Annotated in this window: 38 protein-coding genes and 1 tRNA gene; 23 read left to right on the forward strand and 16 right to left on the reverse strand. The window is 42.9% G+C overall.

The window, feature by feature from the left end:
- Positions 1 to 1,331: 1,331 nt before the first annotated feature.
- The 8 genes from AB4133_RS18535 to wecA (AB4133_RS18570) all read left to right on the forward strand — a co-directional run bounded on the left by AB4133_RS18535 (position 1,332) and on the right by wecA (AB4133_RS18570) (position 10,077).
- A complete protein-coding gene (locus AB4133_RS18535) occupies positions 1,332 to 2,303 on the forward strand; it encodes a glycosyltransferase family 2 protein (RefSeq protein WP_372225294.1) in 972 nt (323 codons plus the stop codon).
- A gap of 3 nt (positions 2,304 to 2,306) precedes the next feature.
- Positions 2,307 to 3,446, forward strand: coding sequence for a glycosyltransferase family 4 protein (locus AB4133_RS18540; protein ID WP_372225296.1), 1,140 nt, complete (start codon positions 2,307 to 2,309; stop codon positions 3,444 to 3,446).
- Positions 3,436 to 4,695, forward strand: coding sequence for a lipopolysaccharide biosynthesis protein (locus AB4133_RS18545; RefSeq protein WP_372225298.1), 1,260 nt, complete (start codon positions 3,436 to 3,438; stop codon positions 4,693 to 4,695). The genes AB4133_RS18540 and AB4133_RS18545 overlap by 11 nt, the downstream gene beginning before the upstream one ends.
- A 19-nt stretch (positions 4,696 to 4,714) precedes the next feature.
- Positions 4,715 to 5,578, forward strand: a complete 864-nt coding sequence (locus AB4133_RS18550; protein ID WP_372225300.1) for a glycosyltransferase family 2 protein — start codon at positions 4,715 to 4,717, stop codon at positions 5,576 to 5,578.
- Positions 5,578 to 6,660: a glycosyltransferase gene (locus AB4133_RS18555; protein WP_372225302.1), complete on the forward strand. Its 1,083-nt coding sequence runs from the start codon at positions 5,578 to 5,580 to the stop codon at positions 6,658 to 6,660. Before AB4133_RS18550 ends, AB4133_RS18555 begins: the two co-directional genes overlap by 1 nt.
- A gap of 8 nt (positions 6,661 to 6,668) precedes the next feature.
- On the forward strand, positions 6,669 to 7,835 hold the full coding sequence (locus AB4133_RS18560) for a nucleotide sugar dehydrogenase (RefSeq protein ID WP_372225305.1): 1,167 nt from the start codon (positions 6,669 to 6,671) through the stop codon (positions 7,833 to 7,835).
- 194 nt (positions 7,836 to 8,029) lie between these two features.
- Positions 8,030 to 8,896, forward strand: a complete 867-nt coding sequence (galU, locus tag AB4133_RS18565; protein ID WP_372150017.1) for a UTP--glucose-1-phosphate uridylyltransferase GalU — start codon at positions 8,030 to 8,032, stop codon at positions 8,894 to 8,896.
- 101 nt (positions 8,897 to 8,997) lie between these two features.
- Positions 8,998 to 10,077, forward strand: a complete 1,080-nt coding sequence (wecA, locus tag AB4133_RS18570; protein WP_372225307.1) for a UDP-N-acetylglucosamine--undecaprenyl-phosphate N-acetylglucosaminephosphotransferase — start codon at positions 8,998 to 9,000, stop codon at positions 10,075 to 10,077.
- A gap of 230 nt (positions 10,078 to 10,307) precedes the next feature.
- Here the strand turns inward: wecA (AB4133_RS18570) and wecA (AB4133_RS18575) are convergent, their stop codons facing one another.
- Complete coding sequence (wecA, locus tag AB4133_RS18575) at positions 10,308 to 11,372, reverse strand: UDP-N-acetylglucosamine--undecaprenyl-phosphate N-acetylglucosaminephosphotransferase (protein WP_372165252.1); 1,065 nt, start codon at positions 11,370 to 11,372, stop codon at positions 10,308 to 10,310.
- Positions 11,373 to 11,722: 350 nt separating this feature from the next.
- Between wecA (AB4133_RS18575) and gpmM the strand changes: the two genes are divergently transcribed.
- The 3 genes from gpmM (at position 11,723) to AB4133_RS18590 (ending at position 14,365) form a co-directional block, all read left to right on the forward strand.
- Positions 11,723 to 13,255 carry a 2,3-bisphosphoglycerate-independent phosphoglycerate mutase gene (gpmM, locus tag AB4133_RS18580; RefSeq protein WP_372225308.1) on the forward strand — a complete coding sequence of 511 codons (1,533 nt, stop codon included), beginning with the start codon at positions 11,723 to 11,725 and terminating at the stop codon, positions 13,253 to 13,255.
- 350 nt (positions 13,256 to 13,605) lie between these two features.
- Positions 13,606 to 14,052 (forward strand): HI0074 family nucleotidyltransferase substrate-binding subunit, encoded by a 447-nt coding sequence (locus tag AB4133_RS18585; protein WP_017093683.1) that lies wholly within the window; start codon positions 13,606 to 13,608, stop codon positions 14,050 to 14,052.
- Entirely contained in the window at positions 14,042 to 14,365 is a 324-nt protein-coding gene (locus AB4133_RS18590) for a nucleotidyltransferase family protein (RefSeq protein WP_017093684.1), read from the forward strand. Before AB4133_RS18585 ends, AB4133_RS18590 begins: the two co-directional genes overlap by 11 nt.
- A gap of 36 nt (positions 14,366 to 14,401) precedes the next feature.
- Here AB4133_RS18590 and AB4133_RS18595 read toward each other — a convergent pair whose 3' ends face one another.
- Positions 14,402 to 14,653: a type II toxin-antitoxin system Phd/YefM family antitoxin gene (locus tag AB4133_RS18595; RefSeq protein ID WP_372225310.1), complete on the reverse strand. Its 252-nt coding sequence runs from the start codon at positions 14,651 to 14,653 to the stop codon at positions 14,402 to 14,404.
- A gap of 107 nt (positions 14,654 to 14,760) precedes the next feature.
- The gene (locus AB4133_RS18600) at positions 14,761 to 15,246 is read right to left on the reverse strand and encodes a methylated-DNA--[protein]-cysteine S-methyltransferase (protein ID WP_372179426.1); all 486 of its coding nucleotides are present in this window, start codon (positions 15,244 to 15,246) and stop codon (positions 14,761 to 14,763) included.
- 155 nt (positions 15,247 to 15,401) lie between these two features.
- Between AB4133_RS18600 and AB4133_RS18605 the strand changes: the two genes are divergently transcribed.
- Both AB4133_RS18605 and AB4133_RS18610 read left to right on the forward strand, forming a co-directional pair.
- Entirely contained in the window at positions 15,402 to 15,680 is a 279-nt protein-coding gene (locus tag AB4133_RS18605; protein ID WP_372225311.1) for a type II toxin-antitoxin system RelE/ParE family toxin, read from the forward strand.
- A complete protein-coding gene (locus AB4133_RS18610; protein ID WP_017067998.1) occupies positions 15,680 to 15,976 on the forward strand; it encodes a HigA family addiction module antitoxin in 297 nt (98 codons plus the stop codon). The genes AB4133_RS18605 and AB4133_RS18610 overlap by 1 nt, the downstream gene beginning before the upstream one ends.
- A gap of 62 nt (positions 15,977 to 16,038) precedes the next feature.
- Here AB4133_RS18610 and AB4133_RS18615 read toward each other — a convergent pair whose 3' ends face one another.
- Positions 16,039 to 17,388, reverse strand: a complete 1,350-nt coding sequence (locus tag AB4133_RS18615) for an MATE family efflux transporter (protein WP_372225313.1) — start codon at positions 17,386 to 17,388, stop codon at positions 16,039 to 16,041.
- A 216-nt stretch (positions 17,389 to 17,604) separates the two neighbouring features.
- Here AB4133_RS18615 and AB4133_RS18620 point away from each other — a divergent pair, with 216 nt between their 5' ends.
- From AB4133_RS18620 to ltrA, 3 genes are all read left to right on the forward strand, one after another.
- Positions 17,605 to 17,895: a co-chaperone GroES gene (locus tag AB4133_RS18620; RefSeq protein ID WP_004733324.1), complete on the forward strand. Its 291-nt coding sequence runs from the start codon at positions 17,605 to 17,607 to the stop codon at positions 17,893 to 17,895.
- Positions 17,896 to 17,946: 51 nt separating this feature from the next.
- Complete coding sequence (gene groL, locus AB4133_RS18625; protein ID WP_017061290.1) at positions 17,947 to 19,593, forward strand: chaperonin GroEL; 1,647 nt, start codon at positions 17,947 to 17,949, stop codon at positions 19,591 to 19,593.
- A 1,132-nt stretch (positions 19,594 to 20,725) separates the two neighbouring features.
- Positions 20,726 to 22,378: a group II intron reverse transcriptase/maturase gene (gene ltrA / locus AB4133_RS18630; RefSeq protein WP_108156761.1), complete on the forward strand. Its 1,653-nt coding sequence runs from the start codon at positions 20,726 to 20,728 to the stop codon at positions 22,376 to 22,378.
- 267 nt (positions 22,379 to 22,645) lie between these two features.
- Here ltrA and AB4133_RS18635 read toward each other — a convergent pair whose 3' ends face one another.
- Positions 22,646 to 25,066, reverse strand: a complete 2,421-nt coding sequence (locus AB4133_RS18635; RefSeq protein WP_372225315.1) for an ATP-binding protein — start codon at positions 25,064 to 25,066, stop codon at positions 22,646 to 22,648.
- Between the two features lie 441 nt (positions 25,067 to 25,507).
- Between AB4133_RS18635 and AB4133_RS18640 the strand changes: the two genes are divergently transcribed.
- Both AB4133_RS18640 and AB4133_RS18645 read left to right on the forward strand, forming a co-directional pair.
- Complete coding sequence (locus AB4133_RS18640; protein ID WP_048607780.1) at positions 25,508 to 26,065, forward strand: VC2662 family protein; 558 nt, start codon at positions 25,508 to 25,510, stop codon at positions 26,063 to 26,065.
- 255 nt (positions 26,066 to 26,320) lie between these two features.
- Positions 26,321 to 27,799, forward strand: coding sequence for a diguanylate cyclase (locus tag AB4133_RS18645; protein WP_017063163.1), 1,479 nt, complete (start codon positions 26,321 to 26,323; stop codon positions 27,797 to 27,799).
- Positions 27,800 to 27,864: 65 nt separating this feature from the next.
- Here AB4133_RS18645 and AB4133_RS18650 read toward each other — a convergent pair whose 3' ends face one another.
- The 3 genes from AB4133_RS18650 to epmB form a co-directional block, all read right to left on the reverse strand.
- A complete protein-coding gene (locus tag AB4133_RS18650) occupies positions 27,865 to 28,353 on the reverse strand; it encodes an MgtC/SapB family protein (protein ID WP_004733333.1) in 489 nt (162 codons plus the stop codon).
- Between the two features lie 105 nt (positions 28,354 to 28,458).
- Positions 28,459 to 29,004: a prepilin-type N-terminal cleavage/methylation domain-containing protein gene (locus AB4133_RS18655; RefSeq protein WP_372225317.1), complete on the reverse strand. Its 546-nt coding sequence runs from the start codon at positions 29,002 to 29,004 to the stop codon at positions 28,459 to 28,461.
- Between the two features lie 13 nt (positions 29,005 to 29,017).
- Entirely contained in the window at positions 29,018 to 30,040 is a 1,023-nt protein-coding gene (epmB, locus tag AB4133_RS18660; RefSeq protein WP_372103406.1) for an EF-P beta-lysylation protein EpmB, read from the reverse strand.
- A gap of 33 nt (positions 30,041 to 30,073) precedes the next feature.
- Here epmB and efp point away from each other — a divergent pair, with 33 nt between their 5' ends.
- Positions 30,074 to 30,640 carry an elongation factor P gene (gene efp, locus AB4133_RS18665; protein ID WP_017067165.1) on the forward strand — a complete coding sequence of 189 codons (567 nt, stop codon included), beginning with the start codon at positions 30,074 to 30,076 and terminating at the stop codon, positions 30,638 to 30,640.
- A gap of 399 nt (positions 30,641 to 31,039) precedes the next feature.
- Positions 31,040 to 36,862 carry a hypothetical protein gene (locus AB4133_RS18670; protein ID WP_372225319.1) on the forward strand — a complete coding sequence of 1,941 codons (5,823 nt, stop codon included), beginning with the start codon at positions 31,040 to 31,042 and terminating at the stop codon, positions 36,860 to 36,862.
- 70 nt (positions 36,863 to 36,932) lie between these two features.
- Here the strand turns inward: AB4133_RS18670 and frdD are convergent, their stop codons facing one another.
- From frdD to frdA, 4 genes are read right to left on the reverse strand one after another with little or no spacing between them, the layout of a single operon-like run.
- Complete coding sequence (frdD, locus tag AB4133_RS18675; RefSeq protein ID WP_065584500.1) at positions 36,933 to 37,319, reverse strand: fumarate reductase subunit FrdD; 387 nt, start codon at positions 37,317 to 37,319, stop codon at positions 36,933 to 36,935.
- A 12-nt stretch (positions 37,320 to 37,331) separates the two neighbouring features.
- Positions 37,332 to 37,715: a fumarate reductase subunit FrdC gene (gene frdC / locus AB4133_RS18680; RefSeq protein ID WP_017061300.1), complete on the reverse strand. Its 384-nt coding sequence runs from the start codon at positions 37,713 to 37,715 to the stop codon at positions 37,332 to 37,334.
- Position 37,716: 1 nt separating this feature from the next.
- The gene (locus AB4133_RS18685; protein WP_009847917.1) at positions 37,717 to 38,481 is read right to left on the reverse strand and encodes a succinate dehydrogenase/fumarate reductase iron-sulfur subunit; all 765 of its coding nucleotides are present in this window, start codon (positions 38,479 to 38,481) and stop codon (positions 37,717 to 37,719) included.
- Positions 38,481 to 40,322 (reverse strand): fumarate reductase (quinol) flavoprotein subunit, encoded by a 1,842-nt coding sequence (gene frdA, locus AB4133_RS18690; protein WP_372225322.1) that lies wholly within the window; start codon positions 40,320 to 40,322, stop codon positions 38,481 to 38,483. Before frdA ends, AB4133_RS18685 begins: the two co-directional genes overlap by 1 nt.
- 451 nt (positions 40,323 to 40,773) lie before the next feature.
- Between frdA and epmA the strand changes: the two genes are divergently transcribed.
- Positions 40,774 to 41,745, forward strand: coding sequence for an elongation factor P--(R)-beta-lysine ligase (epmA, locus tag AB4133_RS18695; protein ID WP_372122889.1), 972 nt, complete (start codon positions 40,774 to 40,776; stop codon positions 41,743 to 41,745).
- 85 nt (positions 41,746 to 41,830) lie between these two features.
- Here the strand turns inward: epmA and AB4133_RS18700 are convergent, their stop codons facing one another.
- The 4 genes from AB4133_RS18700 to rsgA all read right to left on the reverse strand — a co-directional run bounded on the left by AB4133_RS18700 (position 41,831) and on the right by rsgA (position 46,657).
- The gene (locus AB4133_RS18700) at positions 41,831 to 42,718 is read right to left on the reverse strand and encodes a DMT family transporter (RefSeq protein WP_017071213.1); all 888 of its coding nucleotides are present in this window, start codon (positions 42,716 to 42,718) and stop codon (positions 41,831 to 41,833) included.
- Positions 42,719 to 42,831: 113 nt separating this feature from the next.
- Complete coding sequence (locus AB4133_RS18705) at positions 42,832 to 44,247, reverse strand: DASS family sodium-coupled anion symporter (protein WP_017061303.1); 1,416 nt, start codon at positions 44,245 to 44,247, stop codon at positions 42,832 to 42,834.
- A 308-nt stretch (positions 44,248 to 44,555) separates the two neighbouring features.
- Positions 44,556 to 45,476 carry an archaetidylserine decarboxylase gene (gene asd, locus AB4133_RS18710; protein WP_017063172.1) on the reverse strand — a complete coding sequence of 307 codons (921 nt, stop codon included), beginning with the start codon at positions 45,474 to 45,476 and terminating at the stop codon, positions 44,556 to 44,558.
- Between the two features lie 125 nt (positions 45,477 to 45,601).
- Positions 45,602 to 46,657, reverse strand: coding sequence for a small ribosomal subunit biogenesis GTPase RsgA (gene rsgA / locus AB4133_RS18715; RefSeq protein WP_017061306.1), 1,056 nt, complete (start codon positions 46,655 to 46,657; stop codon positions 45,602 to 45,604).
- 150 nt (positions 46,658 to 46,807) lie between these two features.
- Between rsgA and orn the strand changes: the two genes are divergently transcribed.
- Together orn and AB4133_RS18725 are read left to right on the forward strand one after the other, a co-directional pair.
- The gene (gene orn, locus AB4133_RS18720) at positions 46,808 to 47,353 is read left to right on the forward strand and encodes an oligoribonuclease (protein ID WP_010434065.1); all 546 of its coding nucleotides are present in this window, start codon (positions 46,808 to 46,810) and stop codon (positions 47,351 to 47,353) included.
- A gap of 180 nt (positions 47,354 to 47,533) precedes the next feature.
- Positions 47,534 to 47,609 (forward strand) — tRNA-Gly (locus AB4133_RS18725).
- The last annotated feature ends 68 nt before the right edge of the window (positions 47,610 to 47,677 follow it).

Here is a 47,677-nt window from a genome sequence, read left to right on the forward strand (position 1 = left end):
AGCAGAAAAAAGCGAACCGTAACAACAACTACCTTTCGCAAGTCCTTGCAGGGCTATGGGCTTCGTAATCTTACCCTGCATTTAACTTAAATGTATGATGTTATCAACATTAATACCTACCAAGTAATAATTATGTACATAGAAGCTTTAACATACGTATTTAGTATATTCATATTTATATTGGTATACAAGTTGGATCGGACTCATGATAAAGTTCTATCATTTGTATCCTTTCCGTCAATCTTCATTTTAGTATTTAGTTTAGTTCGATTTGATGAGTATCAGCAATATATACATTTTAATAATTTTTCTTTGACTTATGTTAGTTATTTATCTGTATCTATATTGGTGGTTTCATATGTTATTGGATTTTTTATACCATACCTTCTCAAGTTAAACCTAAATGGTCGATTATATATTAATGACAGTGTCGATTATTCTTTACAAAGGATAAACTTCTTTATATTTATTACGTTTTCTTGCTCACTATTGGCATTGATTTCAAATCTGTCAAATATTGGATTTAATATAAATTTAATGTTTGAGGGTGCGAGAGATTATGAAGAGTCTTTTGGTGCAAATTGGCTTGTCAACTATATGTACTTTCTTCATGTTCCATGTATGATTCTGATCGTTTTTAAGAATAAAATAAAAGGTAAAAGCTCAGCAATTGATATTGCTATATTCACGCTTGCTCTTTTGTTTTCTATTTTTCATGGTATAAAATTTACTGTTTTCGATGCTTTGTTTTTTCCACTATTATTCTATGTCTCAATTAATGAATTATCCAAAAAATCAAAAGTATTTTTCATTTCTGTTGTTTTTATATTCGTTATATTCTTTGCTTTCTTTTCTTTTCTTGTTAGAGGGGGAGGAGATGATTTCAACCTATTTGCTATCGTCGATTATTTAGTTCCAAATTATATAAATTTATTTTATGTATTAGAGATGGATGGGATCATATTTTCTTATCCATTTGACGCATATCTAGGAGGTATGACGCTACTTATTGATATTCCAAGGAACTTACCACAAGTTGATTTTCTAGTTAATTATAAGTACAACATGGTTACTGGGTATCCACATATATTAGCTGACTTCTTCTATGTGTTATCTTTTTTGTTTTTTACATCAATGATTTACATTTTTATTTATTTCAGGAATAGTAATACACTATTGGGTGGGTTTATTTGCTCATATATTTTATTCTCACTACTCATGATGTGTTATGCATACTATTTTGGAGCTAAATATAAATACATATATTATTTTATTGTATTTTTCATCATTAATTTTTTGTGTAAGATAAAACCAACAAGTAAGACTAAATCATGATCCTATCGATAATAATACCAGCGTACAATGTTGAAAGATATATAGATGACTGCTTAAGTTCAATCGTGCAACAGATTAAGATTAATAGTAATGTGGAAGTTATTATAATTAATGATGGTTCTACAGATAGTACTTTAGATAAGGCTAACTGTTATATTAGAAAAGGAAATGTCAAAGTCATCTCGCAAAATAATTCAGGCCAATCAAATGCAAGGAATCGAGGTATTCAAGAGGCTACGGGAGATTATATTTGGTTTGTCGACTCTGACGATCTAATTTCCCTTTGTTCGGTGGATATAATAACTAGTTTAATTATATCTAGCAATAAAAATATAGATATCATAGCCTTTAATGGGGATTATTTTTTAGACAATGACGATATTAACTTTAATCATGAGCAGTTGAGTTATTTGAGGCCGAAATTTTCTAATGATATTGTATCGCAAAGTGAATTTTTTAATGAAAGCATAAATAAATCTTCTTATTTTGTTCAGCCTTGCCATTATGTGTTTAACTCTAAGTTAATTGATGATGTTAAATTCGTAAATGGTATAATTTATGAAGATAATTTGTTCACAACAGACTTATTCATTAAAGGTAAGCGAAATATTAAAGTCATTCCAGATATACTTTATCGCAGAAGGATAAGGTCGGAATCGACAGTGACTTCTCAATTCACACAAAAGAATGTGATTAGCTTTAGAAGAGTCGTTGATGAATTGCTGACTAATCGCTGTTTATATGTAAAATATGCGAACGAGAAATGCATTGATACATACATATATTCAATGGTTGATAGCTATTACATTGCGCTACTCAGAGTCGGTGGACCCAGTTTAAAAACTAGAATGATGCATATGTTAAGTATGGTTACTTCCCGTGCCAGTTTCCCACCAATTAAAACTTTGGTTTTCTCAGTAATACCATTATGGCTATATAAGGTAACTAGAAATAAAAATAGGATATAATAAATGTCAAATAATATTGGTGTGATTTTCCCTTATGCTGAAAGTTATGATTCCCATTTCGGTGGTGCGATAGCAAGATGGGTTTATGAAGTGAGTTCTCGATCAAGTAAAGAATTTGAATACTCGATATACTCCGCTAGCGATAAGAATGACTATGGGGATAATGTATATAATAGTTATTATGGGAGTTATTGTAGTATAGTAAAGAAACTTGAACGAACATTCTCAAAAGGCTTATTACTTGACAAGCTATTTTTTTACATAAAAAAAATAACATGTAGAGATACTATTTGGATATGCTCTATATTTAGGCATGTTAAAAAATTAGACTTGATTATTGTTCATAATAGACCTAAGGTTCCTGCATTACTAAGAATGCTTGGTTTCAAGGGGAAAATATTCCTTCATATGCATAATAGCCATTTATATCATTCTACGTCTACTACGGTAGCTAAACTTAATCGATCAGCCGATAAAATAATTTATTGCTCAAATTTTTTGAAGAATGAAACAGTATATAAGTACCCTGAATTGGCATCGATAAGTGAAGTTATTTATAATGGAGTATCAGATAAAGAGATAAATTATAAAAATGCTCCAAAAAACAGATCAATACTTTTTGCAGGAAGAATTATTGAAAGTAAAGGTGTTATAGAATTAGTTAAAGCATTTAACTTATTTAGGTCTAATAATAACGATTACGTACTTAATATAGTTGGCGGAGTTTCTTCGGGGAGTAGTTCTCAAAAAACCAAGTATCTAATCGACTTAGAAAATGAAATAAAATTATCTAAATACAAAAATAATATTAATTTTTTAGGCTATCTCGACCATAAAGAGCTTCTTGATGAGATGAATAGAAGCGAAGTTTTGGCAGTACCTTCTAAGTGGAAAGAACCTTTTGGTATGGTTGCTTTAGAAGGGTTCGTGAAGGGGTGTAAAGTTATAGCGACTGAAGATGGAGGAATTCCTGAAATTTTGGGGGGGAATGGCTTTTATTGTAAATGTAATCCTGAATCAATATCGAATGCTATAAGCAAGGCAATCTCAAGTGACAGTTATGTTATTCAGAATGACATAGGTAAGTTCACATGGGGCAGTATATCTAAAAAATTTGATATGATGCTGAGACATGAACATTAAACTGATAAAAAACTTTGTTGGGGCATTTACAGGAAGTGCGTCAGTAGCCGTGATTAACTTTATTACTATACCTCTATTATTGACTGGGCTTGGTATAAATGGTTATGGCGAATTATCTATAATTCTAACCTCTTTTTTAGTTACTCAGATTTTAACTAGCTTACAACCTTGGCAAGCATTCATAAAATTTTGGTTTCAATCTGAGAGTAACAAAGAAAAATTACTCACCTTTAGTTTAATTGCTGATGTATTTTCTTGTTTACTTGGTGCGATAATAATTTATTTCACGTTAACATCACCTGTTTTTTCTGATTTATTTTTCATCGTAAGTAATCAAGTAGCATTTGTTTTTTCACTAGCACTTTTATTTAACCCATTTTCATTTTTTATAGGGATTTGTAGGGTTAACGATAAATTTCTATTCCTATCCTTTTGTGAATCTTTAAGATCATTCATAAGATTATTAGGCGCATTAACTATAATCAATCATGGGGATTTATTAACATACTCTTTGTTCTTTATGGCTAGTAATCTTCTAGTGTTACTATTTGCATCAATCACCATGCGACATCAACTATTGTTGGCCATAATTGGTATGTTTAGGTTAGAAAGGTTGGATTTTTTATATTTCAATCGTTTTATAAAGTTTTCCTATTTAGTTTCTTTGAAATCAATAGTCGATTTGCCAGTTCAACATTTAGATAAATTTTTGGTTTCATCTATACTAGGTAATAGTTCAGTTGCTATATATGATATCGCAAAAAGAATAAATCAAGGATTTGGAGTTTTTATAAATGTGGTTAATCAAATATACTACCCTGTGTTGGTAAAAAAAATAGAAGAGCAAGGTTTTAACACATCATTGAGTTATGTTGTTAAAATTAGTGTGATTCTTGTTTTTTTTGGTGTGGGAATGTTAGTGACCTCATACGTGTACATGGATGAGATATATTATCTTTATAAGATGGTTTTTGATTTGTCATACTCAGATTTTAAATTTAACTTTATATATACGTCTGTTTTTTTGATTTCGAGTTGCTTTTTATTAATTCATGTTTTTTTTCAAGCGTCAGGATTTGTTGGTAAAGATGTATTTTTTCTTACTATAGCAAATATTATGTACTTAGTTATTTGTATTTTTGGATTAAGTGCTTATGGAGTTGAAGTTATTATTATTGCTTATACTCTACAGATATTTTTAGTACTATCTTTTAAGATTTTTATTTTAAAGAAGAATGTTAATATTTAATTAGAATTTAGAGGTTTACATGCTCGTTTCTGTAGTCATACCATCTTATAACTCCAGTAAGTATATGAAAGAGACTCTTTGTGCAGTGTATAGTCAAACTTATGCACATATTGAAGTCATCATTGTTGATGATCACTCCGATGATTTCGATGATCTTGTTAATTTGGTGTCTGGATTAGCAAAAAGTAATTTGACTCTATTTAGACAGCCGAAAAATTTAAATGGTGCAGCTGCAAGAAATAAAGGTGTTGAGTTATCTAAAGGTGATTTAATTTGCTTTCTTGATGCTGATGACTTATGGGAACCAACTAAAATAGCTGAGCAAGTATCTGTTTACAAAAAGAATAGTGTAGTTACTTGTAAAACGAAACCCATATTAAGGGGAAAACCTGTAATTAAAGAATCAGTGAGAAGTGATTATGATTCGAATAGAACAGGTTTTTTCAATCTTTTTGGCAAGTTAGAGCATAATCTGGTACTGCAAACATCCTCAATCATGATCTCAAGGGAAGATTTTTATTTGATTGGTGGATTTGATGAGTCGCTATTCAGGCATCAAGACTTCCAATTAGTTTATGCTATAGACCTTTTTAAATTAAATGTTATATTCGTAGATAAATATCTTTCTTATTACGTTAAAGATGATAGAACTGCTATTCAAAAGGGTTGGTCAATAAAGAGAAGTGAATATTTTATTGATAAATATAGAGAAGGGTTTAAAGGGAATGAATTATTGAACTTTCTAGTAATTCAACTTATGGGACCTTCAATAAAATGCAAATCTATGTTTTCTTGGATGAGGCTCTGTTATAAATACAAGGTTGGCTTAGCCAAGGTTTTATTTTTGTCAATATGTTACTTATCTAAAAGGTTATTTGGTTGATGAAGGATTTGATTATTATACAGAACTCAATTGCGACCACTTTAAAGTTTAGAGTATCTTATATTGATGAATATCTAAAGTCCGGTGGAAACGTATTTATAATATCTCCAAATGATTGTGAAAATTCGAATCGTGAATTGGTTAATAAAGGGTGTAAGGTTTATTGGGTACCATCTTTTAAAGGTGTGTTTGGAACATTAATATCATCATTATTTATGAATGCTCATCTAATACGATTGAAATTAAATCTAGATAATCCTTCAGTAGTATGTCATTTCCTTGTGTCATACTTGATGTGTTTTGTGTCTTTATTTATTTTTTATAAAAAAGTTTTAGTGAGTATCGAGGGATTAGGATCTATATTTTTGAAAGGTGGTGTTCCGGTAAGAATAATGCGTTTTCTACTTAACCAACCAAATATAACTAGGGTGTTTTGTAATAATGATGAGAGGGATATACTTGGTAATCAATCCGACTTAGTAAGCGGTGGTATTGGTGTAGACACGAAATTTTTTAGTCGTTCATCTCATAAAAATAACTCACTAGCTCCCCCAATTAGATTGATCTATGTTGGAAGACTAATTAAAGATAAGGGAATAAAAGATGTTTTTGATATTTTTAGAGGGCTATTGGATTATGGATGCACGCTAACAGTTGTTGGCGATATATACCCTAACAACCCTAGCTCTTTAACTTCTAAAGATATTGAAAACTATAACTTGGAGTTTGGTGACTTAGTTAGTTTTAAAGGTTATGTAGCTGACCCAAAGTTTTTTTATGAAGAATCGGACATTTTACTGCTTCCTTCAAAACGAGAAGGGTTTCCAGTTTGTGTAATGGAAGCTAATTCAATGGGCATCCCAGTCGTTGTTTATAATGTCCCAGGCTCTAGAGATGCAGTAGTAAATTTTTGTAATGGTGTTTGTGTGGAACTTGGCGATATTAACGCAGCAGTTATCGCAACTTTACAGATTTATAATGATGGTAATATGGGTGATATTATCTCAAGCTCAAGATCTTATGCTGAAGAGTATTTTGATCGTGAAGCTAAGACTAAATATTTTTTAGAGCTACTAAAATAAGGTTCATTATGAAAATTGCAATTGCCGGTACCGGCTATGTAGGCTTATCAAATGCGATGCTGTTATCGCAGCATAATGAAGTTGTCGCGGTTGATATCGTGGCTGAAAAAGTAGATATGCTTAATAACAAGCAGTCTCCGATTGTTGATACAGAAATCACCGATTTCCTGACCAATAAATCACTCAACTTCACCGCGACACTTGATAAAGAGTTAGCTTATTCCAACGCGGAATACGTCATCATCGCCACACCAACTGATTATGACGTAGAGACGAATTACTTCAATACCTCTTCCGTTGAAGCGGTAATTAAAGACGTAATGGCGACTAACCCAAATGCGGTGATGGTGATCAAATCTACTGTGCCTGTCGGTTATACGGCACGAATTAAACAAGAATTCGGTTGTGAAAACCTACTGTTCTCACCTGAGTTTTTACGTGAAGGTAAAGCGTTATATGACAACCTGCACCCATCGCGCATTGTAGTGGGCGAACGTTCTGAACGCGCGGCAGTATTCGCTAACCTACTACTAGAAGGCGCGGTCAAGAAAGACGTTGAAATCTTGTATACCGACTCGACCGAAGCAGAAGCGGTAAAGCTGTTTTCCAATACTTACTTGGCCCTGCGCGTCGCTTACTTTAATGAGCTAGATACTTATGCAGAATCGCACGGCTTAGATACGCGCCAAATCATTGATGGTGTGTGTTTAGATCCGCGTATTGGTTCACATTACAACAACCCGTCATTTGGTTACGGTGGTTACTGTTTGCCGAAAGACACCAAACAACTGCGAGCGAATTACTCAGACGTACCGAATAACATCATAGGTGCGATTGTAGATTCGAATACCACACGTAAAGATTTTATTGCTGATTCAATCATCAAGCGTAACCCTACACGCGTAGGCATCTACCGTTTAGTGATGAAGTCAGGCTCTGACAACTTCCGTGCTTCAAGTATTCAAGGCATTATGAAACGCTTGAAGGCGAAAGGCATTGAAGTGGTGGTGTTTGAACCGGAGCTGAAAGAAAAAGAGTTCTTCCGCTCATTAGTGTTAACGGATTTCGAACAGTTCAAGTCAAGCTGTGATGTGATTGTCTCAAACCGTATGGCCCAAAATTTGGCGGATGTGAAAGACAAAGTATATACGCGCGATCTATTCGGCAGCGATTAGTTCTTCTCCTTCCAATAGAGTCCCTAATGTGTATTACTTTGGGGCGTTCATATTTTCAATAAACCTCAAAACTCTAATAATTGTAGTGCCTCAACTTAACTTGGGTTTGAGGCACTATTTGAGATGGAAATGTCTCAATATCATCCGCAATATTTTATATATTCGTCAGTTAATAACACATAAGAATTTAAATCATGATCAAACACTGCTTATTCCCTGCAGCGGGTTATGGCACGCGCTTTTTACCTGCAACTAAATCCATGCCAAAAGAAATGATGCCTATCGTTAACAAGCCGCTTATTGAATATGGCGTTGACGAGGCGATTCAAGCGGGCATGACCAGCATGGCCGTTGTTACTGGCCGTGGTAAAAGCTCGTTAATGGATCACTTTGATAAGAACTACGAGCTTGAGCACCAAATTCAAGGCACTAACAAAGAGTCTTTACTCGATGATATACGCTCTTTGATTGATTCAGCTCAGTATACGTTTATTCGCCAACGCGAAATGAAAGGGCTAGGGCATGCCATTTTAACAGGCAAAGAACTGGTGGGTGATAACCCATTTGCGGTTGTTTTGGCTGATGACCTTTGCATTAATGATGACAAAGGCGTGTTAGCACAAATGGCCGCTTTGTATCGCCAGTTCCGTTGCTCTATTGTCGCGGTAGAAGAAGTACCAGAATCTGAAACGCACAAGTACGGTGTGATTGCCGGTGAGCACTTAAGTGATGATTTGATTCGCATTACCGATATGGTTGAAAAGCCTGAGCAAGGTACCGCACCAAGTAATCTTGCGATTATTGGTCGTTACATCTTAACGCCAGACATCTTCGATATTTTGGAAGAAACGCAGCCGGGTAAAGGCGGCGAAATCCAAATTACGGATGCGCTTTTAGAGCAAGCCAAAAATGGTTGTGTGATTGCGTACAAGTTTAAAGGTAAGCGTTTTGACTGTGGTAGCGTCGATGGCTACATCGAGGCGACGAACTACTGTTATAAAAATGTCTACCTCAAAGGCAACAAAGCCGAAATGGATAAAACGGCAACCGAGAAAGTGTAGCCTATCCAAATTCGATGAATCGCGATGGCAGCTTTTTATTGTCGTCGCTTCATCACTCCTCGGAATCACCTTTATTTAATTATCCCAAAGGGCTTAAATCAATGTCGCTGTTTGATTACCTTATCGAACTCTCTATGTTCTTCTTTCTTGCCCTTGCGGTGTTGTATTGTATGCGTAAAGTCGGCTACGCCATTGGCTTAGTTGATAAACCGAATGCTAGAAAACATCATGAAGGTGTGGTCCCTTTGGTGGGCGGTATTTCCCTTTGTATTACCTTGTTGTACTTCTTCTACGTGAGTGCGTCAGAAATCAATAACATAGAGGTAATCGCCACGTGCTTAACGATACTGGTGCTGATCGGTGTGGCAGATGACCGCTTCGATATCAGTTTTAAGCTTCGCATGGGTGTGCAAGCTGTCTTGACGCTGATCGTAATGCATTATACCGGGCTAACGCTTTCTCATGTTGGTAATGCGTTTGGGTTTGGTGTTTGGGACTTTCCGGTTGCCATCGATTATGTTGTTACCATATTAGCTGTGATCGGTGCAATTAACGCTTTTAACATGGTTGATGGTATTGACGGGCTATTGGGTGGTTTAAGCATAGTGGTGTTTGCCTCGTTAGGTGTGCTGTTCTATGCCCATGGCCTTGAGTTTTATACCTTCTTTATGGCAGTAATGGTGGTTATCTTACTTCCCTTCGTGCTGTTTAATTTGGGGTATTTTGGCAAACTACGTAAAGTGTTTATGGGCGATGCCGGTAGCATGATGATCGGCTTTCTCGTGATCTGGATTTTAATCCGAGGAACACAGCCTGAACACGGCCACTATACGATTCGTCCGGTGACGGCATTGTGGTTAATTGCGGTGCCTTTGATTGATATGATGGCCATTATGATCCGTCGTATTCGAAAAGGGCACTCTCCGTTCCAACCTGACCGCGAGCATTTTCACCACATTATGCAGCGTATCGGCTTTACCCCTCGTGAGTCGTTAGTGGTGATCTGTTTGGTGCAATTGGTGTACTCAACGCTCGGGTTACTAGGCGAATACTTCCAAGTACCAGAATACATTATGTTCTACACCATTGTTGTGTGTTTCTTCCTCCACACCTACGCGATGACACACTCGTTTAAAATGGCGAAGATTGTAAGAAAGTGGAAGAAGTTAGAAGCGAAATAGTTTGATGTGTCGTTAACGGACAAGTCTACTATCGCAGTGCTTAGCTGGGTAAATTAGAGAGTTAAAGCAGTTAAGTTACAATAGCTCAAACTAAGACAAATATAGAAAAAGAGCCCAATCTTATCGAGATTGGGCTCTTTTGCGTTTAGCTTGAGAAGTTTTAGATGTAAGCACTTTTGCTCTTAATCATCTTCACTTGAAAACCGAAGCCATTAATGCACTTCTAATCATTAGTACACTTTTTCTGGAAGGTTACGCCAACTTCTAATCCAGCTTGTGATACGCCAAACATAGCTCATGGCTACAGTGTATGAAGCAAAACACATCATAAACAGGATGAACATGGTCGATTCAGCGATCGCTAGGAATTCACCGTAGATACCGAAGCCAGCAAAGCTACTTGCGATCGCACAAATGATGGCGAGCGTTTGTCGCGATGTAAAACCAAGGCGTTGGAAGATGTGGTGTAGGTGTTCACGGTCGGGCTTGAAAGGGGAGTCACCGCGGCGTACGCGTCTGAACATGATGGCAGCCATGTCCATCAGCGGAACAGCAATTAACCACAGTGCAGTTATTGGTCTCATCATAGCTTCTGATGGATCTTGGCTTGCGCCCAGCAGTAACCAAATCACAGTAAAGCCAATCATCATGCTGCCAGCGTCGCCCATAAAGACCTTACGCTCTCGCCCAAGAATACCAAGATTCATCATGATATAAGGAATGGTTGCGACAATGAACACCACGCATAAATACGCTAAGCCATGTTGGCTGTCGACTTGAAGTAAAACGGCGATACCGCCAAAAGTTACAATAGCAAGCCCACCTAACAATCCATCAATGCCGTCGACCATATTGAACGCGTTAATCGCGCCAATCACTGCGAGTATGGTTACTACAGGGCTCAGGAAGCCTAAATGCAGGTCGCCAGTACCAAACAGGTTACCAATGTTATCTAATCGAATGTCGGCGAAATACATCATGCCGAGGGAGAGAATTGCTTGCACCACCAGTCGTATTTTGAAGCTAATGTCGAATTTGTCATCAAGCGCCCCGATAATAATAAGAGCAATAACAGAAGCTAAAAAGAGTGGGCTATGCGGGATGACGTCTGGATGGGTAACGATGAATTGGCCAATGGTTAAGCTGATCGCTATACCACCTACCAATGGGATCGCACCAGTGTGTAACTTTCTCTCATTCGGTTTATCCACTAAGCCAATGGATTTTGCCACTTTTCTCATCAAAAAGAGTGAGGAAAAGGAGAAGAAGCCAACAAATGATAGCTCTAATAACATAATGAACTCTAGCCAGTTTTTATGATAATTTTATTTGCGTGTAGCTTACGTTAAAACCATCAATTTGTACACTCAGTTGAGTATGTTTTGTTCGTTGTTTTTTGAGTGTGATATTGGGTTTTAGTATGTAACTCAGTGTTAATACAGAATGACGACAGCGATATTTCCCTAAATACTGTTGCTCAAGGTTTATGCGACCCTTAAACACAAAATGACGCTTTTTTTCACATTCGATCATCCTACCTGCGCCCTTTCTTGATCTTCCACTACAGTTTTGACTGTAAACTGTAGTAAAATTACGCTAATTTGTTTTTATACCGATTTATTTTGAATTGAACGAGGTCAGTCCTATGTCAGCTAAGAAGCCAATGGCTCTAGTGATCCTTGACGGTTACGGTTACCGTGAAGACAACCAAGACAACGCTATCGCGAACGCTAAGACTCCAGTTTTAGACGGTCTTATTGCTAACCAACCTAACACGCTAATCTCGGCTTCTGGCTTAGATGTAGGCCTACCTGATGGCCAAATGGGTAACTCAGAAGTGGGTCACACCAACATCGGTGCGGGTCGCGTGGTATACCAAGATCTTACTCGTATTACTAAGTCAATTTCAGATGGTGAGTTCGGCCAAACTGAAACGCTAGTGAACGCTATCGATAAAGCGGTGAAAGCTGAGAAAGCGGTTCACATCATGGGCCTTATGTCTCCAGGTGGCGTTCACTCTCATGAAGATCACATCTACGCAGCTGTTGAAATGGCAGCAGAGCGTGGCGCAGAGAAAATCTACCTGCATGCATTCCTAGACGGCCGTGATACGCCGCCACGTAGCGCAGAAAACACACTAGCACGCTTCCAAGAACTGTTCGCTAAGCTAGGTAAAGGCCGTGTGGCTTCGCTTATTGGTCGTTACTACGCAATGGACCGTGATAACAACTGGGATCGCGTTCAAGAGTCTTACGACCTGCTGACTCAAGCAAAAGCAGAATTCACGTTTGATACAGCGGTTGCTGGCCTAGAAGCGGCTTACGCTCGTGATGAAAACGATGAGTTTGTAAAAGCGACTGAAATCAAAGCAGAAGGCGAAGAGTCTGCCGCTATCGTTGATGGCGATGCGGTAATCTTCATGAACTACCGTGCTGACCGTGCTCGTGAAATTACACGTGCATTCGTTCCTGATTTCGATGGTTTTGCTCGTAACGTATTCCCAGCGATCGATTTCGTGATGCTGACTCAATACGCAGCAGACATCCCGCTTCTATGTGCATTCCCACCGGCTTCTCTAGAGAACACTTACGGTGAATGGCTATCGAAGCAAGGTAAAACGCAGCTACGTATCTCTGAAACAGAGAAATACGCGCACGTTACTTTCTTCTTCAATGGCGGTATCGAAGACGAGTTCGAAGGTGAAGAGCGTCAACTTGTTGCTTCTCCAAAAGTAGCAACTTACGACCTACAGCCAGAAATGAGCGCACCAGAGCTAACTGAAAAGCTTGTTGCCGCAATCAAAGGCGGCAAATACGACGCTATCGTTTGTAACTTCCCTAACTGTGACATGGTTGGCCACACTGGCGTTTACGATGCAGCAGTTAAAGCGGTAGAGTCGCTAGACGAATGTCTTGGTAAAGTGGTTGAAGCAATCAAAGAAGCTGACGGCCAACTGCTAATCACAGCTGACCACGGTAACGCGGAAATGATGGTAAACCCAGAAACGGGCGGCATCCACACAGCACACACTAACCTACCAGTGCCACTTATCTACGTAGGTAACAAAGACATTGAGTTCAAAGAGGGCGGTAAACTGTCTGACTTAGCACCAACGATGCTTTCTCTGTCTGGTATCGCAATTCCAGCTGAAATGTCAGGTGATGTGATCGTTAAATAGTCAGTAGTTAAATAGTTGTTTGGCTCAGCGGCTCACGTTGAGCTTTAACGATTTTGAAAGCCCGCACTTCAAAGTGCGGGCTTTTTTATAGATGTGAGATACGAGTAAGCGAGATGAGAAGAGCTTAAGAACGGATGCGTGATGTGAGATACGGGTAAACGAGTAGCGAAGAGCTTAAGGACAGGTATTGGGTAAGAAAAACATGCAGGGGAGAACATAAGGGCACGACCTTAAACAAAAGACGAAAAGAACAGTCTTGATGAATATCGAAAGAGTGACATTTCTTGAATGATTAGGTAGCTTAAGGCTCATACTATACTTGTCTTTTACCTTATATTTAGGCTGTTTATATGAACTCAAACCCAGACCGTTGGAAGCAACGACTGCAAAACTTAATGAAAGCGCAGCAAAGGCTTGAGAGAGCGTGCTCACAAGATAGCTACAATGAGTTAGAGCTCGCTGGGTTAGTACAAACTTTTGAATTTTCTTTCGAACTTACATGGAAGACCCTTAAAGACTTACTTGAGTTTGAAGGGTTTGATGTGGCTTCGCCGAGGAGCGTTTTTCGTACAGCCTTAGAAGCTAAGCACCTATCTTCGGAGCAGTGTGAGATCATGCTTGAAGCACTCATAAAACGAAATTTATTGTCCCACACCTATGATGAGGAAAATGTCCTTGAAGCTCAGTCACTGATCTTAGAGTCATTTTCACCAGTGATAGGGCAAGTCACACTCTATTTAAAGCTTAAATGTGATCAAGAGGGTCAATGCGAACAAGAGGTTAAATGTGATCGATAGTTATTTGGTTAGCCCAGGCTCTGTCGGCCTTAAGCCTCATCAATATCAGCTGATTGAGGATGTTGTTTTGAACCATGCTTCAGTCATTCATGCCTGGGTGTTTGGTTCTAGAGCCCTTGGAACTTATAAAGATAACTCTGACATCGATATTGTTATCGAGGGGGACGGTATTTCGTTAAGTGTCGTCGCAGGCTTGCAAGATCGTTTAGAACAATCGTCACTTCCATTCAAGGTTGACTTGCTCGTTAAGCATAGAATTACATCGAATGAGCTACTTGCCCATATTGACACCTATGGGATTAAACTCAAATAATCGAGCGTATTTTTATTAGCGTATCGATGATGTTGATTATTGAACCGATTGTTTACGCTTTGCCAGTTTATCTTGAACCTGAGTACCTGAATTGACTCGGCCATGTTTTTTATCATCAATAGAAAACGATAATAGTTTCATTAGCGCTATAGCTTCTTCTCTATGCTTTCTATCGTCATAAGATTCAATCGTATAAGCGGGCTTACCATTTTGAGTAATGGTCATAGGTTCAGATAAATCGAGGTTGGCTGCGTGCTTTTTTAAGTAACCTATCGTTTCAGTGGACATTATCATTACCTCTTCATATGAAATTTTAAATATAGACTATATGTTGTCTGGTGATAATGGCGCTTCTTGATGGCGAAACGTTTATATTTTTGCTCTAGTGAGACAAATTATTGCGTTTTATCTATAACCGAACGTTCAAAATCCAACAACCACTCTTTGCGGTTCATGCCGCCGGTGTAGCCGGTTAATGTTCCATTTGCGCCGATGACTCGATGGCAAGGTACAACAATACTAAATGGGTTCTTGCCATTTGCACCACCCACAGCTCTTACTGCTTTTGGGTTGTCCATTCTCTTTGCTTGTTCACCGTAACTGATGGTTTCGCCATAAGGAATGGTTGTTAAAGCCTGCCAAGCTACTTTTTGAAACTCAGTGCCTTTTATCGCTCTTAATGGCAAATCGAATTCTATTCGTTGACCTGCGAAGTACTCATCTAACTGTTTCGCTGCCAGTTGGCAAAGGTCATCTGGATTGCTAGTCATTAGCTCTTCGTGATTTACATGGTCAATTTCAATAAGCGACACACCATTGCTCACAATGATCATCTTGCCAATTGGTGCGTCATAAAGCATTTTGTAAGTGGTGTCTTCCATGTCATCTTCCTTCTTTTAGTCTTTTTCTGCTCTCAAGCTCTTCGAATCTCGTATCTGTTTTTGAGGCTCTTCGCATCCCGTTTACCCGAATCTCGCATCTGCTCTTAAGCTGCTTGAAATTTGATTCATGATGCGCAACACGCTACACTCTCTGTATGATTAAAACATTCAAGCATAAAGGTCTCAAAAAGTTTTTTGAGACTGGCAGTAAAGCCGGTATTCAAGCTAAGCATGAGCATAAGCTTAGGATGCAGTTGGCAGCTATAGATACTGCAACCATTATTGATGATGTTGATCTACCTGGCTTTAAGCTTCACCCATTAAAAGGGGATAGAGATGGTATTTGGTCAATCACAGTAAATGGTAATTGGCGTATTACTTTCGAATTTATTGATGGTAATGCCTATATTTTAAATTATGAGGATTATCACTAATGAGTATGCACAACCCTCCTCACCCAGGTGAGTTTATTTATGACCTATATATGGAACCGTTTGGTTATAGCTGTCGTTTTGTTGCAAAGCAGCTTGATGTATCCCCTTCTACGCTGAATCGTGTTCTTAAAGGCCAAAGTGCAGTTTCTCCTGAAATGGCTTTACGTCTTTCTAAGTCACTGGGTAGAACCCCGGAGAGTTGGTTAACAATGCAGGATCACTATGATCTGTGGCAAGCAAAACAGAACGTTAATCTAGCGAAGGTAAATACGATCAACTTTGCTCTAGCGACATAAATATAACGAAGATGGACTAAGCGCTGCGTAGTCAGCGTTTGTCTTTCAGTTTTTGGTTTGTACTATCCCTCTTCGTATCCCGCATCTGCTTTAGCCCTCACACGAAGTGCAAAGCAATACCCTGAAATACCACCCATGATGTTCCCCAAGGCTAAACCAATAAACAACCCTTCGACACCATCAATTTGGCTGCCTATCCACGCAAAGGGCAAGGTAAACACAAACAAACGCATGAAGCTCCATTGAAAGGCTTTGAGTGGTTGATGCATGGCATTCATTCCACTGATCAGCATCATCACAATACCTTGGAATCCATAGCTAAAGGGGACGACCAACAAGTAATGCCACAAAATGCCTCGTACGGATTCTTCTTGGGAGAACAGGGCAGCTAAGGGGATGCTCAACGGCACCATCATTAAGAAAATCAAACCTTGGAACATCACAGCAAAACGCATACTCAGAAACAGTGCCTTAAAACTGCGTTGTGGGTTGTTTGCGCCAAAGTTCTGCGCCATGAAAGGCGTAAGCGCCGAAGTAAGAGACATCAACACAATGATAAGAATGGACTCGATACGTTGCGCTGCGCCATACGCCGCCACGGCTTCAGTCCCTTGTTTGGCCAGCATCATCATGATGATAGCGCCGGCAAGTGGGTTCAGAGCGTTAGACAAAGCCGCTGGGGTGCCTATTTTTAAGATCTGTCGCCAGTCACTGACGATGTTTGTCAGCTTAGGCGGCGCAAGCAGTTTTTCTCGCACCATCAATACGTAGAGTGAGCCACACAACGCACCAAACCAACTGAAACCACTGGCAATCGCAGCGCCTTGAATCCCCAGTTCAGGAAAAGGCCCATACCCGAAGATGAGTAGCGGATCTAAAACGCCATTGATAAGGCCAGCCAACATCATGATCTTGGCGGGTGTTTTAGTATCGCCGCTGGCACGAATGGCGCTGTTGCCTGCCATGGGGATGACCAAAAATGGGATCGCGAGATACCACACCGACATGTATTCCGATATCAGCGGCAACAACTCTTGCTTTGCTCCTAGCAGGGTAAACATAGGTTCTAAGGCGATAATACCTAATGTAGACGCGCAGCCGACCAGAAGCAGAGCCAGCAATAAGCCATGACAGGTAAAGCGTGCTGCATTTTGTGCGCTGCCTTGGCCAAGCAATCGACCGATACATGTCGATAAGCCAATACCAATCCCCATGGTGATGCAGTTGATGGCAAAGGTGACTGGAAAGGTAAAACTCACCGCGGCTAAGGCTTGGGTGCCAAGCAATGAGATGAAGAAAGTATCGACGAGGTTAAACATCAAGATCGCCACCATACCGAATATGGTCGGTATGGTCATGGTACGCAATGTACTCTCAATTGGGGCAGTTAATAGCCCGTGCTTATCTTGCATGCAAAACGCCGATAGAAACCAAAAGCGTAGGATAAACAGATGCGGGATACGAGTAAACGAAAAGCAGGGAAAGATGAGGGGTGAGAATCTGCACTTTAGCTCACAATTTTTTCGTTCCCCCCTTGGGTTCTTCCACATCGCCCCAACATATTGGGTAACCCCATGCCAATCGTGGCAACTATCAAATTAAATGGAAATTATCAGGAGATCCGACCGATGAATATCCGTCCTCTACACGACCGAGTTATCGTTGAGCGCCAAGAAGTTGAATCTAAATCTGCTGGTGGCATCGTTCTAACTGGTTCTGCCGCTGAAAAATCAACGCGCGGTACTATTCTAGCTGTTGGCAAAGGCCGCATTTTAGAAAATGGTTCAGTACAACCATTGGACGTTAAAGTTGGCGATACTGTTATCTTTTCTGAAGGCTACGGCACTAAAACTGAAAAGATCGACGGCAAAGAAGTTCTGATCATGTCTGAAAACGACATCATGGCGATCGTTGAGTAATCCGCGCCACACATTGAACTGATTTAATAAAGAATTTTAAAGGAAATTAAGATGGCTGCTAAAGACGTTAAATTTGGTAACGACGCACGTATTAAAATGCTAGAAGGTGTAAACGTTCTGGCTGACGCAGTAAAAGTAACGCTAGGTCCTAAAGGCCGTAACGTTGTTCTAGACAAATCATTTGGCGCACCGACTATCACTAAAGATGGTGTTTCAGTTGCACGTGAAATCGAACTTGAAGACAAGTTCCAAAACATGGGCGCACAAATGGTTAAAGAAGTGGCTTCGCAAGCGAATGACGCGGCGGGCGACGGTACGACTACAGCAACAGTTCTTGCTCAAGCAATCATCACTGAAGGCTTAAAAGCCGTTGCTGCTGGCATGAATCCAATGGATCTTAAGCGCGGTATCGACAAAGCAGTTATCGCTGCAGTTGAAGAGCTAAAAGGCCTTTCTGTTCCATGCGCAGATACAAAAGCTATCGCGCAAGTAGGTACTATCTCTGCGAACTCTGATTCGACAGTAGGTAACATCATTGCTGAAGCGATGGAAAAAGTAGGTCGTGATGGCGTAATCACGGTTGAAGAAGGTCAGGCTCTACAAGACGAGCTAGACGTAGTTGAAGGTATGCAGTTCGATCGCGGTTACCTATCTCCTTACTTCATCAACAACCAAGAAGCAGGTTCTGTTGATCTAGAAAGCCCATTCATCCTTCTTATCGACAAGAAAGTTTCAAACATCCGTGAACTTCTTCCGACTCTAGAAGCAGTTGCTAAGGCATCTCGTCCACTTCTTATCATCGCTGAAGATGTAGAAGGCGAAGCGCTTGCAACTCTAGTTGTGAACAACATGCGTGGCATCGTTAAAGTGGCTGCTGTTAAAGCGCCTGGTTTCGGTGACCGTCGTAAGTCTATGCTGCAAGACATCGCTATCCTAACTGGCGGTACGGTTATCTCTGAAGAGATCGGCCTAGACCTAGAGAAAGTAACGCTAGAAGACCTAGGTCAAGCTAAGCGTGTAACTATCACTAAAGAAAACTCAACCATCATCGATGGCGCGGGCGAAGAAACAATGATCCAAGGTCGTGTTTCTCAAATCCGTCAACAAATCGAAGATGCAACGTCTGACTACGACAAAGAGAAACTTCAAGAGCGCGTAGCTAAGCTAGCTGGCGGTGTTGCAGTAATCAAAGTAGGCGCTGCAACTGAAGTTGAGATGAAAGAGAAGAAAGACCGCGTTGAAGATGCACTTCACGCAACTCGCGCTGCCGTTGAAGAGGGTGTGGTTGCTGGTGGTGGTGTTGCACTTATCCGCGCTGCATCTAAAGTTGCTGGCCTTGAAGGCGACAACGAAGAGCAAAACGTCGGTATCCGTGTTGCACTACGTGCAATGGAAGCGCCTATCCGTCAAATCACGAAGAACGCAGGTGATGAAGAATCTGTTGTTGCTAACAACGTTCGTGCTGGCGAAGGTAACTACGGTTACAACGCGGCGACTGGCGAATACGGCGACATGATTGCAATGGGTATCCTAGATCCAACTAAGGTAACTCGCTCTGCACTTCAGTTCGCAGCGTCAGTTGCTGGTCTTATGATCACAACAGAAGCGATGATCACTGATAAGCCACAAGATTCTGGCCCTGCAATGCCTGATATGGGTGGCATGGGCGGTATGGGTGGCATGGGCGGCATGATGTAGTGCGACAAGGGTCGAATTGACTGTTCCTCAGGATAATGTACTGAGGTGGGCGGAAATATCGTTGGATATAACCGCCCTAGTTATCAACTCCGAGGATGTAATGATAACGCTCTGCCTAGAGTTCCTCTCACCCAACCTCCATACCCGAAAGGGTCTTCGAAACGGAAATATGTCAGAGGCAGCGTGCTGCCTCTTAGTTAACTATGCCGATGTGCATTCAAAGTAATAATCTTTGGCACCAACGCGCAGGAAACTGCCTTTAAAAAGGAAAGACATGGGACCGACATGCCAATGGTTTGGCATGCCCTCATAAACTGCAGCTCTTGGCTTCTTAGCTGAAAGTGAGTACTCCTCACTGACAGAACAAGAAGAGGTGCTTCAACAGTCAATTGACTGAAGCTTGTGTTTGTATTGTCTTACTCTCAACAACAGTTTGAGTGATAAGACCTACTTTGTAGCAAGTAGTAGCCTAGGGATAGTGCGAATCTGGTAACGGATTGGTGCGAAGCTTCCTGACAATGTACTCCCTGAAAAGGTGTGTCGTTTGCGCGAGCAAATAATACAGATATCGGTAATGACGACCGATTGAGAGGCTAGGCTTGGTTATAAGGTTAACGTATGTGAACTACTGATAAACAACGTCAGCCGCGACGAGCGAAATGTCTTTGTTTGTAGCAATCAATCTAGGTTGATTACTGCAAGGCGCTCTGACCAAAAGGTATGTGGACAGGTTATTCCTTTTACATCTGGGATTACGCTACTGTTGTGCCACCGTTGAATAGGTAGAACCTAAGTAACTAATTGTACAAATACAGGAACTTGGTAAGCCCAATTATTCGCCCTCGAGGCAGGTAACCCGTAAGGGGAGCTGTTGGATGAGTGGGTATGGGAGCGATGGATAAAGCGAATGCTTGGCTGTAATCGCCAAGATAGAGGTTCAGACTTTGCCTCAACTCGAAAGAGTGCAGACTTCCATTAGGTCTTTAATCGTAAGAAGGCTTGTAAAGCCGAAGGATGACTAGCGAACTTCGTTCGCTGGTTGATACTTGTCCCCCTAAGGGTGAATGATACTTCACCCTTAGGGGAGATCTATCTTCACTCCACATGGGGGATCCACCATGAGGAAAGCAAGATGAGTAAGGCACAGTGTCTACCTGCATTCTCATACTCGAACGATAGCTGGCAAACCATTAATTGGAAGCTATGCCATCAAAGAGTAAAGAAGCTACAAGTACGGATTGCGAAGGCAACTAAACACGGCGATAACAGGCAAATTAAAAAGCTACAGCGCATGTTAATACGCTCTTTTTCTGCCAAAGCGATAGCGGTAAAACGGGTAACCGAAAACCGTGGAAAGAAAACATCAGGTGTCGACAAAGTACTTTGGAATACACCAACTTTGAAATGGGATGCTATTCAATCTCTAACGAGTAAAGGCTACAAGCCAATGCCGTTAAGGAGGGTTTACATTCCTAAATCTAATGGTAAAGAACGTCCGCTAGGAATACCGACCATGCGTGATAGAGCAATGCAGGCACTGCACCTGTTAGCGCTAGAACCTGTATCGGAAACCAAAGCGGACAGACATAGCTATGGATTTCGTCCTCACCGCAATTGTGCTGATGCTATTGAACAATGTTTCGTAAACCTCAGTCGCAAGAGTAGTGCCCAATGGGTATTAGAGGGGGATATTAAAGGGTGTTTTGATTTCATTAGTCACGATTGGTTAATCGCTAATATCCCTATGGATAAAGTGATACTCAAGAAGTGGCTTAAATCCGGATTTATGGAATCTGGAAGTTGGAATCCAACAGAAGCAGGTACACCGCAAGGAGGAATTATTTCTCCTGTACTTGCGAATATGGCTTTAGACGGGCTAGATGCGGTGCTGGAATCTCATTTCGGGAAGAAAAACACCAAAGCTAGTTATAAAACTAAGGTTAACTATGTGCGATATGCTGACGACTTCGTCATCACTGGCATCTCGAAAGAGTTGTTAGAGCAAGAAGTACTGCCAATAGTTGAAGCCTTTATGGCGGATCGTGGGTTAGAACTGTCGAAGGAAAAAACATTAATCACACATATAGAGAATGGGTTTGATTTCCTAGGGCAGAACGTTCGGAAATACAAAGGCAAGATGTTAATCAAGCCTGCGAAAAAGAATGTGAAAGTCTTTTTGAAAAACATAAAAGATTATCTCGATAGTCACAAAACGGCTCCAGCGAGTGCAATCATTGCCAAGTTGAACCCGATGATCAGAGGGTGGTGTAATTACCATCGTTGGATCTGTGCTAGTGAGACATTCAAGTATGTAGATTACCGAATCTGGAAGATGCTTTGGCGTTGGTGTCGACGTATCCATTCTAATCGCCGAAAACGCTGGATTAAAGATAAATACTTTAAGTCAGTAGGGGATAGGAATTGGGTATTCAGTGCACCAAGACCAAAAGAGGAAGATGGCTACTACCGTTTGCTTTACGCATCGAGAGTGAAAATCGACAAGCATGTAAAGATTAAGGCATTAGCGAATTGTTACTTACCAGAAGATGAGCAATATTTTGAAAGTTTGACGATCAGAAGATTGAAGAAATCTTTATCAGGTAACATGAAGCTTTGGAAGATTGCCGAAAGGCAGGGTTTCCAGTGTGCGGTATGCCACCGGCAGTTTGCCTCTGAAGATGAATGGGATGTTCACCATATCATTCGACGAGTCGATGGTGGTTCGGACAATAGCGAAAATCTTATGATGTTGCATATTAATTGTCATAGGCAATTACATGTTTGAGTTGCTGGCATTTACTTAGGTAGGTGCTTATAAAGGCTTGAGCCGTATGCGGGGAAACTCGCACGTACGGTTCTTAGGGGGCGGTGTCGCAGTAATGCGTCGCTGCTACCCTACATCATCCCCCTTTCTCTATAGCAGAGAAAGTCACACATAAGCTTTAGAAAACGGAGACTTCGGTCTCCGTTTTTTTGCTCTTAAGCCTTATTTATTCGCATCCCGTATCTGTATTTCAGCTTCACCATCACCCTTTTTTCCAAAGCTCCTTGGTCAGCCTGCCTTGTGCGTAAACTGTTGTTCATCAATTTTTTGCAGCATCATGTCACGCTTAAATGGTTTTGGAAGATAATCGTTCATTCCACACTCGAAGCAACGTTTAATATCATCATCGAGCACGGATGCCGTTAAAGCGAGGATATGTGTTGCCTGAAGTTGCAGGTTTTCTTCATAGCGCCTGATTCGCTCTGTTGCCTCAAAGCCATCTACATTCGGCATCATGCAGTCCATCAAGATAAGGCCGATGTCTTGATGATGCTCTTTATATAAATCAATCGCTTCTTGTCCATCATTGGCAACCCAATATTCAATCCCTAACTTATCTAAATTGATACATACCACCTTCTGATTTACGCGGTTATCTTCAACTACGAGGACTTTTTGACGTACAGTCGCTTCTATCGGCTCAGGTTGATGTTGAGGGGGTTGTGGCTGTGACCTTTCAAGCACGGAGTTCAACATGCTACTTAAGCGGGAACCGAGCATAGGAAGAGTCACATAGCCTGAGATAAAATGACACTCACTCATAGGATCACTAAGATTATCTTTCACTATGATGATTTTCACCTCTGGTGCTAAGCGATGCAGTGTTTTGGCTTGGTTAATATCTTCCATCAAAGCGATCTCTGGGAGGTCAGTTGCCGCCAAGTTTGTTTCGATTGATTTTAGTTGTGGTGAGTAACCAAGGCGGAACAAGTCATCGAGTAAAAGTTTCGATGGCGCATCTGAATAATAGACAACGGTTTGTTTACGATTTTTATGTTCAGAATGATCTGATGGCACTACGGTTAATTGGAAATGAAAGCAACTGCCCACGTCCTTCTCTGACTCAACGTTTATCGAGCCTCCCATCATTTCCACCATACGTGACGAAATACTAAGCCCTAATCCGGTCCCCGCAATATTGGAGGTGATGTTGGTATCTTCTTGGCAAAACGCTTTGAAAATGTGCTCTTGTTGGTCTGCTGCGATACCAATACCCGTATCTCGAACAGAAAACTCGACCACACACTCTGTTTCCAATGATGGAAGCCGTTTAGCGGTGAATACGATAGAGCCTTGTTCTGTAAATTTGATCGCATTTGAGGCTAAATTCATCAACACTTGGCGAATTTTATTCCCATCAACATGAATGTACTCTGGGAGCTCGCCATCAATTTCAACTTCCAACTTAATCTGCTTTTGATAAGCTTTAGAAGAAATCAGAGTCACGCTATCAAACAGCAGCTCTCTTAAGTCTGTCGTATGTGGATTAATTTCCAGTTTACCCGATTCAATTTTGGACAGATCGAGAACATCGTTGATCAACATAAGTAAGGTTTGAGAAGAGGTATAGATAGTCCCAAGGCAGTCTTTCTGTTCTGCGGATAGTTTGGTTTCTGCCAGTATTTCTGACATACCAATCACGCCATTAAGCGGTGTCCGTATCTCATGAGACATATTGGCAAGAAAGGCACTTTTTGCGCGGTTTGCTTGTCGTGCTTTCTCTTGTGAAACAATCAATTGAGTTTCAAGTTGACTGGCACGCCACACAACATAAAGCAGCACCAGTAACGTCACCCCTCCTAATGCGGCTGTCGATAAGTAGCTGTACGACTTTATCTGCGTCAGGCTCTCTGCGATCTGCTTGGGTGTTTCGGTGAAAAGTAAGTTGAGATCATCTTCAACATGATAAATACTGCTGGTGAGTTCTCCTTTGAGGCCGCTATCAGAGCTGTACCCGACACTCTTTAACCCTCGCTGCAATCGCCAAAAGTGGCGTTTAAAATTATTAAACGAAGCTAATGCACTGATCGTTCGGGAATTCTGTTCTATTTCATCTTGGATTTTGAACAATGAATCGACAATCTTATCTAATGTTGTCTGATCAAAATCGGTAAAGAACTGATACATGAGATCTTGTGTTTCTAAAGTCAATTCTTCAAGCTGCACATTATTGGATTCATGTACGAAGCGCTCAAGTGTCAACGATGCATTTTTTAGTTTCTCAATGAGCCCAATTTGGTCCCTCTTGCCATGTATGCTGACTAACTCAAGGGCTAATAATGTAAAGGCGGTGTGGTACTCGTCGAGATACTCGACAACTTTGGCATAATTAAAAGAAATATTGAGGTCGCTTCGTACGATTTTCCCATCGATCTCAGCCAGCTTTTCGATCAGCTGACTTCGCTTTATATTGAGTTGTTCTTGAATCTCTGGTTGCCTTGTGGAAACAAACTGCTGCTCTTGTCGTCTGACAGAGAGCATAACGCTATAAGCTTCAGAAAGACTGAGCTGGAGATTAATCATGTCCTGCTCTTTGTTCTTCAGAGCATGGCTAACATAGATATAGAGGCCTAAAAATAACACGATAGCCAAAAAACCACGCGAAATAATCGCTTTAATGGTCTGTTTATTCGTAGGTTCCTTAATCATGCTATTCCCACTGTTTCATATCGTTCTATTCCTATATTAGAATTTAGTTTATTTTCAGAATTTTACGAACATTAGTTTTTGAATACCTGAGGTCTGTTGAGCTTTTATCAATAAATTTTTTAGGATGACATCGCTTTAGATGCGGCAATAAGTGTGTGGGCTATAAGCTTGTGAAACATGTTGATTTTCTCGCCTAGATTTTTGTTTGGAATAATAAGCGTTAGAGCGGAGGTTTCGGTCTCTGTTTTTTTTGCTTTTCGCATCTCGTTCACTCGAATCCCGCATCTGCTCTTAACCATTGCTCTTTATGATTTAGCGGCTTATATTCAACAGTACAGTTATTACATTGATTTAACATGGGTGGCTGTTGAATAAAGGACAATAAATGCTTGATTAAAAATGGATTAATCAAGTGAACAATAAGTCAGTGGAGACTCCCCAATGAAAAAACTACTTTCAGTACTTGCTGTGTCTGCAGCAGTAATGGCACCGGCGGCATTTGCTTCTTCGCCTGTTATGTTTTCAACGATCAATGGCTTCAACGCACCTGACTCAGACGCTGTTGGCGGTGTGCGCTTGGCTTTACTTCACGGACAAGTGAACGACCTTAAAGGTCTTGATCTTGCTGTTGTTGGTATGTCTGAGACGCAAACGACCACAGGTGTGAACCTTGGTATTTTTGGTGCATCAAAAGTGAACCAAGAAATGACCGGTGCATCTCTAGGTTTCTTCAACTGGAACACGGGTAAAACAACGGGTGTTAACCTTGGTGCTGTGAACATTACTAATGATGTGAAAGGCGCGAACGTGAGTTTCGTCAACTACTCAGAAGGTAACACTATGGTTGATGTTGGCGCTGCGAACCTTTCAGAAGTGTCTACGGTTCAGGTTGGTATCTTCAACAAAACCAACAAAATCGAAGGCGTACAAGTTGGTCTGATCAACTGTGCTGACAACGGTTTCTTCCCGTGCTTCCCGATTGTAAACTTTGCTAAATAACGCTGTCGTTTAGCCTTTGGTTCTCCCATTGGCGAGCAACGTTCAGTTAGTGCATTAGCTTTTAGTTACGCATACGCGATTAAAGACTAAGCCTATCAACGCCTAAACCCTTGTTTGGGCGTTATTACATTCAATTCTACTTCCACGATAAACTTCTCAAATTACCCAATAAGCATGTTGTTTTATATTTGTTGTTGCGATGTTTGAATTTATAGGTACAATGTGCGATAAATTCCCAATGATGATTTATATGCTTTGATTAACCACCATACCGTCGATTTTAAAAAGGCTTTCTTAGGCCTGACCGCCAGTTTTTTAGTAGTTTTGAGCTTGTTGCTCGTTGATTCAGCGGAAGAATCAGATAAACAGTATGGAATGGAGAACCAAGGCGTAACACGCTCTTTAGCGGAGCTCACACAGATCATAAATGCGCTTGAGTACAACATCACTGCGCTTTATCCACTGCATGGGGATACCTACGTATTCTCGCATGACAAAAAGATCGAGGGTGAGACGTGTTACTTCACCAGTGAGGAGCAACATGCCCCTCGTTTTGATTTTATGTTCTCTGGCCCTCGCGAGATGTGCAACCCGGAATCGGACCTTTATACCGAAGCGGGTAAGCGCCTGTTCATCGCGCCGACCATGGCTTATTTTGCCAATACCATTGATACCATCTCTGCGATTTATTTCATTTCAAAAGAGAAATTCATTATCTCTTCGCCTTCTGATTTTGCCAGTTACATTAAGGGCGACACCTTTGATTCGGTTGTGAATAGCAGGCCTTATTGGGTGAACACGATTCGCTTTGGCTTAGCTCAAGGGCAAGACCAAGTGGTGTATACCGGCCAATATGATGACTACCTGACAGGTCAGAAAGTGGTGACCTTAACCAAAGGAATCTACGTTAATGGTGAGTTTAAAGGGGTGTTGGGTGTCGATGGTTATGTCTCGAACCTAGTATCGAACCCTACCCATGGCTATAAAGTCACCAGTACTCGAGGCGCAAACAAATACGGGTTTATGGATTTTACGTATTCCAAGCCTCTGTATGTTGATGACATTAACACCCAGCTATATCTGAGTATTGAAGAAGATAAGAGCGAGCACTTTCTGCATGTATTGGAGATGGAGAAGATTCAGCTTTCGATACTGTTGGTTTTGTATCTGCTCTCGGTTTTATGGCTATGGCGCTTCTATACAAGACAAGAGCACCAGCGTTTAAATGAGCTAGCAATGCGCGACCCATTAACGGGCTTGCTGAATCGACGTGGTTTTGAGGCTCGATTACTGGCGCAAGATGAAGAGCCGATTATTGGTGTTGGCGTGTTTGATATCGATGATTTCAAAGTCGTTAATGATCAGCATGGCCATAAAGTGGGGGACGAGGTGATTTGCCATGTTGCTCGGTTGATGCTGAACAGCGTTAGACAGCAAGATATCGTGGCTCGATTTGGTGGCGAAGAGTTTGTTGTCGCGATTACGGGTGAATCGTCTGAGTTGCTTTCATCGATCTTTGAGCGAATTCAAAACGACATTAGCCTACAGAGTTATCGATGCCCTACGGGTGACAAGATTAGTATCTCAGTGTCTGGTGGCGCGACGCTTTACTCTTTGTATAAGTTCGACAGCGTAGGGCACTTGTGGGAAAACCAGAGTATTCGTTCGTCTGATGAGCAGCTCTATAAGGCAAAGGCTGCGGGTAAGAATCAGGTGTGTATTCAGGTGTATTAATTAGTTGGATACACAAAGGCCTAGTCGTGTGACTAGGCCTTTTTAATGTCTGTTTCAGGTTGAGGTTACTTCTTCACGCGGCCTTTTCTCATCCACTTCTGATGCACACCACGACGCAGGCTCTGGAAGCTGTTTTCCACTTTATCGACACCAAGCAGAATCACTAGCGCCATTAGCGTGATAATGACCGATTGGGAAAGATGCCCTAGTGCGATCATCATACCTAATGCTGCGAGTACCCAGATAATTGCGGCTGAAGTCACGCCATGAATCTTGCCATCCAGTGTCATCATTACACCAGCCCCAAGAAATCCAACACCCGTAATTATCTGACCAAGCACACGAGCTTGATCGAGTGTGTTGGGGGATAGGCTGATCGCCATGGTGAGGAAGAAATAGGTACCACTGATGATCAGAATCGACGTTCGGATTCCGACGGGTTTACCGCGTGTTTGCCTTTCGATTCCGATTAAAGAACCACACAGCATGCATGCAGCGAGGCCTGCCCAGCTAAAGGGGGCAAGGTTGAGAGTTTGTTCTATAAATTGTGACATATCACCCCTCCTAAAAATTTAGAATAGAGCCGAGTATGCTAATAATAGACCGGACGATCGAACAAAAACTTTTTGTCTTAACGATTGATAAAGATTACTTAAAACCTAGCAGCCGTTTGTTGTTAAGGTGAAGGCTGGTGTCGTGGTCTCTGTCGCTTCTTGGTACTCAAGGTAGCAGTTATCAGCCTGTTTTTTTCGGCTAGAAGGCGCATAAAGAATAATGCCATCATTCGCATCTGTGTTGGTAAAGAACCAGTCAGCTCGACCCGTATCCCAAACAGCATCTAGAAAGGTTGATTCGATGAGCTGTGACCAAGTTTGATCGTTCATCGCTGCAGGATAACCATAGACCACTGAGATATTGTCACCCTCAACATTAATCGATGCGCTAGCTGCTTTATCTAAGCCCAATGCTGATGTCTTACCATAAAGCATAGCACTTGCACCCTCCATTCCGCCTTTCAGGCCATTTAATGTCGAGATACGAGCATCGGTTTGAAGGTTGAGGAACTTAGAAGCTGCAGTGACCGACACAATACCTAGAATCACGATCACCACGACCAGCTCGATGATGGTGAAACCTCTTGAGCTGAACCTAAGCGCTGGTTGAGATATGGTTGCTGGTGGAGCAACTGAGGTATTGTGTTTCATTGATACAACTTCTCTATTCAATGTGTAGGTCGAGCGGTGTCTTGCTGCTGCGTCCGCCAATTTCACGGGTTAACTTAGGTACTAGGTAGCCAGAAACCTCAGAGATTAATCCTTTAAAGTGATGCTTCGCCTCTTCATCTGAAATATAGAAGTGCGCTGCGCCCTGAACCTTATCAAGTACATGCATATAGTAAGGTAAAATACCGGCGTCGAATAGCTTTTCGCTTAATTCTTTCAATGAGTTAGCGCTGTTGTTTACGCCTTTAAGCATCACGCCTTGGTTGAGCAGAGTCGCACCACTTAACTTAAGCTTGTGGAAGGCTTGTTTGAGCTCTAAGTTGATTTCGTTAGCATGGTTAATGTGGCTCACCATCACCACATTAAGGCGAGTTTGAGCTAACAATTGGCATAGTTCATCCGTTACTCGAGCGGGAATCACAACCGGTAATCGGCTATGAATTCGAACTGTTTTCACATGTGGAATTTGTGCGATAGCATGAATTAGCCACTCTAGTTCGCTGTCTTTTGCCATCAGTGGATCGCCACCCGACAAGATAACTTCGTTGATCTCTGGGTGAGCAGCCACATAGTCGAGACTGGTTTGCCAAACCGACTTCGAGCCCTTGTTATCTTGGTAAGGGAAGTGACGACGAAAGCAGTAGCGGCAGTTAATCGCACAACCGCCTTTCACAATCATCAATGCACGATTTTTGTATTTGTGCAGTAAGCCCGGAATTGCATTTTCTTGCTCTTCCAGTGGATCAGCGGAATAGCCTTGGTGTACCTCAAACTCTTCGCTTAGCGGTAAAATTTGTCGTAGCAATGGATCGTGTGGGTTGCCTTTTTCCATTCGTTCGACAAAGCTAAGAGGTACCCGAAGTGCAAATAACTCACGAGCAGCGAAGCCTGCTTGCCATGGTGTTGGGTCTATTTCCAATGCCTCAAGCAGTTTTGTCGGGTCAGAGATCGCATTCGATAGTTGTTTGAGCCAGTTTTGCTCAACAGATTCGACTTTTCGGGTTATGATATGCGGCATTGAAATTAACTCAAAGATGTGGAAGAGAAAATCATGGCGTCAGTAAGCACCAATGAATTCAAAGGCGGTTTAAAATTCATGATGGATAACGAGCCTTGCTCAATTATCGAAAATGAATACGTTAAGCCAGGTAAAGGCCAAGCGTTTAACCGTGTTAAACTTCGTAAACTGCTGTCAGGCAAAGTGTTAGAGAAAACATTTAAGTCAGGCGATACAGTAGAACTAGCGGACGTTGTAGACGTTGAACTAGGCTACCTATACAGCGATGGCGAATTCTACCACTTCATGAACAACGAAACATTCGAGCAAATCGCTGCTGATGCAAAAGCAGTAGGCGAGACTTCTAAATGGTTAGTTGAAAACGACGTATGTACTCTAACGTTGTGGAATGATAACCCTATCACAGTAACTCCACCAAACTTTGTTGAGATCGCAGTAACAGAAACCGATCCTGGCCTTAAAGGCGACACACAAGGTACTGGCGGTAAGCCTGCAACTCTAGCAACAGGCGCGGTAGTTCGCGTACCTCTATTCATCGCTATCGGTGAAGTTGTTAAAGTTGATACTCGTACTGGCGAATACGTTGGTCGTGTGAAGTAATTGACTTCAAGTATCTGAAAAAGGTCGCTTAGGCGGCCTTTTTTTGTATCCCAAGATCAGATTCGCGTAAACGAGATGCGGGATGCGAAGAGCTGGAAAATCAAGAGTGAGTAAGCCAGATGCGATTCACAATGGTCACAAGGTTACATTGTGTGACCAGTATCATATTTTGGTTGTATTCTGGATGAAAATCAAAAATTTTATCTAACTTATAGATTTACAAGGTGTTTTTGGCGTTTATATATCGCAACAAAAATATCTCAATACAATATGTGGCTGTTTAGTATTGATTTTGTGAATGTGTGTGGTGGGAAGGGAAGCTGATTACAATATTGTTAGAATGAGTAGAGTCTACTAGCTTTATACGCGATGTTATTAAGCAACTATGTGGATATTAATATGAGACTTAATGCAATTACGTTGGCTCTTGGTTTGGTTAGTATCGTCGGGCTTTCAGGATGTGATGACGATGATACAACCGTGTCAACCACGACTCCGAGTGAGACTCCCTCGACTCCCAGCTCCCCAGCTGAAACGACTAAATACAGTGTGACTGCAATTGATGGTTATTTACGTCATGCTCGAATTTGGTTAGACCTTAACGGTAACTACGTCTTAGACGACGGTGAGCCTAATGCTATTTCTGGTGATGGCGGAGTTGCAGATTTAGACGTCACCGATGTCGACAACCCTGAACAGTACCCTGTCGTTGTGCAAGCGATCTCCGGGCAGACGATTGATGAAGATGAACCTGATGTTACGGTGTCTGACGACTATATTATGTCAGCCCCTCCAGGTGAAAAAGATGTCACCCCTTTGAGTACGCTAGTTCACGTATTGATCGAGCAAAACACTACAGATTCTGACGATGCTGCTGCGGTTGAAGCAGCAAAGCAAGCTGCCATTCAGCAAGTCGCTGATCAGCTAGGCTTAGATGAAGATGAAATCTTAGGTGATTTTGTTGAGTCAGGTGTTGAGGCTGCCGCTTATGCCGCTGAAAACTTGGTTGATTCAAATGTTTTGCCTTCATCTCCTCAAGAGTTGCAAGAAGTTGCTGAAAGTGAAGATAAAGGGACTAAGTTTCTCTCTGTGACTGCATCTGTGAATAATGAAATCAAAAAGAAAATTGAAGAAGTTGCAGGTGATAGCGATAAGACATTTGATAATGTTGGTGGTGCGACAGAGGGTGTCGATTTTTCTAATGACACAGATGATGACGGCGTCCCCAATGACTTAGATGACTTTCCGAATGATCCCGATGAAAGTCTGGACTCCGATGGTGATGAGATCGGTAATAATGCCGACCTAAATGATGATACGGTGGACGGAGAAGATGACATCTACCCTGATGCCAATGATGCGTTTCCAACGGATCGTTCTCGTGCTGGTGACCATGATTCGGATGGGGTAGACAGTATTGATGATGTCTTCCCACAAGATCCAACTGAGTGGGCTGATAATGACTCTGATGGCTATGGTGACAATCAAGATGTATTTGATAATGACCCAACCGAATGGGCAGATACGGACGGTGATGGTGTTGGTAATAATGCCGATAAATTCCCATCGGATCCCAACGAGTCCTTAGATACGGACGGTGATGGCGTTGGTAATAATGCCGATGAATTCCCAACCGATGCGACCGAATGGGCAGATACGGATGATGATGGCTTAGGCGATAACGAGGATGACCCGTATCCAAACGATACGGATAACGACAGTTACAACAATGATGTTGATGAATTCCCAACCGATGCGACCGAATGGGTCGATGTGGACGGTGATGGCGTTGGTAATAATGCCGATGTTCATCCAGAGGATGGAAATAAGTCAATTGCTGATGTTGTGGCCAATGTTAGTGCAACTGATGTAGCAGTTTTAAACATAACAGATCGCGATATCATTACACTGGATATTGAGGTCGAAGAAATGGTTGAGACACTGAATAGCGGAGAGATTGTTACCACCATAACTACTCAATATATCACTGCTGATGACGTGGTATATGGCACGACACAAAGTGTCGATCACCTGTTAAATGATGACTTTACTCGTATCCAGACCTTTGCGTACGACTATAACCTCGATGGTACTGCACGTTACGAAGGCATGTCTCTTGAAATTGGTACTAGAACCGAAACAAGCGAGACGTATTGGCGCTATATCGATGAGGCTGATGCATCTCTTGAGGGCGGTTTCGGCGGTAATGGTCGTGTCTATGAACAAGGCGTAGCCTTAACATCTAGAGTTCACCCAAATGACTTATCTCAAATAGATACAATACATAGTGTATCAGTGGAATTTGAGGACGTCGCAGAGGGCGTTCAAGCGGTCGAAACGTTAACCGAATACACGGTAAATGGCTTTGATATCGACGATGTTCAAACCCATCAAGCTCAATGGGCTCAGACTTTAACCACTGTAACGCAGGATTACGTGCAGAGTTTCGTGGAGTCTAAGCAGGACTGGGGTGCAGACGGTTACATCAATGTTGAACTTCGATTTAATAATATCCCTGATGGTAGCTATGTCTACGAATATTCGACACCAATATGGGCAAACCCACAAGATGGTGAATTCCATGAGTACGCAGACTTTAACTTTAATGATGGCAAATGGGACGATCTCACCTCGTACTGGAACTATTACCGCAAAGAGGTGCTAATCAATGGTGATGTTCTTGAAAGTGGAGAGCGTTCGGTTCTAAACGAGGAAACGAACACACTACTCATTGTCGATAGTGATCCAATCAATACCTTGTTCCAAGAATGGAATGCCGTGTCTCGTTCTGTCAGTGATGTGGAAAAAAATAAACACATAGAGTGGCAGCACTACCCATTAGCGGATTATTCATTTACGACTGACACTGATAATGTCGGACAGGCCTATCGCGTTTACCAGAAACAATCTAATGGCCTTTGGGTTGCTACCTCATTTGATGAGTGGGGAACACAAGCTGTTGTGGATCTACCACAACAGGTAGAGGATGCCCGTGTTGCTGGCACAGAGTTGGAGCTTATTGATGACCAAATCATTCCAGGCCTGAGCCGATACGCTACGCTGTTACCTACAAGCAGTTTCCAATACGATGACAATGGGGCAATTCAATGGCACGTCGTAACACAAGACTATCTGTTCACTGATACTGGTATTCCAACATTGGTTACACTGGATCTTGGTGATAGTGGTGTGGTTCCTGGTTCGTTTACCGGAGTGAATGATGTTGATATGGTGCTTATGGTCCCGGATGTTGAGAATCCTTGGCCTTGGCACAATGCTTACTATCGCAGGGGCATAGACACTTGGAGCATGGACCTAACGGAGGAAGCGTTTAGTTGGCATAACAGTCTAGGAGTGTTCTTCTTAGACGAGACAGCTGCGCAAGATTATCTTGCAGAGTTTTTAAATCAAGATAGCGACGACGATGGCTTTAAAGACTACGAGGATGCTTTCCCTAATGATCCAAATGAATGGGATGATAGTGATGGTGACTATGTTGGCGACAATAGCGATGCCTTCCCTTATGACTCATTAGAGTGGGCGGATTCTGATAGTGATGGTTTAGGCGATAACCATGAGAATGCAACCGAAGGTTTAGATCCGAATAATGCTGATTCAGATGAAGACGGCGTTTATGACGGTGAAGACCTTTATCCAACCGACCCAAATAAGTGGACTATTACCGCCCAAGAGTTTGCGGAGCAAGAGGGGACTCTTTACGGATTCTTCAGCGATGGGAGCGAACTATCGTTCGTAGATATTCTGTTTAAAGAAACCTTGAGTTATGGCGGTGATACGTTAACCCTTACGGAACTCATACAGTACCGTGGTGATCAATCCTTTATCCAGCTACCACTTGAAGCTGAGGGGGACGTACAGCTCACTGAAAACGGCTGGCAAACTCCGGTAGGTTATACGATAGACTTCTCTGGAGAGCAACTTATTGCCTATCCAGAAGACAATTCCAGTTTCTATTATTCAGTAGAATCAGAAGTGGTAAACCTATCGGGTATGGCATTGTATGAAGTCTACTTTGAGTGGTTCGACTTCATGGAAGAGGCGAGGTTCGCTGAAGGCTCACAAGCGGTAATGTTTACCTTCTCTCCAGCCGTAAACCAGTACTTCCTATGGGAGGGTGGTAGTCCGTACGTGAGGTTCTCTGACGTCGGTTATGATACGGATGGTAGCTCTATTACAAGTCTGGACGACATTATTGTGTCGCAGTCGGTCGGTGAGTCGGTTTCCACAGATCTTACTACCTCTGTTGGCCTCTATCTAGACTTTGATATCGAGTTAGTGAGTGATGGCACGGCGCATTATTACTTCTTTGATTGGGACGCAGGAACGGCAAGTCGCGTCGCTACTGCGGATTACTTACGTTACACATTACACGGTGAAGATATCGTCGAATTTACCGTACCAGTTGAGGCTATGCCCTACATGGGAGAGGGGGATACGCCTACCATGATCTTTAGCATGTACAATGGTGAACTTACGGTAGGTGAGATTGAGGCGCCAAGTGCTGAACCGTCGGACGATACTATGTACGCTTTCAATGGTATTGCCGCACAGTCTATAGAAGATGGTGTAGTGTTGAGCGATTACCTATTTACCTGCTACTTGGGTGATAGCGATGATCAGTCAAGCCCAATCATGGCTGACTATGAGCTTGCGATTACGGATTGTGGCGGTCGAACTCACATTACCAGCGAAATGGTCGAGGGTCTAAACTTCCAACGCGTTAAAGGCAATGGAAATACTCGTGACTACTTGTTCAATGCTGATGGCACAGTGCATGTATTGAAGGGAGAGGGCGGTAACTATACTGACGATTGGGTCATAGAAGATGGCTTGGTTAAGATCAGCTATTCTGATGAATCGGAGAGCTTCACGACTTACTGGGCACTGTTAGATTCGTTGGATGATACGTGGTCAATCAAGTTCTATGAGAACGAAGTTGTGGACGGTCAATCAAGTAGCTATATCTGGATGGATACTATTATTCAACAAGATCGTCCGATTGTGCTTGAAGAGTGCTACATCGGTGATGCAGAACCTGTTGAGGGGCAACCTATCCCGAGTATGAGTGACTACGAAACGGCGATCACGGATTGTGGCGGTCGAACTCACATTACCAGTGAGATGGTCGAGGGTCTAAACTTCCAACGCGTTAAAGGCAATGGAGATACTCGTGATTACTTGTTCAATGCTGATGGTACTGTACATGTAATTAAGTCCGAAGGAGGAGATTACACCGACAACTGGACCATAGAAGATGGCTTTATTAAGATCAGCTATTCTGATGATTCGGAGAGCTTCACGACTTACTGGGCGTTATTAGAGTCAATGGAGCAAACTTGGTCAATTAAGTTCTTCGAGGAAGAAACGTTAGGCGGTGTGACTGAAAGTTGGATATGGGCAGATACCGTGGTGCAACAAGATAGAAACGCTCTGCAGTTTGACCCGACTAACTTGGTATTGAGGGAGTACGATAGTAACAACTTCTTCTTCCATGCTGATGGCAGTATGAGTTACATCGGCAATGACGGCACTGAGACCTATGGGAACAGTTGGATGCAAACTTCAGCTAATACCATGGTGGTAACTTATGAAAATACCTCAACCGAGCAATGGGTACTTGTATCACAAACTGATGACGAATTAACTATCTCTAGGGATGGTTCAGAGGAGGTGCTTACAAATGTTACCTACGAGGGAACAGTAACGGTCTGTGAGGATGGTGATTCACCGTGGGATGATTTTACGGACCAACCCTCTGACTTTGGCACTCGTTCGGACTATGACAGCGCAGTCGCCAACTGTACCGTTGGTGGTGCTCAGTTTATAGAGTCTGATTTCACAGGTAATGGCAGTGAAAGTTCTCGTTGGGAGCTCATCGATCTTTGGGAGATAAATGGCACCGTCATGGCTGTAGTTGAAGAAGAGGTTGTGTTCCATAGTAACGGTACTGGCTACTTTGACGATGATGAGGGATTGTTCGGGTTCGATTGGGTGATTTTGAATGGTGAGGTGACCTTAACCATAACCGAAGAGGAATTTATAGGAGCCAAAGACACCTGGAATAAGGTTGATCAAGATGGAGAGTATATTACGACTAAATCCTTCTGGAGCGATCCAACCTGGAGCAACCCTGCGCCGGCAGAGGGAGAAGCTGAGATATTCTCGGGTGTGATGCGATTTGTGGGGTTTGAATCGCCGTAACGCATATAGACTTATCATCTAGCGTAGAATAAACGCCTAGGGTCAAACCTAGGCGTTTTCTATTTAACTGTTAAATCATAAAAATGAAGATAATAGACAACGCGCTGATTAGGCCTGCAACGAAGTAGCAACCCACTTTACCCGCAACGCCGACATGGAACTTAAGGTCGTGCATGCCGTGGTGAAGACGGTGCATTGCGTGCCACATTGGCAGTGCTAGCGTACCGATGATGAATAGCGCACCGATAATGCTGGTGGCGAATTCAGACACACGCTCGTAGCTCATTGCGTCCGCATCGATGATGCCCATTGGCACTAAGATACCTAACACTAGAACCGTGATTGGTGTGATCATCGCAAACCAAGTACCGCCAGCGCCAAATAGGCCCCACCAGATTGGCTCATCAGAGCGTTGTGGGTTGTGGTTAACAGGTTTTACTTTGTAATTTGTGTTCATAACGAAAGCTCCTTACACCACAACAAGAACGATTAAAGAAATAAAAGCCACCGCTGCCCACTGGGTCAGTACGATGATTTTTTTATCAACCAATTTGCCTTTAAGACGGATTGGCATTACTTGAGGCATCATGCTGAAGAAGGTTTGAGCGTGCAGCAAGCTGCCTAGCAGTGCCACGATGTTGATACCAACGACGATAGGGTTAGCCATAAAGCTCAACCAACCAGCCCAAGCTTCAGGGCCTTTCACTAGTGCACCCAAACCGAAGGTTAGGAACAGAGTGAATAAAATCAAAGGCAGTACAGTCGCTTCACGTAGCATGTAGAAGCGGTAGAACGGATGGTTGCTCCACCACGTTCTCTTCATCTCACGAACATAAGGCTTACGATTGCTCATATTATGCCTCCTCTGCTGTTTTTACTTGCGATCCATCAGGCTTGAACATCGAGATAACGAAGTCCATTGAAGACTCAACTTTGCCTTGGTTTACTGCAGCCGCTGGGTCTACTTTCTTCGGACAAACGTCAGAACAGTAACCTACAAACGTACAGCCCCAAGCGCCGTTGTCGCCATTGATAAGCTTCATGCGCTCAGCTTTACCATTGTCACGGCTATCTAGGTTGTAGCGGTGAGCAAGAGCAAGTGCCGCAGGGCCAATGAACTCAGGGTTTAGACCAAACTGAGGACATGCTGCGTAACACAAACCACAGTTGATGCAGCCAGCGAACTGTTTGTATTTCGCCATTTGCTCTGGAGTTTGGATGTTCGTGCCGTCTTCTGGCTTACGGTCGTTACCAATGATGTAAGGCTTGATCGCTTCAAGGCGCTCGATGAACGGCGTCATGTCGACAATCAAATCTTTTTCGATTGGGAAGTTAGCTAAAGGCTCAATCTTGAAGCCATTCGGGTAGTCACGTAAGAAGCTCTTACACGCCAGTTTTGGCACGCCATCAACCATGATGCCGCAAGAACCACAAATCGCCATACGACAAGACCAACGGTAAGACAGGTCTTTATCTAGGTTGTCTTTGATGTAACCGATCGCATCAAGTACTGACATGGTTTCATCAAACGGAACTTCAAAGGTTTGAAAGTGAGGTTCTGCATCGTGCTCAGGGTCATAACGCAGGATTTCAATTTTTTGGATTCGATTCGCTGACATTATGCTTGCTCCTCTTCGCTCTTCTTAGCATTCTCTTCTGCTGCTTTTTCAGCGGCAGCGGCTTTCTCTGCAGCTTCACCGTACAGACGAGCTTTAGGTTGAGATTTGGTGATCTTAACGCCGCTGTAGTCGATGGTTGGTGCTGCATCTTCGTTGTAGAAAGATAGAGAGTGTTTCAGGAAGTTTACGTCATCACGTTCTGTGCAGTTGTCGTCTAGACGTTGGTGTGCACCGCGAGACTCTTTACGAAGGATCGCTGAGTGAACCATCGCTTCTGCAACTTCAAGACCGTAACCCACTTCGATAGCGTAAAGTAGGTCAGTGTTGAATACTTTGCCTTTGTCTTTAATGCTGATCTTCTTGTAGCGAGCTTTCAGTTCAGTGAGTTTGTCGATGGTCTTTTGCATCAAGTCTTCTTGACGGTAGATACCACAACCCGCTTCCATGGTGTGACCCATTTCAGTACGGATATCAGCCCAGTTCTCGTCGCCTTCTTGGTTTAGTAGACCTGCGATGCGCTCTTCAACCGCTTTCACTTGCTTAGCGATAGACTCTTCGTTCCAGCCTTTGAATTCAGCAGCGCGTTTCACGGCTTGTTCACCAGCAACGCGGCCAAATACTACGAACTCAGCCAGAGAGTTAGAACCTAGGCGGTTTGCACCGTGTAGGCCAACTGAAGCACATTCACCAACGGCGAATAGGCCTTTAATACGAGTTTCACAGGTACCGTTAGTCTCAATACCACCCATGGTGTAGTGAACGGTTGGACGAATTGGGATTGGCTCTTTTGCTGGGTCTACGTTTACGTACGCTTTTGCTAGCTCACAGATGAACGGTAGACGCTCTTGCAGGTACTCTTCACCAAGGTGGCGAAGGTCAAGGTGCACGACATCACCAAGTGGGTGCTTGATGGTGTTGCCTTTCTGCTGCTCGTGCCAGAATGCTTGAGAAACTTTGTCACGTGGACCCAGTTCCATGTATTTGTTTTTCGGCTCGCCCACTGGAGTTTCAGGGCCCATGCCGTAATCTTGCAGGTAACGGTAGCCGTTCTTGTTGACGATGATACCTCCTTCACCACGACAACCTTCGGTCATCAAGATGCCAGTGCCCGGTAGGCCTGTTGGGTGGTATTGAACGAACTCCATATCACGCAGTGGTACACCGTGGCGATAAGCCATTGCCATACCGTCGCCAGTTACGATGCCGCCGTTGGTATTACAGTGGTAAACACGACCTGCGCCGCCGGTTGCTAGAACAACAGATTTTGCTTTGATGGTAACAAGCTCACCTTCAGACATGTGAATCGCGATTAGGCCTTGTACTTCGCCATCTTCAACGCCGCTCTGGTTTTCTACGAGAAGGTCCACCACAAAGTACTCATCAAATCGTTTGATTGTGTCGTACTTCATCGAAGTCTGGAACAGAGTATGAAGCATGTGGAAGCCGGTTTTATCCGCTGCGAACCACGTTCTCTCTACCTTCATACCGCCGAATCGGCGTACGTTTACTTCACCGTTTTCTTTACGACTCCATGGGCAGCCCCATTGTTCCATTTGGATCATTTCGCGAGTCGAGTTTTCAACAAAGTATTCAACAACATCCTGTTCACATAGCCAGTCGCCACCGCCAACAGTATCGTTGAAGTGGTTATCTAGGCTATCTTCGTCTTTAATTACCGCTGCTGAACCGCCTTCTGCTGCCACCGTGTGCGAACGCATTGGGTAAACTTTAGAAATCAGTGCTACTTCCAATTCAGGATTAGCTTCAGCTGCTGCAATTGCTGTACGAAGACCAGCGCCGCCTGCGCCGATGACTGCGATATCTGTGGTAATTGTCTTCACAGTTATTCTCCAGTGTGATGCGGAGTATTCCGCTTGTAATTATAAAAAGCCTATTTAGGAGGTTCTAAATCGTAGGAACCATTTAGCGCCCCTAAGCCTTAAGTGGTAGGTTCAGTGTAAGAGAGGACGGTATTCGAAAAGTTGATGCATTTGGGTTTTTAGGTCGGTAATGCATATGGAGGCATAGAAATTATAGGTTATGTGACTGCAATCACGGCAATGAATTGTTGATAACGATTAACCCACAGGACGGGTGTTAACGGCTTGTTGAGTATGATTTTTGTTATCAATGTTGATGTGAAATCTGTATTGATAATTGTATTGTAGAACGTAATTTTCTGGCTTCATTAAAACAACATTTTGCTTTCACGAATAGAAAGATAGAAGCTTACAAAAGCGATGAAAGGTGGTAATTTTCGTCGCCTAGAATTCAGTAATATGGAACTCAATAATGCACTCTACATGGCAACCGGCCGCAACCATTAAACAGTTAAAGCAACGTGCTGATATCCTTAATCAAATTCGTCAGTTCTTTGCTGAGCGAAACGTGATGGAAGTGGATACGCCTGCGATGAGCCACGCCACGGTGACGGACGTGCATTTGCATACTTTCAAAACTGAATTCGTAGGGCCGGGTTATGCGCACGGTCAGCCTCTGTTCTTTATGACTAGCCCTGAGTTTCATATGAAACGTCTATTAGCGGCGGGCAGTGGCTGTATTTACCAAATTTGTAAGTCTTTCCGTAACGAAGAAAATGGCCGTTACCACAACCCTGAGTTCACCATGTTGGAGTGGTATCGCGTTGGCTTTGATCATCATGACCTGATGGATGAAATGGATTCGCTGTTACAGCAGGTACTTAAATCGGGCTCAGCAGAGCGAATGACTTACCAACAAGCCTTTATTGACGTGTTAGGTGTGTGTCCACTGGAAGATTCGATGGCTACGCTAAAGCAAGCCGCAGCAAAACTTGGGCTCAGCGACATTGCAGATCCAGAACAAGACCGTGACACCTTGCTGCAGTTGCTGTTTAGTATTGGGGTGGAAGCGAAGATAGGGCAACAAGTGCCTGCGTTTGTTTATGACTTTCCGGCTTCACAAGCTGCATTAGCCAAGATTAACCCTGAGGACCCGCGAGTGGCGGATCGCTTTGAGGTGTACTTTAAAGGGATTGAATTGGCAAACGGCTTCCATGAATTAGATAAGCCACAAGAGCAGCTCAAGCGCTTTGAAGATGACAATGCCAAACGTATTGAGATGGGCTTATCGCCTCAACCGATTGACCATCACTTGATTGAGGCATTAAAAGCGGGCTTACCAGACTGTGCGGGTGTTGCTTTAGGTATTGATCGTCTGATCATGCTGGCGTTAGGTTATGACCACATCGATGACGTGACGGCTTTTCCTTTTCCACGTTCTTAACTTTTTGCTTTTGTTTTTACTGAGAGTGAATAGTCATTAGCTATTCACTCTCAGTTTCCAATCAGCTGCCAATTAACTTCACTAGCTAGCTGACTAGAATACCAGTACCCACTACGGCAACAATGGCACCGATCCAAGCGTAGGCATTTGGTCTCTGTTTGGTGTACAGCCAAAGTATTGGTAACAACATGATAGGTGTGGTTGAAGACAACAGAGCAACCATGCCGACATTTCCTTCTTGCAGTGCATACAAGATCAGCGTCATTCCCACCGCCATAGCAAGAAAGCCGTTCACTGCGGTAATCGCGAATATTTGACCATTCATCGGGTTGATTGCGCGTGAGAGCTTAGCGCCAGTTAGACGAAATGCGGAGTGAGCAACAAAAGCGGTAATCATACGAATCGCTGAAGCGGCAACAGGGTCTATGCTGGTTTGCATCACGGGTTTTGCAATAATACCGCCCAAGGCTTGGCAAATAGCGGCAGTGATTCCGAGAGCTACACCAATCCACACGGTGCCCTTGATGGTTTCGAGTTGGTTGTTGGCTTGTCCTCGACGACCAAAGAATATCGCGGTTAATACACCACTGAACACCAAAGCCGAGCCAATCAGCTCCACCGAAGTCATGCTTTCGCTAAATAGGAAGTAACCAAGAATTGCCGAGAACACGGCGTGACAAGAGAACAGCAAACCTGCTTGGCGCGGTCCCATTCTGTTCAAACAAGCAAATAGGGCGGTATCACCAATGAAGATGCCAATTAGCCCAGACAGCATCATCGGCGTGACTAGGTCTGCTTCGACCGTTGACCAGCCACCAGTAAACCAAGCCATGCTCGATAAGATGATAGCAGTGCAACCCATGCGCCAACGGCTATAGGCGAAAGAACCTAAGTGTTGAGCAGGCTTTACTGACATCAGGCTCGCGATAGCCCAAAGAAAAGCGGCAGCAAGAGCCAGCCATTCGAATCCCATTGAAGTGTACGTCCGTGTCAAAATGTAGAAGTGGGGGATTCAATATGCACTAAACCTTCCAGATAGCAAAGACGTGATTACTATCTGGAAGGGCATTAGTAGGGATTAACGTGCTAGGTGATGATAAACAGGGCGAGGTAAACCATCAGCAAGCCCACAATACCTAAGATGATGCCCATCTTCGCCATGTCTTTGCTTTCGATAAGCCCGGTCGAGTAGGCCAGTGAGTTTGGTGGTGTCGATACTGGCAGAATCATGCCAAGTGACGCAGAGAAGGCGACCACAACCAGCAAGCCTTGCAGACCACCAATCGCAACTAGGCTTTCCATGGAAGCACCAATTGCAGCGGCTATCGGCATCAGCAAGTTGGCCGTCGCAGTGTTTGACATGAAGTTCGCCATTAACCAACACACGATAGACAATGTCAGTACCACAGCTGCAGGTGACAGCGATTCATAGTCAATTGCGTGTGCGAGTGCAGCGGCTAAGCCTGTTTTATCTAAGCCAATACCAATCGCAATACCACCTGCGACCAGCCACAACACATCCCAGTTAATCAGCTTGAGTTCTTCTTTGCCCATGATGCCAGTGAGCGTAAACACAGCCAGTGGAATGATAGACACGACATAGGTGTTCATGCCGTGCAGTTTGGTGGTCATCCACAATAAGATTGTCGCAGCGAAGGTGATGTAAACCACAATCGCTCGCCAGCTCTTTCTAAATTGTCCATCAAGCTTGAGCACCATGTTTCTTTCTTTAGAAGGGAAGAGTTTTTGTAGAAGAAACCAAGCGATGGTGAGTTGGATGATCACAAAGGGTAAGCCCATCATCATCCAGCTGAGGAAGTCGATGGTATTTTCACCCGTTAGGTATTGCAGCGCGATGGCATTGGGCGGTGTACCGATTGGGGTTGCGATACCGCCAGTATTGGCAGCAATTGGAATACACAACACGAGCGCTTTGATACCCATATCGCCTTTTGGTGCAGATGCCACGATAGGGCCGAGCAGCGCAAGCATCATTACCGTCGTTGCGGTATTTGACATGAACATTGAGAACACGGCGGTGATCAGCATTAAGCCGAGCATAATGAAGCGCGGTTCTGTACCAAATGGTTTAAGTAGCACTCGAGCTAGGTTGTTGTCGAGTTCGTACTTGGATGCGGATATCGCAAGAGCAAAACCACCCATGAAAAGGATGATGATCGGTGACGAAAATGCACCGAAGATGTCGGTATATTTGATTAACTCACCGAGATCGTGCCCCGCTGGTGGATTTCTAAACAGGTGTAAACCTTTGTCAGATATCATCACCAGTTCAAGCGCAATGATCAAAATGGAAGTGGCGAATACCGGAACAGGTTCAAGCACCCACAGCAGGGCTGCTAATAAGAATATCGCCAACAGGCGGTGTTGGATCAGCGTGAGATCATCGATTGGTATTGAATCTATCGGCATGAATAACACGCCTAAGGGAATCGCAAAACAAATCAACAGCTTGACCAGAACGCCAACATTGAGTTTAGGCATGTACAAAGACCCTATAAATAAAATATCTTCAAATAGAGTAAGTTATCTGGATTTCTGGTACTTGGAGACGGGTTGGAAAATCAAAAAGTTGTTTAAGGTTTCGACAGTTGTTTTGTTTTTGGTCAATCTTTTATCTGGGCAATTAGAGACAAGAGTGAGAAGCAGCAGGTGGCTGGGCAGGGTTTGAAAGATTGAGTTGTTAGAGCTTGAGTAGCAAATGAATCGGTAGAGTTAAGAAAAAGGCGCGTTCTTCTCTGAAATAGAAAAAGTAACGCGCCTTGAAAGCTTAAATGAGTTAACTCAAATTGTTAAGCTTGGTCAGTGTTCTCAGCAGAATCGGTAACAACATCGTCATTTGCTTGCGCTTCTTTGCCAGCAATGTGCGCGAAAGGTGTACCAAGAACCGTTTTCTCGCCATTTTGCATAGTGTCGTCAAACTTGATCGCATCTTTAGCGAACAGGTTGATAACGGTTGAACCAAGCTTAAAGCGGCCCATCTCTTCGCCTTTCTTCAAGATGATTGCTTTGTCACCTTGTGCAGGGTAATCCCATTTGTAAACCGAGTTACCACGAGGTGGGGTGATGGTACCTGCCCATACTTGCTCAATGCTACCTACGATCGTTGCGCCAACCAGCACTTGTGCCATTGGGCCAAATTCCGTATCGAAGATACAAACGACACGCTCATTACGTGCGAATAGGTTTGGAACGTTTTCTGCCGTTAACGGGTTAACTGAGAAAAGGTCACCCGGAACGTAGATCATCTGGCGCAGTGTGCCGTCGCATGGCATGTGCACGCGGTGGTAATCACTTGGAGACAGGTAAAGCGTTGCGAATTCACCGTCTTTAAACTCATCCGCTAGCGCAGCATCACCACCCAATAGCTCGCGAGCTGAGTAGTTATGGCCTTTCGCTTGAATCAGTTGACCGTCAGTAATTGGGCCAAATTGGCTTACACGTGCATCTGCAGGGTGAACAATAACAGACTCCCCTTCAGCGATAGGGCGCATGCCTTCTTTCAATTCACGCACGAAGAATTCATTGAATGTTTTAAAGTGTTTTGGATCGCTATGCAGAGCTTCATCCATGTTCACTTTGTATTGCTTGATGAACCAGTTGATGATCGCTGTCGTTAAGCCGCCCGCTTTAGCAGACGCAAGTTTGCCGACTAGGCGAGTTAATCCATGTTGTGGAATCCAGTACTGCAATCCAACTTTAATCTTATCCATTGTATTAATTTTCCAATGCTAATTGTTTTTCAATTAAATCTGTCGATGACGGTTTAGGGCGCGAGATGTTACTTAAATTCGCGCCAATTGTCAGTAAATGCACACATTTGTTCACAAAAACGCGATTAGAGATCGGCTTTTTTGTTGCGTGAATACTGACGGTTATCTTTGTTACTCGCCATGCTTTCAATGATGCGGTGGTAGTTGTCGAAACGTAATCGACTGATCTTTCCGTTTTCTACCGCTTCGCGCAGGATGCAGCCTGGGTCATCAATGTGTTTACAGTCACGGAACTTACAACCGCCAAGGTAAGGCTTGAACTCGATAAAGGCTTCAGTGATTTCGTCGGCCTCTAGGTGCCATAGGCCGAATTCACGCACTCCTGGTGAATCAATCAGATCACCACCAGAAGGGAAGTGGTATAAACGAGCTGCCGTGGTTGTGTGCTGACCAAGACCTGAGTTCTCAGAGACTTCGCCTTCTTCAATGTCTAGCGTAGGCATTAATGCATTCACTAGGCTTGATTTACCCACACCCGATTGACCAACAAAGATGTTGATACGGTCTTTGAGTTCAGCTTCCAGCTCTTTGATGCCGTAGCCAGACTCTTTACTCACGAACATCACTTTATAGCCGATCTTCTCGTACTCTTTAAGTGTTTCACGGTATTCAGCAATCTGCTCATCAGTCAGTAGATCGACCTTGTTCAGTACAACAAGCGGCGCGATGTTTACCGTTTCTGAAGCAATTAGGTAACGGTCGATAATATTAAGTGATAGCTCTGGTAGCACAGCCGATACGATAACCATTTGGTCGACGTTCGCAGCTACTGGCTTTAGGCCATCGTAGTAATCAGGGCGAGTCAGCATTGAAGTTCTCGGCTCAACCGCTTCCACAACGCCAGAAATACCGGCCATTGATTCTAAGCCTGCGCGCCAAGTCACTCGGTCACCAGAAACTAAAGTCTCGATACTACGGCGTAAGTTACAACGATGAACTTCGTTAGTTTCAAGATCTTCGATATCAGCATGTTGGCCAAAGCGCGTAATCACGAGTCCGCTTTTGGTTCCGCCAAGCATGTTCTCATCCCATTGGATAGAATCTTCTTTCTTGAGTCGCTTGTTCTGGTTGCTACGTACACGACGTACTTGACCTTTGGTTAACTTCTTTTTTTTAGCCACAATTTTTCACTTAACACATCTAACTTGATGATTGGGGACTCAAACAGGATGTTGCTGGTACCACGTGATTTCGATGGTCCTAAAGCTAGTTTGAGTATAGTTATTTGGGTATAGTACCTCTTTTACACATAAACAAATAGGCGACGCCTTATGTCCTTTAGCGATCAGAACCTTATTTGGGTTGATCTAGAGATGACAGGACTTGATCCTGAAACTCATAAAATCATTGAAATTGCTACTATCGTTACTGATAGTGAGCTTAACATCCTGGCTGAAGGACCTGTTTTGGCTATTCACCAACCTCAGAGTGAATTGGACAAGATGGACGAGTGGTGTACAACGACTCACACTGGCAGCGGCCTCGTGAAGCGAATTCAAGAAAGCACGGTTTCAGAGCAAGATGCCATCCAACAAACCATTGAGTTTCTTGAAAAATGGGTACCAAAAGGTAAGTCACCAATTTGTGGCAACAGCATTGGTCAAGACCGCCGTTTCCTATACAAGCACATGCCAGAGTTAGAAGAGTACTTCCACTACCGCTATGTTGACGTAAGCACTCTGAAAGAGCTGACTCGTCGTTGGAAACCTGAAGTGTTAGATGGTTTTTCTAAGTCGGGAAGTCACCTTGCGTTAGACGATATTCGAGAGTCGATCGCCGAGCTGCAGTACTACCGAAAAACGATTATTAACATCTAGTCGAATAAAATGATCACGTTTATCTAACTTTTCAGGGACATAAGAGCCGTTTTTTTTGCAAATCTGTGTGCTTTTACAGCAGTTGAGTAAAAAGTTTCGTAATTTTGCATTAAGGACTTGCATCACAAAAAAATGCTCTTATAATTCGCAGCCCTGAACGGAGAAAGACGTTTTCAGATTGCGATACTAGCTCAGTTGGTAGAGCGCAACCTTGCCAAGGTTGAGGTCATCGGTTCGAACCCGATGTATCGCTCCAATTTGTAGGTTACGGCGAAAGCGGTAATCGAAAGGTGAAAGACCTTTTATAATGCGATACTAGCTCAG

The sequence above is a fragment of the Vibrio sp. 10N.286.52.F8 genome (assembly GCF_041468745.1).
Lineage (GTDB): Bacteria > Pseudomonadota > Gammaproteobacteria > Enterobacterales > Vibrionaceae > Vibrio > Vibrio crassostreae_C.

Bases quoted from the DNA above. Each gene is read 5' to 3' on its own strand.
- AB4133_RS18670 (WP_372225319.1), top strand. From the start codon at position 31,040: ATGAGACTTAATGCAATTACGTTGGCTCTTGGTTTGGTTAGTATCGTC.
- AB4133_RS18600 (WP_372179426.1), bottom strand. From the start codon at position 15,246: ATGGAAGACACCACTTACAAAATGCTTTATGACGCACCAATTGGCAAG.
- AB4133_RS18640 (WP_048607780.1), top strand. From the start codon at position 25,508: ATGAAAAAACTACTTTCAGTACTTGCTGTGTCTGCAGCAGTAATGGCA.
- AB4133_RS18550 (WP_372225300.1), top strand. From the start codon at position 4,715: ATGCTCGTTTCTGTAGTCATACCATCTTATAACTCCAGTAAGTATATG.
- ltrA (WP_108156761.1), top strand. From the start codon at position 20,726: ATGAGTAAGGCACAGTGTCTACCTGCATTCTCATACTCGAACGATAGC.
- AB4133_RS18560 (WP_372225305.1), top strand. From the start codon at position 6,669: ATGAAAATTGCAATTGCCGGTACCGGCTATGTAGGCTTATCAAATGCG.
- gpmM (WP_372225308.1), top strand. From the start codon at position 11,723: ATGTCAGCTAAGAAGCCAATGGCTCTAGTGATCCTTGACGGTTACGGT.
- AB4133_RS18585 (WP_017093683.1), top strand. From the start codon at position 13,606: ATGAACTCAAACCCAGACCGTTGGAAGCAACGACTGCAAAACTTAATG.
- frdC (WP_017061300.1), bottom strand. From the start codon at position 37,715: ATGAGCAATCGTAAGCCTTATGTTCGTGAGATGAAGAGAACGTGGTGG.
- AB4133_RS18595 (WP_372225310.1), bottom strand. From the start codon at position 14,653: ATGTCCACTGAAACGATAGGTTACTTAAAAAAGCACGCAGCCAACCTC.
- AB4133_RS18700 (WP_017071213.1), bottom strand. From the start codon at position 42,718: ATGGGATTCGAATGGCTGGCTCTTGCTGCCGCTTTTCTTTGGGCTATC.
- asd (WP_017063172.1), bottom strand. From the start codon at position 45,476: ATGGATAAGATTAAAGTTGGATTGCAGTACTGGATTCCACAACATGGA.
- AB4133_RS18635 (WP_372225315.1), bottom strand. From the start codon at position 25,066: ATGATTAAGGAACCTACGAATAAACAGACCATTAAAGCGATTATTTCG.
- efp (WP_017067165.1), top strand. From the start codon at position 30,074: ATGGCGTCAGTAAGCACCAATGAATTCAAAGGCGGTTTAAAATTCATG.
- AB4133_RS18545 (WP_372225298.1), top strand. From the start codon at position 3,436: ATGAACATTAAACTGATAAAAAACTTTGTTGGGGCATTTACAGGAAGT.
- epmA (WP_372122889.1), top strand. From the start codon at position 40,774: ATGCACTCTACATGGCAACCGGCCGCAACCATTAAACAGTTAAAGCAA.
- AB4133_RS18540 (WP_372225296.1), top strand. From the start codon at position 2,307: ATGTCAAATAATATTGGTGTGATTTTCCCTTATGCTGAAAGTTATGAT.
- orn (WP_010434065.1), top strand. From the start codon at position 46,808: ATGTCCTTTAGCGATCAGAACCTTATTTGGGTTGATCTAGAGATGACA.
- AB4133_RS18650 (WP_004733333.1), bottom strand. From the start codon at position 28,353: ATGTCACAATTTATAGAACAAACTCTCAACCTTGCCCCCTTTAGCTGG.
- AB4133_RS18535 (WP_372225294.1), top strand. From the start codon at position 1,332: ATGATCCTATCGATAATAATACCAGCGTACAATGTTGAAAGATATATA.
- frdD (WP_065584500.1), bottom strand. From the start codon at position 37,319: ATGAACACAAATTACAAAGTAAAACCTGTTAACCACAACCCACAACGC.
- wecA (WP_372165252.1), bottom strand. From the start codon at position 11,372: ATGTTATTAGAGCTATCATTTGTTGGCTTCTTCTCCTTTTCCTCACTC.
- AB4133_RS18685 (WP_009847917.1), bottom strand. From the start codon at position 38,481: ATGTCAGCGAATCGAATCCAAAAAATTGAAATCCTGCGTTATGACCCT.
- AB4133_RS18705 (WP_017061303.1), bottom strand. From the start codon at position 44,247: ATGCCTAAACTCAATGTTGGCGTTCTGGTCAAGCTGTTGATTTGTTTT.
- AB4133_RS18655 (WP_372225317.1), bottom strand. From the start codon at position 29,004: ATGAAACACAATACCTCAGTTGCTCCACCAGCAACCATATCTCAACCA.
- AB4133_RS18605 (WP_372225311.1), top strand. From the start codon at position 15,402: ATGATTAAAACATTCAAGCATAAAGGTCTCAAAAAGTTTTTTGAGACT.
- groL (WP_017061290.1), top strand. From the start codon at position 17,947: ATGGCTGCTAAAGACGTTAAATTTGGTAACGACGCACGTATTAAAATG.
- AB4133_RS18555 (WP_372225302.1), top strand. From the start codon at position 5,578: ATGAAGGATTTGATTATTATACAGAACTCAATTGCGACCACTTTAAAG.
- epmB (WP_372103406.1), bottom strand. From the start codon at position 30,040: ATGCCGCATATCATAACCCGAAAAGTCGAATCTGTTGAGCAAAACTGG.
- galU (WP_372150017.1), top strand. From the start codon at position 8,030: ATGATCAAACACTGCTTATTCCCTGCAGCGGGTTATGGCACGCGCTTT.
- AB4133_RS18610 (WP_017067998.1), top strand. From the start codon at position 15,680: ATGAGTATGCACAACCCTCCTCACCCAGGTGAGTTTATTTATGACCTA.
- AB4133_RS18620 (WP_004733324.1), top strand. From the start codon at position 17,605: ATGAATATCCGTCCTCTACACGACCGAGTTATCGTTGAGCGCCAAGAA.
- AB4133_RS18615 (WP_372225313.1), bottom strand. From the start codon at position 17,388: ATGCAAGATAAGCACGGGCTATTAACTGCCCCAATTGAGAGTACATTG.
- wecA (WP_372225307.1), top strand. From the start codon at position 8,998: ATGTCGCTGTTTGATTACCTTATCGAACTCTCTATGTTCTTCTTTCTT.